Genomic DNA, 57054 nt, shown 5'->3' with positions numbered 1-57054 from the left:
GACCCCCGAGGATGCCCTCGCGACCGTCGAGGCGCTCGGTCTGGGCGAGCAGGGCCGGTACATGGCCGCGCTGACCTTCGGCAACGTCCACGGCGTGTACAAGCCGGGCAACGTCAAGCTGCGCCCCGAGATCCTCAAGCAGTGCCAGGACGCGATCGTCGCGAAGTACGGGTCCGACAAGGGCGAGCGCCCGCTCGACCTCGTCTTCCACGGCGGCTCCGGCTCGACGGCCCAGGAGATCTCCGACGCCGTCGACTTCGGCGTCGTGAAGATGAACGTCGACACCGACACCCAGTACGCCTTCACCCGGCCGGTCGTCGGCTACATGATGAAGAACTACGAGGGCGTGCTCAAGGTCGACGGCGAGGTCGGCAACAAGAAGCAGTACGACCCCCGCGCCTGGGGCAAGGAGGCCGAGGCCGCGATGGCCGCGCGCATCGTCACCGCGTGCGAGAACCTTCGCTCCGCCGGCACCTCCGTCAAGGCCTGACGTGGCAGGCGAGAACCTCCTGGGCATCCCGGAGACCTACCTGCCCGAGGACCCGGCCGCCGGGCTGCTCGCCGACGGCGCGCCCGCGGCCGACGTCGCCGCGGCGCACCCGACGTCCTCGCTGGCCTGGTCCGTCCTCGCCGAGGAGGCCCTCGACGACGGCCGCCGGGTCGAGGCCTACGCCTACGCCCGCACCGGGTACCACCGCGCGCTCGACTCGCTGCGCCGCAGCGGGTGGCGCGGTCAGGGCCCCGTCCCGTGGAGCCACGAGCCCAACCGCGGCTTCCTGCGCGCGCTGGCCGCGCTCACCCGGGCCGCCGACGCGATCGGCGAGGTCGACGAGGAGGAGCGCTGCCGCACCTTCCTCTCCGACAGCTCCCCCGAGGCAGCCCGCGAGCTGCTCGGCTGAGCCGACCCGAGAGCAGTGCGAAGGGGGACCCCGGTGGGGTCCCCCTTCGTCGTGCTCGGGGTGAGACGACCCCGGGCGCAGCAAGGGGCCCGGCCCGGTCGATGACGACCGGAGCCGGGCCCCGGGCCCGCGCCACCCCCTGTGGACACGGGTCCTGCTGGTACACGCCACCCCCTGTGGACATGTACCGGAGCGACACCGTCTGCAGAAGTCCCCTGATCCGCAACCGGTGATGTGCTCCCGATGAGTTGTATTGTGCACGACTTCTCGCCTGACGCACCCCGCTTTTCGGCATCGAGATGACACTGGCACTATGATGACAGACGTGCCCGGCATCGGCCCCCGTTCCCCGTTGCAGCGCCTGGAGTCCATGCTCGCCTCCGAGCTCGAGCGGCTCGGCCGACGACGTGACGAGCTGGCCGACCTCGGTGACGCGCTCCTCGCGCTGCGCAGCCAGGTCGCGACGGAGGACTCCCCGGTGCGCCTGGGCGTCGAGGTGCTCGAGCAGCCCGTCGCCGCGCCGGTCCTCGGACGGATCGCGATGTCGGTCGGACAGGTCGACAGCGTCTTCCTCGACGGCGAGGTGGGTGCGGTGACCGACGTCGAGCACGCGAGCCACGCGCTCGACCGGGCCCGGGACGGCCAGCGTCAGCGCACGATCTACACCCGGGCCGTCATCGACGTGGCCGACAGCACCCGCCGCCTCGACGCGCTGCGCAACGCCGGGCAGGAGCAGCACGTCGTCGAGACCTTCGAGCACGAGTTCGCGATCTTCGGCGACGAGGTCGTGGTAACCCCCTCGACGTGGGGCGACCCCGGCTCGGCCTACCTCGTCATCCGCAACCCCGTGCTCATCGGGGCCTTCCAGGGCTGGTTCGACCACGTGTGGAGCGCGACACCGACGCGCGACCACGGCGCACCGGTCGACCAGCGCATCGTCGAGCTGCTCGCGCTCGGCTACAAGGACGAGGCCATCGCCCGCCACCTGGGGGTCGCGCTGCGCACCGTGCGTCGGCGGGTCGCCGGCCTCATGGACGACTACCAGGTGCACACGCGCTTCCAGCTCGGGGCGGCCCTGGCGCACGACGACCGCGCCTGACGCCCGCCGCGTCGTGGGGCGGGCGCCCGGCGGTCAGCTGTCGAGCAGGGGGTGGCGCTGGATGATCTCGTCGCGGGCCGGCCCGACGCCGATCGCCGAGACGCGGGCGCCGATGAGCTCCTCGACGCGCAGCACGTAGTCCTGCGCCGCCTGGGGCAGCTCCTCGAAGGTGCGGCAGCCGCTGATGTCCTCCCACCAGCCCGGCATCGTCTCGTAGATGGGCGTCGCGTGGTGGAAGTCGCTCTGGCTCACCGGCATCTCGTCGTGACGCACGCCGTCGACGTCGTAGGCCACGCAGATCGGCACCTGCTCCAGGCCCGTGAGGACGTCGAGCTTGGTGACGACGAAGTCGGTGACGCCGTTGATCCGCGTCGCGTACCGCCCGATGACGGTGTCGACCCAGCCGCAGCGGCGCGGGCGCCCGGTCGTCGTGCCGTACTCGTGCCCGGTCTTGCGCAGGAACTCGCCGTCGTCGTCGAAGAGCTCGGTGGGGAAGGGGCCCTCGCCGACGCGGGTCGTGTACGCCTTGAGGATCGCGATGACGCGGCTGACGCGGGTCGGGGGGATGCCCGACCCGGTGCACGCGCCGCCGGCCGTCGCCGAGGAGGAGGTGACGAAGGGGTAGGTGCCGTGGTCGATGTCGAGCAGGGTCGCCTGCCCGGCCTCGAGCAAGACGTTCTGGCCGGCGTCGAGCGCCTTCTCCAGCTCGAGGGTCGTGTCGCCGACCATCGGGGCGAGGCGGTCGGCGTAGGAGCGCAGCTCCTCGACGACGCGGTCCACCTCGGCGCCACGGGTGTTGTAGACCTTGACGAGCACCTGGTTCTTCAGCGCGAGCGCGGCCTCGACCTTCTGGCGCAGGATCGACTCGTCGAAGATGTCCTGCACGCGGATGCCGGTGCGGTTCATCTTGTCGGCGTAGGTCGGGCCGATGCCGCGGCCGGTCGTGCCGATCTTGCGCGACCCGAGGAAGCGCTCGGTCACCTTGTCGAGGGTGCGGTTGTACGGCGCGATGACGTGCGCGTTGGCGCTGATCCGCAGCTTGCTCACGTCGACGCCGCGGGCGGTGAGGCCCTCGAGCTCCTCGAAGAGCACGGCGAGGTCGACGACGACGCCGTTGCCGATGACCGGCGTGCAGTTCGGCGACAGGATGCCCGAGGGCAGCAGGTGCAGGGCGTACTTCTCGCCGTCGATGACCACGGTGTGGCCGGCGTTGTTGCCGCCGTTGAACTTCACGACGTAGTCGACGTCGCGGCCCATGAGATCGGTGGCCTTGCCCTTGCCCTCGTCGCCCCACTGGGCTCCGACCAGCACGATCGCCGGCATGTGTACTCCTCGTGGCCCTGCGGCCCTCGTCGGTGGTGGGTGCCCGTCGCGGCCGTCGGCCGCGCGACCCCGTCACTGTACCGGCGGGCCCGATACTGCGTTGCGCCCGGCGGCCGTGGCTGGGAGCGTGGTCGCTCCGGGCGGCACGCGCCGTCGCGGCAACCCCGACACGAGGAGGTGGTGCGCATGAGCAAGCACGAGAGCGCCCCCGAGGACGTCAAGGAGAAGTTCCGGCAGGCGCTGGAGCGCAAGCAGGCCCATGCGGGCCGGGACGTCTCGGCAGAGGGAGGGCACGGCAAGGTCGAGTCCTCCCACGGCCCGGAGACCTCCGGCTCCCAGCAGATGTTCCGCCGCAAGTCCGGCTGAGCGCACCCGGAGGGGGCGGCCCGTGCGTCACGCACCGGGTCGCCCCCTTCGTCGTGCCCGGGCGAAGGGGGACCCGGCCCGGTCAGGCGGTCGGGCGCAGCACGCTCATCCGGTGGGCGGCGCGGGTGAGCGCCACGTAGAGCACGCGCGCGCCGCCGGGGGACTCCGCGACGATCGCGTCGGGGTCGACGACGACCGTGGCGTCCCACTCGAGGCCCTTCGTCGACATCGGGTCGAGGACGACGACCCGGCCGCTCTCGTGCGCGACGAGCGGTGCGACCCGCTCGAGGTGACGGGCGGGGGCGATGACCGCGACCGAGCCGTCGACCTCGTCGACGAGCGCGTCGACGGCGGCGCGGGCGGCCGCGTCGACCGAGGGGGCGGAGGTGTCGAGGGCGTCGCCGAAGCGGGTCTCGACCGGCTCGACCCCGGTCTCGCGGACGGCGTCGGGGATGTCCGCGTCGGGGACGACGGGCAGGATGACGTCGCGCGCGTAGTCGAAGATCTCGCGGGCGTTGCGGTAGTTCGTGCTCATGTGGAAGCGACGCCGCTCGTTGCTGCCGAAGGCGTCCTCGCGCGCCGCCTCGGCCTCGCGCGCGTCGGCCCACGAGGCCTGGGCGGCGTCGCCGACGACGGTCCACGACGCGCGTCGACCACGACGCCCGACCATGCGCCACTGCATCGGCGAGAGGTCCTGCGCCTCGTCGACGAGGACGTGGGCGTAGGAGCCGGGGCGGCCCACCCGTCCGGTGAGGAGGCGCTCGCGGGCCAACGTCGGGGTCACGTGGCTCTCGACGTCGCGGACGCGGACCGCCGAGCCCATCGTCGTCAGCTCGCGCTCGGCCGCACGGCCGTCGAGCTCGTCGATCTCGTAGAAGCCGCGCTCCTCGTCGGCGGCCTCCTCGACCTGGCCGAGGCGCACGGCGAGCTCGTCGACGACGGCGACGTCGGCCACCGACCACGTGCCGAGCTCGAGCGCCTCCCGCATCGAGTGGGCCAGCGCCGCGGCGTCGCCCTGGGAGAGCACGCCCCGGGTGATCCGGTAGGCCCGCTCCGTGTCGGCGAGCCACAGCAGGGCCTGGCGCGGGTCGACCTGGGGCCACCACGCCTCCATGAAGGAGTCGACGGCGATGGACTCGTCGAAGGCGTCGAGGAACTCGTCGCGCTCGCCCTCGCGGTGGCTGGCCCACGCGGCCTCGGCGAGCATCTCTCGGGCGGCCTTCGTGCCCTGGTTGCGGGTCCGGTCGCGCAGGACGCGACGGCGGATCGACGCGAGGGCGTCGGCGCCGATCCGGATGGCGATGCCGCCGACGAAGGTGCGCAGCTCGGTGGGGGCGTCGGGGACCGGCTCTTGGAGCAGGCGGGCGACGACGGTGCGCATCCGCAGCGAGCCCTTGATCGCGGCGACCTCGGGGGTGTCGAGGCGCTCGGTGCCGATGGCGTCGACGAGGTCGCCGAGGGCACGCAGGGCCACGGAGTCCTCGCCGAGCGAGGGCAGCACCCGCTCGATGTACGCCGTGTAGGCGGCGGACGGGCCGACGACGAGGATGCCGCCGCTCTCGTAGCGCCGACGGTCGTTGTAGAGCAGGTAGGCCGCCCGGTGCAGGGCGACGACGGTCTTGCCGGTGCCGGGACCGCCGGTGATCTCGGTGACGCCCCGGTCGCTGGCGCGGATCGCCTCGTCCTGGTGGGCCTGGATCGTCGCGACGATGTCGCGCATCCGCGTGCCGCGGGCCCGGGTCAGGGCGGCGAGCAGCGCGCCGTCGCCGACGACGACGATGTCCTCGGGAGCCTCGGGGACCATGAGGTCGTCCTCGACGCCGACGACGGTGTCGTCCTTCGAGCGCAGGACCCGGCGGCGGATGACGCCGTGGTTGGCGACCGGGGTCGCGCGGTAGAAGGGCGAGGCGGCCGGGGCGCGCCAGTCGATGACGAGCGGCTCGTACTCGTCGTCGCGCACGCCGAGGCGGCCGACGTAGCGGATCTCGCGGTCGGCCGCGGCCATGGCGTCGCCGTGGTCGATGTCGAGCCGGCCGAAGACGAGGCCCTCGTGCTGGTGCTCGAGCGTGGCCAGGCGCCGGGCCGCCTGGTAGACGAGCGCGTCGCGCTCGAAGAGGCCCGACATCTCCTCGTCGCGCACGTCGCCCGTGCGATCGGTGCGACCGCGCGACATGCCGTCGGTGGCGACGAGACCGGCGCGGGTCTCGGCCTTGACGAGCTCGTCGCGGACCCGGTCGAGGTGGGCCTGCTCGGTCGCGATCTCGGTCGCGACGTGCGGCGGGACGTCGGTGGTGGAGGGGCGAAGGGAGCCATCGGTCACGTCTGCTGCTCTACCTGTCTCACGTGTGTCGCGCGGCGGCGACCTGGGCAGCCATCGAGTCTAGACGCCAGCACCGACGTCGCTCAGACCAGGCCGCGCCGCACGGCCTCGACCCCGGCCTGGAGCCGGGACTGGGCGCCGAGCCGTTCCATGACGAGCCGGACGCGCCGCTCGACGGTGCGCACGCTCACCCCGAGCTGACGGGCGACGTTGGCGTCGGAGGCGCCGGCGGCGAGCAGGGTGAGGATCGTCTGGTCGCGCTGCGAGTACAGCTCGCCGTCGACGTCGAGGTCGACGGCGGGCAGCGGGAGGCTGCGGGCGTGCAGGCGCTCGACGAGGTTGCCGATGCCGGTGATGAGCGGGCTGTCCCACAACGAGACCGACCCGGCGCCCGAGGGCTCGATGTTCGTCAGGTCGACGACCGCCTGGAGCCCGTCGACGACGATCGCCGAGAAGGGCACGTCCTCGGCGATCCGCACGTCCTCGCCGGACGCCTGCCGACGCCGGAGGGTCTGCAGGGCGTCGTCCAGCTCGAGCAGGCGCGCGTCGTACACGGCGAGGTAGCGCAGCGGCTGGCCCGCGCTGTCGAGGGTGGCGCTGTCGTGGTCGACCAGGGGCGAGGTGAGCAGCTGGATGCTGCGCTCGCCGTACGCGCGCATCGCGAGGATCGAGCGCTCGGCGCCCGCGACGACGGCGATGCTCGCCGAGCGGATCTCGGCGAGGGAGTCCAAGGTGCTGGCGCGCAGCGGGTTCGTGCGCGCGTCCTCGAGCGCGCGGACCCTGCGGTGGATGAGCCCGAGCTGGGGTGCCGAGGCCCGCACCCGGCGCAGCTGACGCTCGACCTCGGCGGTGTAGGCCGCGAGGGCACCCTCGGGAGGGGGGATCGAGATCACCCCGTCGTCGACCTCGGCCAGGCCCCGGTGGGTGAGGATCTGCAGCCCGAGGTCGACCTGCGCGGCGCTGATCCCCGCAGCCACCAAGGACTCTCGCGTCGCGGCCGGGTCATGGATGAGCGCGAGGTAGAGCCGGGTGATCTCCTCCTCGGGCATCGCGACGTCGAGGTGGACCGGGAGGTCGGGCGCGGACATGACGAGAAGTATGGCGACTAGCCGACATCGTCGGGAGACCGACAGCGTCAGGTTGATTTCGCCCGTCGATGTGGGTCACACTCGCATCTGCTGGCCTTCGGGCCGGCTCGCTGCGCGGGACGTCCCCCCCTGGTCCCGCGCGAGCGATCGGGGCGCGAGGTCGAGCCAGCGAGACCCCCCTGCACGCTGGCTCCTTCGCGCCCCCCTCGCGCATCTCGGCGGGGGCGACCCTCGGGTCGCCCCCGCTGTTCGCGTCCTAGGCTGCGGGGCGTGAAGGTACTCGTCATCGGTTCAGGTGCCCGTGAGCACGCCCTCGTCCGCGCGCTGCTCGTCGACCCCGCCGTGGACGCCGTCGTCGCGGCGCCCGGCAACCCCGGCATCGACGTCGTCGCCCTCTGCGCGCCGGTCGACGCGCAGGACCCGCAGGCGGTGACCGACCTCGCCCGCGAGCATGGCGTCGACCTCGTCGTCGTCGGCCCGGAGGCCCCGCTCGTCGCAGGCGTCGCCGACGCGGTCCGCGCGGCCGGCATCGCGTGCTTCGGCCCCGACCGGGCCGCGGCCACCCTCGAGGGGAGCAAGGCCTTCGCGAAGGAGGTCATGGCCGCCGCCGAGGTGCCGACCGCCCTGGCCCACGTGGCACGCACGGAGGCCGAGCTCGCCGAGGCGCTCGACGCCTTCGGCGCCCCGTACGTCGTCAAGGACGACGGGCTCGCCGCCGGCAAGGGAGTCGTCGTCACCGACGACCGTGGTGCCGCGCTCGCGCACGGCCTGGCCTGCCTGGCGAAGGGGGAGGACGCCCAGGTCGTCGTCGAGGAGTTCCTCGACGGCCCGGAGGCCTCGCTCTTCTGCATCTGCGACGGGCAGCGGGTCGTGCCGCTCGACCTCGCCCAGGACTTCAAGCGCGTCTTCGACGGCGACGAGGGCCCGAACACCGGGGGAATGGGCGCGTACTCACCGCTCGACTGGGCGCCCGAGGGGCTCGTCGACGACGTCGTCGCCCGGGTCGCGCAGCCGGTCGTCGACGAGATGAGGCGGCGGGGCACCCCCTTCGTCGGGGTGCTCTACGTCGGCCTCGCGCTCACCTCGCGCGGGCCTCGGGTCATCGAGTTCAACGTGCGCTTCGGCGACCCCGAGACCCAGTCGGTGCTCGCGCGGCTCGCGACCCCGCTCGGCGGGCTCCTCCACGCGGCGGCCCAGGGCCGGCTCGGCGAGGTCGAGCCGCTGCGCTGGCGCGAGCAGGCGTCGGTGACCGTCGTCGTCGCGGCGGCGGGCTACCCGGCCTCGCCGAGCACCGGCGACCCGATCGGCGGTCTCGAGCTCGTCGGCGACACCGACACCTACGTGCTGCACGCCGGCACAGCCGCCGGCCCGGACGGCACCGTCGTCAGCGCCGGTGGCCGCGTGCTCTCCGTCGTCTCCCTCGGCGCCGACCTCGACGAGGCGCGCGAGCATGCGTACGCCGGCGTCGCGAAGGTCGAGCTCGAGGGCGGCCACCACCGCACCGACATCGCGCTGCGCGCCGCCCGCGGGGAGATCCGCACCCCCCGCTGACCTGTCGCCCCCCCCTTCGCCCCGCCCGCTCCGGCACCCCCTCACCCTCGCCGAGACCCGCTCGTCGTCCGTCACCCCCGGCCGTCGCCGGTCCGCGGCCACCGGGTCTCGCGGACGACGACCGGGGCTCGGCGTCAGGGGGAGCCGACCCGATGGGCCGCCTCCGCCCCGACGAGCCCGAGGAGGGCGCCGGCGGCGACGACGACGGCGAAGGGGGAGCCCGTGAGGTGGTCCGCGTGCGCCGCGACGAGCGCCCCGCCGCCGGCCGTCGCCAGGGCGGTGCCGATGGCGGCGGCGAGCGTCGCGGCGGCGTTGACCTCGCCCTGCCGCTGCGCCGGTGCGAGCTCGACGGTGCGCACGCTGAGCGTGTTCGTCGCGACGCCCATGCCGAGCGCGCTCACGCACCACCCGAGCATCGAGGGGGCGAGCCCGATCGCGCCGACGGCGAGCAGGAGCGGCCCGGTCGCGCCCGCGGACATGAGCAGCAGGCCCGTGCGCAACCGCTGGACCGCGCTCGTGCGCTCGCGGACGACGTCGCTGCTCGCCACGCTCGAGCCGAGGGCCCAGCACACCCCGGTCACCGCCAGGCTCGTCCCGGCCAGCCGTGGTCCGGTGCCGTGGACCTCGACGAGGAGCAGCGGGAGGTAGGTGCCCATCGCGGCGAAGGTCGCGCTGACGAGCAGGCGCAGGCCGACGGCCGCGGGGATGCCGGCCGAGAGCGTCGCCGTGCCGGCGGGGAGCAGCCGGCGCCCGGCGAGGACGAGCACGACGGCTCCGGCGGCCGCCGTCGGAGCGGCGAGGGTCGACGTAGCCCATGCAGCCGTGCCCCAGGTGAGGGCGCCGACGGCGGCGGCGACGAGCAGCGCGGCCTCGACCGTCGCACGGTCCCGAGCGCGCCACCGGCCACCGGGGCGGGGGAGGGCGTCGCGCAGCGCGGTGAGCAGAGGCGGCAGCGCGACGGCGAGGAGGACGAGCGGGGTGATGAAGACCGCCCGCCACCCCCAGTGCTCGGCGACGAGCCCCGCGGCGAAGGGGCCGAGCAGCGAGGGCAGCACCCACGCCACGGCGAACCCGGCGAAGACCCGGGCGCGCAGGTGCTCGGGCATGACGTCGGCGACGAGCACCACGAGACCGATGTCGAGCAGGCCCTCGGCGACGCCGGAGGTCGCACGGCCGAGCAGCAGCACGGGCATCGACGGGGCGAGCCCGGTGAGCACCTGCGCGACGACGAAGGTGACGACCCCGGTCAGGATGAGCGCGCGCGGGCCGCGGTGGTCACCGAGGACCCCCGCGACGGCGGTCGCGACGAGGAAGGTCAGGCTCGAGACGCCCGTCGCCAGCCCGTACCACTGCAGCCCGTCGAGCTCTCGGGCGACGACGGGCAGGACGGTCGTGACCGCCCTGTTCTCGTAGGCGCCGAGGGTGACGACGCACAGGGCGGCGAGCACCATCGGCAGGTGGGCGGGGGAGGTGAGGCGGTCGCGCGGGGGCGTGTGGACGTCGGCGGGCGCCGTCGCGGGGGGTGTGGTGGGGGACTCGGCGGTCATGCCGCTGATGCTCGATGCTCAAGCGCGCTTGAGGTCAACTGCTATCGTCGGGGCGTGGACCAGCGGCACAAGGACGACCTGCTCCCCGTCGGCGAGATCGCGCACCGCGCCGGCATCAGCGTGCCGACGGTGCGCTTCTACGAGGAGCGCGGGCTCATCGCCTCGACCCGCACGGCGGGCAACCAGCGCCGCTTCGCGCGCCACACCCTGCGCCGCATCGCCTACGTGCGCGCGGCGCAACGCTTCGGGCTGAGCCTGGCCGAGATCCGTGAGGCGCTCGACACGCTCCCCGCCGACCGGGCCCCGACGAAGGGGGACTGGGCTCGCCTCTCGCGGCGCTGGCACGACGTGCTCCAGGAGCGCATCGAGGCGCTCGAGCGGCTGCGCGACACGACGGACGGCTGCATCGGGTGCGGCTGCCTGTCGACCACCCGGTGCCCGATCTACAACACCGACGACGAGCTCGCCGCCACCGGCTCGGGTGCCCGACGCTGGCCCGACGCCCTGCGCGAGGGGTGAGCGGGTCCCCTTCGCCCCCGCCTACCCACCCGTAAGCGGGGTGATCACCCCACCTACGGGTGGGTAGCCGGGTGCCAGGATGGCGCCAGCCGACCGAAGGGGGACCCGTGACGACCACGACCGACGACGCCAGCCCGTACCGCCTCGAGGGGAGACCCCGCTCGCGCGGGCTCGCCCGCGCGCTCTCGCCGCTCGTCGCGGTCGTGCCATGGCTCCTCACCGTCGTGGGGATCGCTCTCGCCGGGGAGTGGCAGCGCGGCGTCTACGCCCGAGGCGAGCGGTCGCTCGGCCTGCTGCTCACCGCGCTCGTCGTCCTCCTGCTCGCTGCCCTGCTGTGGGCGGCGGTCACCGCGTGGTCCTCGGTCGGCACCGTCCTGGCGGGCGTGCTCACCGTCGTGCTCGCGCTGGCTCTCGGCGCACCGGGGCCGGTCTCCCGGGCGATCAGCCAGAGCGTCCTCGAGGCCGGTCTGCCCTACCGCGCCTACGCCGTGCTCGTCGCGCCCGTGCCCTTCCTCGTCCTGGGCACCACCCTCGTCGCCGCCGGCCTCGCGGCCGCCGCCGTCCGCCGCCTGCGCTGACGCCCCCGTCGCCCTCCCTCCCCCTTCGCCTCCGTCCTGATCTCCGCCTACCCCTCCGTACGTGGGGTGATCACCCCACGTACGGAGGGGTAGGCGGAGGTCGAGGCGGGTGGGGTGATCGCGGACCTGCTGCTCGGGTGAGGGCGAGTCACGGCAGGATGGGCGCATGGCTGACGGCTCGCACCCCACCCTGCCCGGCTTCGCGCATGTCTACTCGGGCAAGGTCCGTGACCTCTACGCACCGCTCGACGACGCGGGCGAGGCGCGCGCGGACCGGCTGCTCCTCGTCGCGAGCGACCGGATGAGCGCCTACGACTTCGTCCTCGACAGCCCCATCCCCGACAAGGGTGCGGTGCTCACGCAGCTCTCGCTGTGGTGGTTCGACCAGCTCGCGGACCTGCTGCCGCATCACGTCGTGAGCACGGACGTGCCCGACGAGGTCGCCGGCCGCTCGGTCCTCGTCGAGCGGCTCGACATGCTGCCCGTCGAGTGCGTCGCCCGCGCCTACCTCACCGGCGGCGGGCTCTCCGAGTACGAGGCGACGGGCTCGGTGAGCGGTGTCGCGCTGCCCGAGGGCCTCGTCGACGGCTCGCGCCTGCCCGAGCCGGTCTTCACCCCCTCGACGAAGGCGCCGATGGGCCAGCACGACGAGCCGATCCCCTTCGAGGGCGTCGTCGCCGAGATCGGCCCCGAGCTCGCCGAGCGCGTGCGCGACCTCACGATCGCGATCCTCGCGCGCGGCAACGACGTCGCCGCCGAGCGCGGGATCCTGCTCGCCGACACGAAGGTCGAGTTCGGCCTGCGCGGTCTCGACCTCGCGCCCGGCGAGGACCTCGGCGAGGCGATCCGCGCGCGCGGCGCCGCCTGCGAGATCGTCCTCGCCGACGAGGTGCTCACCCCCGACAGCTCGCGCTTCTGGCCGGCCGACGCGTGGGAGCCCGGCCACCCCCAGCCCAGCTACGACAAGCAGTACGTCCGCGACTGGCTCACCTCCGTCGCCTCCGGCTGGGACCGGCACTCGGGCGAGGCGCCGCCGGCCCTGCCGGACGAGGTCGTCGCCGCCACCCGGGACCGCTACGTCGAGGCCTACGAGCGGCTCACCGGCACCTCCTTCGTGCCCGCGGGGCGCTGACCGCACGAGCACGACGAAGGGGGCGTGGACGGCTGTCCACGCCCCCTTCGCCATGGGGCCGTCGAGACGTCAGTCCACGACGACGGGCTCGGGGAAGGTCTGCTCCCCGGCCCCCTTCGGCAGCTCGGTCATCTCCGCGATCTCCGGAGCAGTCTTGCGGGCCCGCTCCTCGCGGGTCGGGAAGGCCGGGGTCTCGGCCGCGCACGTCCGGTCGCGCGCGGGCGAGGAGCCGCTGACGAGGTAGGTGTCGACGGCCTTGGTGACGCAGCTCGAGACGCCGTAGGCGGTGTGTCCCCACGAGTCGCTGGAGAGGAGGCGGGAGCGGCCGAGGACCTTGCGGGTCTCGACGGCGCCGGTGTACGCGGTGGCGGGGTCCCAGTAGTTGCCGACGATCAGCACGCCCTTGGGCGTGTACCGGTCGTACGGGCCGACGTAGGCGTCCTCGTCCTGACCGGTGAAGGCGTCGCCGGCGCAACCGGAGGAGCTCCACAGCCAGGCCTTGCCGAAGTGCGGCGCCGTCGTCTGGGCCTGGGTGTCGTACCGCGGGTAGTCGGCCAGGCGGGTCGTCTCCTGCGAGTCCGTGCAGGTCACGGACAGGAAGGCGTCGTAGGAGTTGTCGTACATGGCGCGAGCCGGTGCACCGACCGCGTCGTCGACCGCCGCGAGGAGGACCTGCCGCGACGCGCGGGTCGGCTTCGGGGTCTTCGCCCGGCCGCCCTTCGCCTCGGTCGCGGCGTAGTCGAGCTCGGTGAGGATGGCGTCGACCTGCGTCGGGGCGTCGGACCCGTACATGACGCTGAGGAGTGCGCCGATCATCGTGGGGTAGTCGACCGTGAACTTCTGGCCGCTGTCGGGGTCTCGCAGCACGAGCGGCGTGCGCTGGACCTGGGCGACGAGGGCGTCGAAGCGCTTGCGGGTGTCGCCGACGGCGGCGAACTCGCAGCGCGGGTCACCGGCCCTCTGGCACTCGGCGAGGACCTGCTTCATCGCCGTCCACGCGCCCTTGCCCGAGCCGAGCCGGAAGTCGAGCGGACGGCTCTTGTTCCACGGCATGCCCGACCAGGAGCGCGGGTTGATCGTCCCGTCGATGACGATCGAGCGGAAGTTGGAGGGGAACATGTTCGCGTAGGTCGTGCCGAGCTGCGTGCCGTACGAGAAGCCCATGTAGCTGAGCTTGCCCTCGCCCAGCGCACGCCGGACCATCTCCATGTCGCGGGCGACCTCAGCGGTCGACATGGCCGTGGCGAGCCTGTTGGTGGAGCAGGCGCGGGCGATCTTCTTCATCGAGCCCATGTAGCGCTGCTGCTTCGTCCACCCGACGGGGAAGACGTCCTCGAGCGGCGCGAAGGTCGACTGCTGCTGCCAGGGCTGCAGGCAGCGCACGTTGTCGCTCGCGCCGATGCCGCGCGGGTCGACCCCGACGACGTCGAAGCTCTTGCGGATCGTCGGGCTGGCCCACCTGCTCGCCGCCTGGGCGAGGTCGGTCGAGGACCCGCCGGGCCCGCCGGGGTTGACGAAGAGGGTGCCCACCCGCTTGCCGGTGGCCTTCGTGCGCAGCACGGCGACCTTGGTCTTCGGGCCCTTGGGGTTGTCGTAGTCCAGCGGGAGGTCGACGGTGGCGCACTCCGAGGTCGCGTAGCACCGGAACCACGTGAGCTTCGGCGTCGGCGTCTTGTTGAGCTTGGCGTTCTCGGAGGGCTTCGTCGCGGTGCTCGCGGCGGCGGCGCTCGGTGCGCTGCTCGTCGAGGGTGCCGCGCTCGCCGTGGCGAGCGTGCCGGCGAGCATCGAAGCGGCGACCGCCCCGACGACCAGCGTGCGTGGTGCTCTCATGATCGGTGGTTCCCCTGCTTCTTCGGTGGGCGCCGACGGCGCTCAGACGCCGCCCAACGTAGTGGGGCGGCGCGCCGGCCACAGGCACATCCGCGCGATCGGGCCCGGGCGCGCAGGCGAGGGTGACCGTCCGCACACGACGAAGGGGGCGTGGACGGCTGTCCACGCCCCCTTCGCCCGGGTGGGCCGTCGCTCAGCGCACGACGGTCGGCTCCGGGAAGGACTGGCCCGCCGGGGCCTTCGGCAGCTTCTTGGTCTCGGCGACCTGGGGCGCGCTGACCCGGGCCTCCTCCTCACGGGTGGGGAAGGCCGGCGACTCCGCCGGGCAGGTGCGGTCGCGCAGCGGCGAGGCGCCGGTGACGAGGTAGGTGTCGACGGCCTTCGTCGCGCAGGCGGACACGCCGTAGGCGGTGTGTCCCCACGAGTCGCTGGAGACGAGGCGGGAGCGGCCGAGGACCTTGCGGGTCTCGACGGCGCCGGTGTACGCGGTCGCGGGGTCCCAGTAGTTGCCGACGATGAGGACACCCTTGGGCGTGTACCGGTCGTAGGGACCGACGTAGGCGTCCTCGTCCTGACCGGTGAAGGCGTCACCGGCGCAACCGGAGGAGCTCCACAGCCAGACCTTGCCGAAGTGCGGCGCCGTCGTCTCGGACTGCGTGTCGTACCGCGGGTAGTCGGCCAAGCGGGTCGTCTCCTGCGAGTCCGTGCACGTCACCGACAGGAAGGCGTCGAGCGAGCTGTCGTAGGCGAAGTCGCGGCGGGGCACCCCGGTCGCCTTCGAGACGGCGGCGAGGAGGGCCTTGCGGGAGGCCTTGGTCGGGGCCGGGGTCTTCGCCGTGCCGCCCTGCGCCTCGGTGGCGAGGTAGTCGAGCTCGGTGAGGAGCGAGTCGACGAACTGCGGGGCGTCGGACGAGTACATCGCGCTGAGCAGGGTCCCGACCATCGTCGGGTAGTCGATGGAGTACTTCTCGCCCGTGTAGGGGTCCACGACCGGCAGGGGCTTGCGCTCCAGCTGTGCCGCGAGCTCGTCGAAGCGCTTGCGCGTGTCGCCGACGGCGGCGAAGTCGCACCGGGCCTCGCCGGCCTTCTGGCACTCGGCGAGGATCTGGCGCATCGCCTTCCACGCGCCCTTGCCGGAGCCGAGGCGGAAGTCGAGCGGGCGGCTCTTGTTCCACGGCATGCCGGACCAGGAGCGCGGGTTGATCGTCCCGTCGATGACGATCGAGCGGAAGTTGGAGGGGAACATGTTCGCGTAGGTCGTGCCGAGCTGCGTGCCGTACGAGAAGCCGATGTAGCTGAGCTTGCCCTCGCCCAGCGCCCGCCGGACCATCTCCATGTCGCGGGCGACCTCGGCGGTCGACATGGCCGTGGCGAGCGTGTTGGTGGAGCAGGCGCGGGCGATCTTCTTCATCGAGCGCATGTAGCGCTGCTGCTTCGTGTAGCCGACGGGGAAGGCATCGGCGAGCGGCGCGTACGTCGTGTCCTGCTCCTCGACGGGCAGGCACTGCACGGTGTCGCTGAAGCCGATGCCGCGCGGGTCGACGCCGACGACGTCGAAGTTCTTGCGGATGGTCGGGCTGGCCCACAGGTCGGCGAAGTAGGCGAGCTCGGTGGCCGAGCCGCCGGGGCCGCCGGGGTTGACGAAGAGCGTGCCGAGTCGCTTGCCGGTCGCCTTGGTGCGCAGGACCGCGACGTCGGTCTTCGCGCCCTTGGGGTTGTCGTAGTCCAGCGGCAGCGCGACCTTCGCGCACTCGGCGCCGCCGTAGCAGCTGAACCAGCGCAGCCGTGGCGTCGCGGTCTTGTCGAGCTTGGTGTTCTCGGACGGCTTCGTCGCGGTGCTGACGGCAGCGGCGCTCGGTGCGCTGCTCGTCGTGGGCGCGGCACTCGCCGTGGCGAGCGTGCCGGCGAGCATCGAGGCGGCGACCGCCCCGACGACCAGCGTGCGTGGTGCTCTCATGATCTGTCCCCTGCTCTGCCGTGAGCGCCGGCGGCGCCCGGTGCGCGTCAACGTAGTGGTCCCGGCCCCGGTCCGCACGGCGAGAGGCGCAGCGGCCACCAGGTGGTCACCTCGAGGTCATCTCGTCGGCCGACGAGCGGTGCCCGACCGTCTCCCGCTGGCTAGCCTGCGGCCATGACGGGGGACGAAGGGGGAGCCCGCCGCGCCCCGCGGCGGCGGGTCTCGGACAGCGACGACGTCTTCCGCACGTCGGCGTCGACGGGGCGTCGGGGCGAGCCGCGCGCCGGCGCGCGGCGGCCGAGGTCGGGCCCGTCGTCGGCCTCGACACCGCGGGGGTCGTCCCCGTCGCGGTGGACCGACCCGGCGCCGACGAGCGGGGTGTGGGACCCGCGCGGTGCGACCCCCGAGCAGCGGCGTGAGGTGTACGAGGACGCGCTTCGGCGGAGCCGGGGCTTCGGGTGGTTCGGAGCGCTGCTCGCACTGGTCTTCCTCATCAAGGTCGTCGTCGAGGCGCGCGCCGGATCTGCGAACTCCAGCGTCCTGATCGCCCTGATGCTCGTCTGGACGAACGTCGCACTCTTCGGGGCGGTGCATGCGCGTCGCGCGAAGACCACCCTCGGCTCGGATCCCGAGGAGCCCGTCGAGCAGGTGATGCAGCGCTCGAAGGAGGTCACGGCGCGTGCCGTCTACCCGGCCGTCGCCGCCTTCGACGCCCTGTGCGCGGTCCTCGTCGTCGTCCTCGTGCCGCAGGCCTGGCCGGTCGCCACGGCGGCCGGGCTGGTCGCCCTCGCCCTCGCCGTCGCCTGGTGGCGGGCCCGTCGACGCGGTGACCACGACTCGGCCGTGGTCGACCCCCCTTCGGCCCGTCGATAGACTCGCTCGAAGGCCCCCCGAACCCTCTCCACAGGAGCCCCAGTGGGACGCATCGTCGTCGACGTCATGCTCAAGCCAGAGATCCTCGACCCCCAGGGCCAAGCGGTCCGCGGCGCGCTCCCGCGCCTGGGGCTCACGGACTTCACCGACGTGCGGCAGGGCAAGCGCTTCGTGCTGTCCGTCGACGGCGAGGTCACGCCCGAGCACCTCGCCCGCGCCCGTGAGGCCGCCGAGACCCTGCTCTCCAACCCCGTCATCGAGGACGTCGTCGACGTCCACGAGCTCGTCCACGACGAGCCCGAGCAGGCCCCGCTCACCGGCGAGGGCGCCCGGTGAAGATCGGCGTCGTCACCTTCCCCGGCTCGCTCGACGACCACGACGCCCGGCGCGCGGTCGACCTGTGCGGCGGCGAGGCCGTCGCCCTCTGGCACCGTGACGCCGACCTGCGCGGCGTCGACGCCGTCGTCATCCCCGGCGGCTTCTCCTACGGCGACTACCTGCGCGCCGGCGCCATCTCGCGCTTCGCGCCCGTCATGACCGAGGTCGTGCGCGGCGCCGAGGCGGGCATGCCGGTGCTCGGCATCTGCAACGGCTTCCAGATCCTGTGCGAGTCGCACCTCCTGCCCGGCGCGATGATCCAGAACGACCACCGCACCTTCGTGTGCCGCGACCAGCGTCTGCGCGTCGAGTCGACGAGCACCGCGTGGACCGGCGACTTCGAGGACGGCGAGGAGATCACCATCGTCCTGAAGAACCAGGACGGCCAGTTCGTCGCCGACGCCGAGACCCTCGACCGGCTCGAGGGCGAGGGCCGCGTCGCCTTCCGCTACCTCGGCGCCAACCCCAACGGCAGCTACCGCGACATCGCCGGCATCTCCAACGCGCGCGGCAACGTCGTCGGCCTCATGCCCCACCCCGAGCACTGCGTCGAGGAGGGCTACGGCCCGAGCCTGGACGGCCGGCGCTTCTTCACCTCCGTCCTGCAGGAGATGGTCTCCGCGTGAGCACGCTCGACACCGTCGCCCACGCCGGGCAGACCCCCGACCTCGACCAGCCCTGGGCCGACCTCGGTCTCAAGGAGGACGAGTACGCCCGGATCCGCGAGATCCTCGGCCGCCGCCCGACGATCGCCGAGCTCGCGATGTACTCGGTCATGTGGTCCGAGCACTGCTCGTACAAGTCGAGCAAGGTCCACCTGCGCCGCTTCGGCGACCTGCCGCAGACGACGCCGCTCGGCGAGACCCTCGCCGGCATCGGCGAGAACGCCGGCGTCATCGACGTCGGCCAGGGCTGGGCGGTGACCTTCAAGGTCGAGTCGCACAACCACCCGAGCTACGTCGAGCCCTACCAGGGTGCCGCGACCGGCGTCGGCGGCATCGTCCGCGACATCATGGCGATGGGCGCCCGCCCGGTCGCCGTCATGGACCCGCTGCGCTTCGGCGCCATCGACCACCCCGACACCGCCCGGGTCCTGCCCGGCGTCGTCAAGGGCATCGGCGGCTACGGCAACTCCCTCGGCCTGCCCAACGTCGGCGGCGAGATCGTCTTCGACGAGTGCTACCAGGGCAACCCCCTCGTCAACGCCCTGTGCGTCGGCACGCTGCGCCACGAGGACCTGCACCTCGCCAAGGCATCCGGCGCCGGCAACAAGGTCGTCCTCTTCGGGGCGAAGACCGGCGGCGACGGCATCGGAGGCGTCTCGGTCCTCGCGTCGGAGACCTTCGACGAAGGGGGACCGACGAAGCGCCCGGCCGTCCAGGTCGGCGACCCCTTCGCCGAGAAGGTCCTCATCGAGTGCTGCCTCGAGCTCTACCGGGCCGGTGTCGTCGAGGGCATCCAGGACCTCGGCGGCGCGGGCCTGTCCTGCGCGACCTCCGAGCTCGCCTCGGCGGGCGACGGCGGGATGAGCGTCGAGCTCGACCGGGTCCCCCTTCGCGACTCCACGCTGCGGGCCGAGGAGATCCTCATGTCCGAGAGCCAGGAGCGGATGATGGCCGTCGTCGCGCCCGACCAGGTCGACGCCTTCATGGCGATCACCGACCGGTGGGACGTCGAGGCCACGGTCCTCGGCGAGGTCACCGGCACGGGCCGGCTCGTCATCACGTGGCACGGCGAGACGATCGTCGACGTGCCGCCGCGCTCCGTCGCCCACGACGGCCCCGTCTACGACCGTCCGATGGCCCGGCCGCAGTGGCTCGACGCCGTCCAGGCCGACACGAGCGCCTCGCTGCCGCGCCCCGGCGCCGACGAGCTCGGCCAGGTCGTCCTCGACCTGCTCGCCTCGCCGAACCTGTGCGACAAGTCGTGGGTCACCGACCAGTACGACCGCTACGTCCTCGGCAACACCCACCAGGCGATGCCCGCCGACGCCGGTCTCGTGCGCATCGACGAGCGCACCGGGCTCGGGGTCGCGGTCTCGACGGACTGCAACGGCCGCTTCGGCCGGCTCGACCCGTACGCCGGCGCCCAGCTCGCGCTCTCGGAGAGCTATCGCAACGTCGCGACGACCGGCGCGCTGCCGCTGGCCGTCACCGACTGCCTCAACTTCGGCTCGCCGGAGGACCCCGCGGTCATGTGGCAGTTCGAGCGCGCGGTCGCCGGCCTCTTCGACGCCTGCCTCGAGCTCGGCATCCCCGTGACCGGCGGCAACGTCTCCTTCTACAACCAGACCGGCGACGTCGCGATCCACCCGACGCCCGTCGTCGGCGTCCTCGGCGTCATCGAGGACGTGGCGAAGGGGGTCGGCGCCGGCTTCGCGCACGACGGCCAGGTCGTCCTCGCCCTCGGTCGCACCCGCGACGAGCTCGACGGCGGCGAGTGGGCGCACGCCCTGCACGGCCACCTCGGCGGCGTGCCGCCGCAGGTCGACCTCGCCGCGGAGAAGGCGCTCGCCGACTTCTTCGTCGCCGCGGTGCGCGCCGGTGTGCTCACGAGCTCGCACGACGTCTCCGACGGCGGTCTGGCGATCACCCTGGCCGAGTCCGCGCTGCGGCACGGCGTCGGCGCGAGCCTCGACCTCACCCCCGTGTGCGAGCGCGACGGGGTCGACCTGACGACCGCCCTGCTCTCCGAGTCGGTCGCCCGCGCGGTCGTCACCGTCGCCGACGAGCAGTCGCTCGCGACCGTGGTCAACCTCGCGGCGGAGCACGGGGTGCCCGTCGCGCGGGTCGGCACGACCGGCGGGTCGACCCTCAAGGTCAAGGGAGCCCTCGAGCTCGAGGTCGACGCGATGCGCCTGGCGCACACGGCGACGATGCGCTCGTACTTCGCGTCCTGACACCCGCACGACCGGCCGTCTGACCCACGGGTCAGGCGGCCGTCGTGCGTCCCGGGGTGCGCGAAGACGCGAGCCGCTCAGCCACGACGACGACGAGCAGGGCGAGCGCGGCCATGCCCGCGCCGACCCAGATCGGCGAGGTGTAGCCCAGCCCCGCCGCGATGGTCGTGCCGCCGATCCACGCGCCGATCGCGTTGCCGACGTTGAAGGCCGCGATGTTCGCCCCGGAGGCGAGGGTGCGCGCCTGCCCGGCGTGGCTCATGACGCGCATCTGCAGCGGCGGCACGGTGGCGAAGCCGAAGCCGCCCATGAGCACGAGCGAGACGACCGTGAGCACCTGCGACGACGCGGTGAGCGCGAAGCCGGTCATGACGACGGCGAGCATCCCGAGGGTGACGACGAGGGTGCGCGGCACCGAGACCTGCGCGGCGCGCCCGCCGAGCGCGTTGCCGGCGAGCAGCCCGACGCCGAAGAGCACGAGGAGCCACGGCACGGTCGTCGCGGCGAAGCCGGTGACGCCGGTGAGCGTGTACGCGATGTAGGTGAAGGCGCCGAACATCCCGCCGAAGCCGAGCACGGTGACGAGCAGGGAGAGCCAGACCTGAGGAGACCCGAAGGCGGTGAGCTCTCGGCGAAGGGAGGTCGTCCCCTCCTCCTCGCCGGCCCCCTTCGGCACGAGGAGCGCGATCGACGCGAGGGCGACGACGCCGATGACGGTGATCGCCCAGAAGGTCGAGCGCCAGCCGAGCTGCTGGCCGAGCAGGGTGCCGAAGGGGACGCCGAGGACGTTCGCCGCGGTGAGACCGGTGAACATCACGGCGATCGCGCCGGCCTGGCGGTGCGACGGCACGAGGGATGCGGCGACGACCGAGCCGATGCCGAAGAAGGCGCCGTGGCACAGCGCCGCGAGGACGCGACCGGCGAGCATGACGGCGTACGTGTCGGCGAGCGCCGACAGGGCGTTGCCCGCGACGAAGAGGACCATGAGGGCGAGGAGCACCTGGCGGCGCGGCAGCCGGGTCACCGCGGCGGTGAGCCCCAGCGCCCCGACGGCCACGGCCAGTGCGTAGCCGGAGATGAGCCAGCCGGCGGTCGCCTCGTCGACGGCGAAGTCCGCGGCCACCTGCGGCAGCAGGCCCGCGATGACGAACTCCGTGAGGCCGATGCCGAAGCCGCCGACCGCGAGGGCGACGAGCCCCGCAGGGATGCGTCGGGCCGGCACCTCGGGCGCGGTGTCGTGAGCAGGTAGTGAGCGTGTGCAAGTAGTTTCCACGCGGACGAAGGTAGTTGCACGCGCTGACTACTGCAAGTCGCTGATAAACTCAGCGCCATGGGTATCGCTGATGACGCCGTGGAGATCCGGGCTCGGGGGTGGCGCACGCTCGCGGCGCTCCATGGGCTCGTCGAGACCGCGATGGAGCGCGAGCTGCAGCGCGAGCACGGCATCTCCGTCGTCGAGCTCACCGTCCTCGACGCGCTCGACCGCCAGGACGGGTGGCACATGAGGATGCAGCAGCTCGCCCGGGCCGCCGCCCTGTCGAGCAGCGCGACCACCCGGCTCGTGACCCGGCTCGAGGACCGCGGTCTGCTGACCCGCGTCCTGTGCGCCGACGACCGCCGCGGCATCTACACCGAGCTCACCGCGGCGGGCCGCGACGCGCTGCGCGAGGCCCTGCCCACCCACGACCGGGTCCTGTCCGAGACGCTGGCCACGGCGTCGGGGCGTCCCGAGCTCGCCCCGCTCGTCGAGGCCCTCCACGCCCTGCCGGCCGCCCCGGAGCCCGCCGATGCCTGAGTCCGCGATGCCTGAGCACCCGATGTCTGAGCCTCACGGGCCCGCCGGTCTGGTGATCTTCGACTGCGACGGGGTGCTCGTCGACTCCGAGCGCCTCAACGTGCGCACCTGGCGCCGGATGACGACCGACCTCGGTCTCGACCTCACCGACGAGGACGTCGTGCACACCTTCGTCGGCAAGGCCTACGCCGACAACCGGGTGCGCCTCACCGAGCTCGTCGGGCGTGACCTCGACCCCGCCTGGGAGCGCCGTTTCCGGGCGGAGTTCCGCGCGAGCCACGCCGAGCTCGAGATCATCCCCGGCGCCCGGCACGCGCTCGAGGCCTGCGTCGCGGGCGGTCTCGAGGTGTGCGTCGCATCGGGGTCGATGCGCCAGGCGCTCGAGTACAAGCTCGAGGCGACCGGGCTCGCCGGGCTGCTGCCGCCGTCCGCCCGCTTCAGCAGCGAGGAGGTCGAGCGCGGCAAGCCCGAGCCCGACGTCTTCCTCCTCGCCGCTCGCTCCATGGGGCACGACCCCGCCCGGTGCGTCGTCGTCGAGGACAGCCTCGCCGGCGTCGCCGCCGGCCGGGCGGCCGGGATGCGGGTGGTCGGCTACGAGTCCGACATGACCCCGCACGCGTGGTTCGGTGACGCCGACGCCGTCGTCACCGACATGGCTCAGGTCCCCGCGGTGGCTGCCGACCTGCTCGCCGGCTGACCCCCTTCGCCCCGGGTCGCGTGATGACGGCCGATGGGGATCATGAGGGGCTTGCCCGAGACGGGGTCGACGATGACCGAGCTCTCGATGCCGAGGTATGGGGATCGGCCGGCTGAGATGGCCGCGGAGGGCCGATTGCCATACCTCGGCGAAGGGGGGAGGGTGAAGGGGGGAGGGCGAAGGGGGGGAGGGGCGGGGCGGCGGTCAGCGCACGCGCCACGCGCCGGGGTCCGGCGCGGTGGGCGGCGGCACGTCCTCGCCGTCGTGGATCGGGCGGGCCCCGCCGGCGCGGGCGAGCAGCTCGCCCGGCGTCATCACCCCCGAGGGGAAGGGCCAGCGGCGCAGCTGGCGGGTGATCGCGTCGGCGTCGACCCCGTCGGGGGAGGCCACGAGCACGGCGTTGCCGTAGCGGCGGCCCTTGAGCACGTCACGCAGCGCGACGAGCGCGACCGGGCCGACCCCCTCGCGCATCCCGGCGGCGACCCGCACGAGGTAGCGCAGCCCCGGGTCGTCCGGGCAGTTCATGAGCACGACGCCGCCGGGTCGCAGCACTCGCGCGACGTCGGCGAAGAACTCCTGGGTGACGAGGTCGGCGGGCACGGCCCCGTCGGCGAAGGCGTCGACGACGACGACGTCCGCGCCCGCGTCGGCGAGGGCGGCCACCCCTTCGCGTCCTCGCTGCGGGCGCACCCGGATCCGGTGCCCGCGGGGCAGCGGCAGCTCGCGGCGGACGAGCTCGGTGAGGGCGGTGTCCGGCTCGAGGACGACCTGGGGCGAGCCCGGCCGGGTGGCGTGGACCCAGCGCGGGAGGCTCAGGCCGGCGCCGCCGACGTGGGTGATCGCGACCCGCGGGTGGGTCGACGCGGGCAGGAGAGCGTCGACGACGGCGGCGAGGTGCTGCACGTACTCGAAGACCAGGCCCTCGGGGTCGTCGAGCGAGACGTAGGACTGCGGCTGACCGCCGACGACGACGCTCACACCACCGTGCTCGTCATGGACCAGCTCGACCTCGCTCACGCCCTCACCCTAGGTGTGGGCGAGGATGTCGCCATGCCACGACGGATCAGCGACGAGGACGGCCGCGCCGCCCTGGCCCGGTGGGCCGCGACGGAGAGCCCCGACCGCGCGACGACGGGGACGGCGGTGCGCTGGACCCTCACCCTGCTCTCCGAGGCGGCCCCGGGCCGCTCCGTCGAGGTGCGGGTCCCTCCCTTCGGCGCCGTGCAGTGCGTCGAGGGCCCGGTCCACACCCGCGGCACGCCCCCGGCGGTCGTCGAGACCGACGCCGCGACCTGGTTGCGCCTGGCCACGGGGCAGACGGCCTGGGCCGACGCCCAGTCGGCCGGGGCCCTGCGCACGAGCGGCAACCGCACCGACCTCTCCGCCCACCTCCCCCTACGCGAAGGGGGAGTCAGGCCAGCTGGGAGCGGATCGAGTCCATGTGCTCCATGAGGGCGACGGACTCGTCGAGGGGCATGAGGGGTGACTCGGTCTCGCCCGCGTGGACGCGAAGGGCGACCTCGCAGGTCTCGTGGCGCAGGCCCCGGTGCATCTCGACGGGGTCGCCGATCATCTCGTCGAGCACGACGTCGTCGCTGCCGACGAGGCGCATCGTCGTCGGCCCGTAGAACTCCCCGTCGAGCTCGAGCCGGGCCCACCGGCCGGCGACCACCGCGGTCGTCGGCGTGCGGGTCGACATGTCGCACGACAGCGACCCGACCGCGCCGCTCGGGCCGCGGACCGACATCGCGACGCGGGCGTCGACCCCTTCGTCGGTGAGGGTCCCGGCGGCGGCCACCCGGTCGATCCCGCCGAGGACCATCGAGGCGAAGGACAGCGGGTAGATGCCGAGGTCGAGCAGCGAGCCGCCGGCCAGGGCCGGGTCCGCGAGACGCCGTGGCCCGTCGGGCCACAGCCGCTGGCCGTGGTCGGCGAGCACGGTGGACAGCTCGCCGAGCAGCCCGAGGTCGAGCACCTGCCGGACGACGTCGTAGTGCGGCAGGAAGCGGCTCCACATCGCCTCCATCGCGAAGACCCCGGCCTCGCGGATCGCCGCGACGAGCTCGCGGGCCTGGGCGGCGTCGGCGGTGAAAGCCTTCTCGACGAGCACGTGCTTGCCGGCGCGCACGGCGAGCAGCGCGTGCTCGAGGTGCTCGCTGTGCGGGGTCGCCACGTAGACGACGTCGACGTCGGGGTCGGTGACGAGATCGGCGTACGACCCGTGGGCGCGCACCGGGCCGTGCTCGCTCACGTGGGCGCCGCAGTGCTCGTCGACGAAGGCCTGCGCCCGCCCGAGGTCGCGCGAGCCCACGGCCACGACCTGCTGCTGGGTGCTGCCGTGCTCGCCGACCTCGATCGCGTGCACCATCTCGCTGGCGATCCAGCCCGCGCCGAGCACCCCCCACCGCAGCCCCGGCACCTCTGCCGGGTCGGGCCGGGTCGAGGTCGGCAGCTTCATCTCGGGCACGTCGGCCGTGCGTCGTCCGCTCATGGTCACTCCTGCTCAGGTGGTCGCAGGCGACGCTACTGCCCGCGGTGAGACCATGGAGGGGTGAGACCTGATGACCAGACCGGTGAGACCCCCGTCGCGACGGGGGAGGAGCAGCCCCTGCCGGCGCGCGTGCGCCGCCGTCGGCGGCGCGGGGCCCCGATGGTGTGGCGCTGGATCGGCACCGGGGCGATCATCGGCTTCGCGCTGCTCGGCGCCTACGCGATGACGAGCGACAACGTCAACGAGGCGACCCGGCAGTCGTACTCGGCGACGACGGCCGTCGGATTCATGGGCATTCTCGGCGCGTGCATCGGGGCGCTCGTCGCCGCCGTCGTGCTCGCGCTCGTCATGGGCCGCGACCGCCGGTAGAGACCTGGGCAGCACGCCCGCTGTGGGAGGATGAGGCACGTGGCTCGCGGAGACGGACAGCTGTCGCACGACCTCATGCCCGGGGAGAAGGGGCCGCAGGACGCCTGCGGCGTCTTCGGGGTGTGGGCACCCGGCGAGGAGGTCGCCAAGCTCACGTACTACGGGCTCTACGCCCTCCAGCACCGCGGCCAGGAGTCGGCGGGCATCGCGACCTCCGACGGCCGCTCGATCCTCGTCTACAAGGACATGGGCCTGGTGAGCCAGGTCTTCGACGAGCGGGCCCTCGGTGCCCTGCGGGGCCACCTCGCGGTCGGCCACTGCCGCTACTCGACGACCGGCGGCTCGACGTGGGAGAACGCCCAGCCCACCCTCGGCGGTCATGACGACGGGACCGTGGCGCTCGCCCACAACGGCAACCTCGTCAACTCCGCCGAGCTGCGCGACCTCGTCGACGCCCGCCTCTCCGAGCGTGGTCGTCCCGCCGAGGACGGCACGTGGCGCGACGCGACGCCCAGCGGCGAGCTGCGCTACGGCAACACGACCGACACCGCGCTCGTCACCGCGCTGCTCTCGGACAACCCCGACCGCACCCTCGAGGCCGCGGCGCTCGACGTGCTGCCGCGCTGCAAGGGCGCCTTCTGCTTCGTCTTCATGGACGAGCACACCCTCTACGCCGCCCGCGACCCGCAGGGCCTGCGCCCGCTCGTCATCGGCCGCCTCGAGCGGGGCTGGGTCGTCGCCTCCGAGACCGCGGCGCTGGACATCGTCGGCGCCTCGATGGTCCGCGAGGTCGAGCCCGGCGAGCTCATCGCCATCGACGAGGACGGCCTGCGCAGCCACCGCTTCGCGAAGGCCGAGCCGAAGGGCTGCGTCTTCGAGTACGTCTACCTCGCCCGCCCGGACACGACGATCAACGGTCGCGCCGTCCACGAGGCGCGGGTCGAGATGGGCCGGGCGCTCGCCCGCGAGCACGCCGTCGAGGCCGACCTCGTCATCCCCACGCCGGAGTCCGGCACCCCCGCGGCGATCGGCTACGCGCAGGAGTCGGGCATCCCCTACGGCCAAGGCCTGGTGAAGAACGCCTACGTCGGGCGGACCTTCATCCAGCCCAGCCAGACGATCCGACAGCTCGGCATCCGGCTCAAGCTCAACCCGCTCAAGGACGTCATCAAGGGCAAGCGTCTCGTCGTCGTCGACGACTCGATCGTGCGCGGCAACACCCAGCGCGCCCTCGTGCGCATGCTGCGCGAGGCCGGGGCCGCCGAGGTCCACGTGCGCATCTCGAGCCCGCCCGTGCGCTGGCCCTGCTTCTTCGGCATCGACTTCGCGACCCGGGCCGAGCTCATCGCCACCGGCCTCGGCACCGCCGAGATCTGCACCTCGCTGGGCGCCGACAGCCTGGGCTACATCAGCGAGGACGGCATGATCGCCGCGACCGAGCAGCCCCGCGAGGCGCTGTGCACCGCGTGCTTCTCCGGCGTCTACCCCATCGAGCTGCCGTCGAGCGAGCGTCTCGGCAAGGGCATCCTCGAGCTCCAGCTCGGCATCGACGAGCACGCCGGCGTCACCGAGGTCGGCACGCTCGACGTCGAGCGCGCGACCCGGGGCTGACCCCTTCGCCCCTCGGCACGGTCTCCCGCCCCGACCGCCCCACCTCCGACGCGAGCTACCACGCAGTACTGGTCGTGATGACGACCAGTACTGCGTGGTAGCTCGGTGGGGCGAAGGGCGAAGGGGGAGTCAGGTCCCCGCGGTGACCGCGGCCGCCTCGACCTCGGAGCCGACCGGCTCCGCGCCGTGGTCGGGCTGGTCGTCGATCGCCCGCACGAGGGTGCGGCCGGTGAGCAGGACCGCGACCCCGAGGAGCACGGCGACCGCGCCGACCCAGAAGGGCAGGTGCGCCGAGCGCTCGCCGAGGACGCCGGCCATCCACGGCGCGACCGCGCCGCCGGCGAAGCGCACGAAGCTGTAGGCGGCCGAGGCCACGCTGCGATCGACCGGGGCGATCTTCATGACCGTCTCGGTGATGAGCGTGTTGTTGATGCCGAGCAGGGCGCCGCTGACGATCGTGCCGACGACGAGCACCGGCTTGTGCTCGGTCCACACGCCCATGACCGCGAGCACGGCGGCGAAGGCGACGAGCGCCCCGGCCATGCCGGCGAGAGCGCCCACCCGGCGCTGGACGACGGGGGCGACGACGACGGAGAAGATCGCGAGCAGCAGCCCCCACCCGAAGAAGACGAGACCGACCTGACGCTCGGAGAGGTCGAGCGGGAAGGGGGTGAAGGCGAGCAGGGTGAAGAAGCCGACGTTGTAGAGCAGGGCGGTGAGGCCGACGGTCAGCAGGCCGCGGTGGCGCAGGGCCCGCAGCGGGGCGCCGAGCGAGGTGGGCGGGCCGGCCGGCTCGGTGTCGGGCAGGGTCACCCACGTCACGACGAGGGCGACGAGCATGAGCGCGCTCACGCCGAAGAACGGCCAGCGCCACGAGCCGGAGCCCAGGGCCCCGCCCATGAGCGGGCCGGCGGCGATGCCCAGGCCGAGGGCGGCCTCGTAGAGGACGATGGCCTGGCCGACCGACCCCTTCGCCGCCTGGACGATCGTCGCGAGCGCGGTCGCGACGAAGAGCGCGTTGCCCAGGCCCCAGACGGCGCGGAAGCCGACGATGCCCCCGATGGAGTCCTGGGCGCCGGCCAGGCCCGCGCCGACGATGATGATCGCGAGGCCGAGCATGAGCGTGCGCTTGGGCCCGATCCGGCTGGAGACCCAGCCGGTGGCGAGCATGGCCACGCCCATGACGGCCATGTAGCTCGTGAAGAGCAGCGAGACCTGCGACGGGGTCGCGCCGAGCTGGTCACCGATGGGCTTGAGGATGGGGTCGACGAGGCCGATGCCCATGAAGGCCACGACGCTCGCGAAGGCGACGGACCAGACGGTCCGGGGCTGACGCCACATGTGAGGAGTCCTCTCTACGAAGGGTCCGACGCCGGCCGGGTCGCCTCGAGGAGCTCGCCGAGGACCGCGACGGCGTCGCGCAGCCTCGTCTCGTCGACGGCGGCCCGCTCGACGACCGGGGCCAGCGCCGCGCCACGCGACCGGCGGATGCCGGCGATGCGCTCGGCGCCGGCGGCGGTCAGCGTCACGAGGGTGGCGCGCGCGTCGGCGGGGTCAGGGGTGCGTGCGACGAGACCGAGGCCCTCGAGGCGCTGGACGGCCGTCGTCATCGACGGCTGCGAGCTCTCGTCGGCGTCGGCGAGCGCGGTGACCCGCGCGGGACCGATCTCGTCGACGAGGACGAGGACGCGCGCCTGGGCCGAGGGCATGCCGAGGTCGGCCGCGCGGGTGGCCCAGCGGGACAGCCGGGCGGAGGTCCGCAGGAGCTCGTCGGGCAGGGTGTCGGAGGTCGTCACCTCTCGACTATTACATAGATAAACTATGTAAATCCACCGGGGTGGACGTCAGCCCATCGTGCGCTGGCCGTCGATGCTCTCGCGGATGATGTCGGCGTGGCCCGCGTGCTGGCTGATCTCGGCGAGGAGGTGCAGGGCGACCCGGCGCACCGACCAGCTCGCCCCGGGCTCGAACCACGGCGCCTGCGGCAGCGGGATCGAGCGGTCGAGGTCGGCCTCGCGCAGGAAGTCCTCGGTGCCGGCCGCGACCTGCTCGACCCGGCGGCGCAGGTGCGCGAGGGTGTCGTCCTCGCGCAGGACGAAGCGGGTGTCCTCCCACTCGCTGCCCGACCAGTCGCCGTCGTTGCTCGCGCCCTCCGCCGCCACCGCCTCCCAGTCGACGTCGGACTCGTACACCCCGGACCCGCCGAAGGCGTCCGCCCCTCGTCGGGCGAAGTCGACCCACTGCTCCTCGGTGTCGGCGACGTGCTTGAGCAGCGACGCGATGGTCAGCGCGCTCACCGTGCTCGCGGTGCGCGCCTGCTCCTCGCTCAGCCCCTCGGCGGTCTGGAGCAGGAAACCACGATGCCGCCCCAGGCTCTCGATGATGTCGTCCCGCTCGGCCATGCCCGTCCCCTTCGTCGACCGGCGGGCGCTCCCCGTGCCCGCTGCACATCTCTCACGGTAGGGGCGTCCACCGACGACGTCACCCCCTGCCGGCCGGACCAGCGGTGGTCCGACGCCGCCGACGCACTACCCTGGCCGCGTGAGCGAGCCCATCACCTATGCCTCCGCCGGTGTCGACGTCGAGGCGGGCGACAAGGCCGTCGAGCTGATGAAGGAGTCGGTCCGGCGAGCCCAGCGCCCCGAGGTCCTCGGCGGGCTCGGCGGCTTCGCCGGCATGTTCGACGCCTCCGCCCTCGTCGGCATGCGATCACCGGTCCTCGCGACGAGCACCGACGGCGTCGGCACGAAGGTCGCCGTCGCCCAGGCGATGGACCGGCACGACACCATCGGCCAGGACCTCGTCGCCATGGTCGTCGACGACATCGTCGTCTGCGGCGCCGAGCCCCTCTTCATGACCGACTACATCGCGACCGGCTCCGTCGTCCCCGAGCGCGTCGCGGCGATCGTCAGCGGCATCGCGAAGGGGTGCGAGCTCGCGGGGGTCGCCCTCGTCGGCGGCGAGACCGCCGAGCACCCCGGGCTGCTCGAGCCCGACGAGTACGACGTCGCGGGCGCCGCGACCGGTGTCGTCGAGCGCGACGCGATCATCGGGCCGCAGACCGTGCGTCCCGGCGACGTGGTCCTCGGTCTGGCCTCCTCGGGCCTGCACTCCAACGGCTACTCCCTCGTGCGCGCCGTCCTCGCCCAGGCGGGGTGGGCCTACGACCGTGAGGTGCCCGAGCTTGGCCGCGCCCTCGGTGAGGAGCTGCTCGAGCCGACCCGCATCTACACCCTCGACCTGCTCGACCTCATCCGCTCCGACGTCGACGTCCGCGGCCTCAGCCATGTCACCGGCGGCGGGCTGGCGGCCAACCTCGCGAGGGTGCTGCCGGCCGGCACGCTCGCGCGCGTGGACCGGGCGTCGTGGACCCCGCCGCCGATCTTCTCGCTCGTCGGGTCGTTGGGCCAGGTGCCCCGCGCCGACCTCGAACGCACGCTCAACCTCGGCGTCGGCTTCGTGGCGGTCGTGCCGCCGGAGCACGCCGACGCGGCGATCGCCCGGCTCGCCGAGCGCGACCTGCCGGCCTGGGTGCTCGGCGAGGTGCACGAGCGCGAGGGGGCACCGGTCGAGGACGGCGTCGAGGTGGTCCAGGGCGCGAAGGGCGTCGACGGGGGAGCGGTCCAGGTCGTCGGCGAGCACGGCTGATGCTGCGGGTCCTCGTCGCGGACGCCGACCCCACCTCACGATCGGGGTGGGTGGCGCTGCTCGAGGCCGAGCGCGACCTGCGGGCCCGGCCCGCCGTGAGCGCCGCGGAGCTCGTCGAGAGGTGCGAGTCGGCCGACGTCGTCCTGCTCGTCGTCGGGGATCGCACGGCACCCCGGATGCCCGAGCTGCTCGCCTCCGTCTCCGACCGCAGCGAGACCCCGGTCGTCGTCCTCGCGGCGACGGCGACGGACGAGCTCGTGCCGCAGGCCATCGAGCAGGGAGCCGCGGGAGCGCTCGTCGCCGACGCGGCGCCGACCCAGGTCGTCGCCGCGGTGCACGCCGCCGCTGGTGGCGCGAGGGTCGACACCGACACGGGCATGGTCCCCGTCACGGGGCCGCTCGTGCAGCGCGTGAGCCACGAGGCCAGCCCGCTGACCGCCAAGGAGGTGGAGATCCTCGCGCTCGCCGGTGAGGGGCTGAGCAACCAGGAGATCGCCGGTCGGCTCTACGTCAGCGTGTCGACGGTGAAGTCGCACCTCTCGCACGCCTTCGGCAGGCTCGGGGTGCGGCACCGGGCTGCGGCGATCGCCGAGGCCCGCAGGCGCCGGATGCTCCCCTAGGGGGCGCACCCGGCTGAGATCACCTGTCGCGTGGGGCCCACTCGTCGTAGCCGTCGTCGTCATCCGAGGTGCGGTCGTCGCTGACGGACCACCGCTCGTCGTGACCGGTCTGTGTGTGGAGTTCCCGCTCAAGCGCCCGGAGGTCGGTGTCAGGCGAGTAGTACTTCAGCTCGCGTGCGACCTTGGTCTGCTTGGCCTTCGCTCGGCCGCGCCCCATGGCGTGACCCCCTCATGCGTAGTGCGGGACGGCCATGACCTCTCATGAGGCGAGCTCACGAGCGGCTGGGCGGTCCCGGATCTGTGGTGTGTGTCGTGGGCCTAACGCTACATGAGACGGCGACGATTCCGCGCCTCGGCCCGGCCCGCCCCTACGCGTCGCGCACGGGCCGCGCCGCCGCCGTGACGGCCGCGACGAAGAGGGGCGCCTGGACGGCCCAGTCGTAGCGCTCACGGGCGAGCGCGTGGCCTCGTCGGCCCATCTGCGCGGCCCGCTCGGGGTCGGCGTGCAGGGCGAGGACCGCCCCCACCGCGGCGGCCGCGTCTCCGAAGGGGACGACGACACCGCCGTCGCAGGCCTCGACGAGCTCGACGGCGAGCGGCAGCGGCGTCGTCACCGCGGGCACGCCGTGCGCGAGGTACTCGACGACCTTCGTCGGGGTGCTCGGCCGGTAGTTCGGCAGGTCGTGGAGCAGCGAGAGCCCCGCGAGCGCGCCGTCGAGCATGGCGCCGGCCTCCTCGGCGGGCACGAAGCCGTGCCACACGAGGTCGCCGGCCGCCGCGGCCTCGCCCAGGGCGTGCTGCGTCGCGGTGTCACGGGCCGGGCCGATGACGTGCAGCACCGGCGCCTGCGGGCCGCTCGCGCGCAGGGCGCGCCCGACCTCGACCATCTCCGCGGCACCGCGCGCCATCGTCACGTTGCCGAGGTAGACGACCCGGTCGCGACCCGGTGCCGCGAGCCGAGGAGGGACGGTCGCGGCGTTCGGCACGACGGGATGGGTGTGCGCGAAGCGCTCCTGGTAGCCCGGCTCGGCGAGCAGCAGCTGCCACCGACGCTCGACGAGGCGCTCGAGGCAGCGCCATCCGCGCGCGACGACCGGGCGAAGGGGGTGCGGCAGCCAGTCCTTGACGACGAGGGCCGCCGCCGGGTCCTCGTGGACGTCCCACACGCGCCGGCCGCGAGCCAGGCCCGCGAGCGCCGGGACGAGCTCGGGGTCGTGGACGACGACGACGTCGTGCTCGGGGGCAAGGCGTCGCACGAGCCGGCGGGCCGCGACGGCGGCGCGCAGGCGCCGGCGCCCGGCCGCCCGGGGCAGGTCGACGACGGCGAGCCCTTCTGCAGGGTCCGGCACGACGTCGTACCCGGCGAAGGGGGCGGCGTAGGTGACCTGCCAGCCCGCGTCGAGCAGGGCGCGGACCTCGCGGTGGCGGATCCGCGAGTCCGAGGGGTGGTGGACGACGGTGACGACGAGCGCGCGTCGCGGCGCGCCGGGGAGCTGGGCCGGGCTCACTGCTCGCCGACGAGCTCGCCGAGCTCGCGGCGCACCCCGTGGCCGACCCGGTCGGGGCCGCCGACGACGACGACCGACCGCGGGCGCAGCCGGCGCACCTCGTCGAGCACGGGCGGGGGCACCTCGTCGGTGAGCAGCCACAGGACGGGGCGTCCGGTCTGCGCGGCCGCGAGGACGGTGACGAGGGCCTCGCCGGTGGCGGTGACGAGGGTCGTGAGGAGCGCGTCTGGCGCGGTCCTGCCGGTCGCGGCGGAGCGGTCGACGAGCTGCTGCATCGGCCCGCGTCGGGCGTCGTGCTCGACCGGCGCGATCGCGCCCAGCCGCTCGACGTCCGTCGCCGGCAGGACGCCCTCCTCGCCGCCGACGACGACGCGGGCCGGGGCCCACGACGCGACCGCGGCGAGCGTCTCGTCGTCGAGACCGGCGTCGTCGACGACGAGCAGCGGCTGGCCGTCGAGCGCCGCCTCGGCCGAGTACAACGTGCTCATCGAGCCCGGGTCGTCGCGCAGCACCCGCAGCGTCGCGCCCGGTTGCGGCGGGGCGATCTCGAGCACCCTGCGGCCGATCTCGGCCGAGGTGCGGCCGTCGACCCGGTCGGTCGGCCCGATCTTGCGCAGCTGGTCGACGACCTGGCTGCTCAGCTGGTCCTCGTCGCCGACGACGACGACCCGCGCGGGCTGCAGCCGCGAGAGCTCGTCACGGGTCGAGCCCGGGGCGTTGCCCTTGTGCGAGAAGAGGACGGGCCAGCCCAGCCGGGCGGCGGCCGGCACGACCTGACGCATGATCGCGGCGCCGCGGCTCGGCACGACGAAGGCGCCCTCGACGCCGCTGTCGTAGGTGCGCGCGCTGAGGCGGGCGGCCGTCTCGACGCGGTTGCGCCCGCCGACGCGCTCGACGCCCGGCACGTCCGGCTCGGAGGGGGTGGGGTCCTCCCCCTTCGCCCGACGGCGCTGCCGCTTGGGCAGGGTCTCCTCGTACGCGCCGAGGACCTCCTCGGTCGGGCCGTCCATGACGAGCCGGCCCTGGTCCATCCACAGGACGCGGTCGCAGATCTGGCGGATGCTGCCGTTGGAGTGCGAGACGAGGAAGACGGTGCCGGCGCTCTCGCGGATCGAGGCGATCCGCTCGGCGCTGCGCTCGCGGAAGTCGGCGTCGCCGGTCGCCAGCGCCTCGTCGATCATCAGCACGTCGGGGGCGGCGGAGGTCGAGATGGCGAAGCGCAGGCGTGCACCCATGCCGGAGGAGTACGTGCGCATCGGGCGGTAGACCGCGTCGCCGATGCCGGAGAAGTCGACGATCTCGTCGAAGCGCTCGCGGATCTGCGCGCGGCTCAGACCGAGCGCCTGGCCGCCGATGTAGATGTTGCGCTCGCCGCTCAGCTGGCTCATGAGGACGGCGTTGACGCCGAGCAGAGAGGGCTCGCCGGCGACCCAGATCCGCCCCTTCGTCGGGGGGATGAGGCCGGCGACGGCCCGCAGCAGGGTCGACTTGCCCGAGCCGTTGCGCCCGATGATCCCGATCGACTCGCCGTGGTGGGCCACGAAGCTCACGTCGGTGACGGCGGGCACCTCGCGGGCGACCGCGGGCTGGTCGCCGCGGCGCCGCAGCCGGGAGACGAGGCCGCCGTCCCCGCTCGTCGTCGACGCGCGCCGGCTGCCGCCGACGACGCGGTAGACGATGTCGAGCCCGTCGACGACGACGGTCGGGCGCTGCTCAGCCTCGGCCATAGCGCGCCTCGTCGATCCAGAAGACGACCATGCCGACGGCGAGCAGCCCGACCGCCCACGCGGCCAGCGCCCACCACACGGTGAGATCGAAGGGGTGGTCGGCCGGCGACATGAGGGCCTGGCGGGCGGCCTCGAGCGGCAGCGCGAAGGGCTGGTAGATCAGCACGTCGCCCCACAGCCCCGGCAGCCGGTCGGCGTACTGGGCGACGGGGAAGAAGACCCCCGAGGTGTAGCGCAGCAGGCGCACGACGACAGGGATGAGCTGGCCGATGTCCTTGCTCGCGTTGACCAGCCGTGAGCCGATGAGCGCGAAGCCCGCGAGGACACCGGTCTGCAGGAGGATCGCCGGCACGAGCAGGAGCCAGCGCACGCTGGGCGTCTCGCCCGTGAGCACCATGACGACGAGGAGCAGCGCGAAGGCCGGCAGCGCGGCGATGAGCTCGGTGAGCGCGACCGACAGCGGCAGCACCGCGCGGGGGAAGTGCAGCGCCCGCACGAGGTTGAGGTTGCTCGTGACCGACTTCGAGCCCCGGGTGATGACGCTCGAGGTGAAGGTGAAGAGCACGACGCCGATCGAGAGGAAGCCGACCTTGTTGCTCACCGAGCCGGTCGTCCCGAGCAGCACCCCGAAGATGAGGAAGTAGCTCGCGATGAGCAGCGCCGGGTTGAGCAGGTTCCACAGCTGGCCGAGCCGGTTGTCGTGGTTCTTCGCGTACGACTGCGCAGACGACAGGGTCCACAAGAAGGCCCTGCGTCGCCACAGGTCACGCAGGTAGCGCCCGAAGGGGGGCCGGGTGCCGAGCTCGGTCAGCCCGTGGCGCTGCGCGAGGGCCGTCGCCTCGGCACTGCTCAGGCTCGGCACCGGGGAGAGAGGGGCCCGGGACGGGCCCGTCGTCACAGCCGCTCGACCCGCTCGCCGTCGGTGGCGACACCGCGCGTGTCGAAGAAGCGCTTCGCCTTGGCCGCGAGGGCGTCGACGTCGTAGCCCTTGTGGTTCTGCACGAGGATCGTCAGGTCGGCGTCGCCGACGGCCGCGTCGAGGTCGGTGACCCGCTCGGCGTCCGGCACCGCGCGCCACTGCTCGACCTTGTCGTCGTGGTAGCGCACGGTGGCGCCCTTCGCGACGAGCTGCTGGGCCAGGGGCACGGCGGGGGACTCGCGCTGGTCGGCGATGTCGGGCTTGTAGGTCACGCCGAGGAGCAGGACCGAGGAGCCGCGCAGCGACTTGCTGTCCTCGTTGAGGATGTTCTGCGCACGCTGCACGACGTAGGCCGGCATCGTCGAGTTGATCTCCTGGGCCAGCTCGACGAAGCGGAAGGGGTAGCCCAGCTTCGCGCGGACGTTGTAGGAGAGGTAGTTGGGGTCGATCGGGATGCAGTGACCGCCGACGCCCGGGCCGGGGTAGAAGGCCTGGAAGCCGAAGGGCTTGGTCTTCGCCGCGTCGATGACGTCCCACAGGTCGATGCCGAGGTCGTGGCAGAAGCGCGCCATCTCGTTGACCAGGGCGATGTTGATGTGGCGGTAGGTGTTCTCGAGCAGCTTGGCCGTCTCGGCCTCGCGGGTGCCCTTCGCGCGCACGACGGTGTCGACGAACTGGCCGTAGAAGGCCTCGGCGGCGTCGCCGCAGGCAGGGGTGTGGCCGCCGACGACCTTCGGGGTGTTCTTCGCGCCGAAGGTCTCGTTGCCCGGGTCGATGCGCTCGGGCGAGAAGGCGAGGTGGAAGTCGGTGCCGGCGGTCAGGCCCTTGGCCTCGAGGACGGGGCGGACGACCTCGTCGGTCGTGCCCGGGTAGGTCGTCGACTCGAGGATGACCGTCTGGCCCGTGGTGAGGTGCTCGGCGATCGTCGCGACGGCGGCGTTGACGGGGCCGAGGTCGGGGCCGCCGTCCTCGGAGAGGGGGGTGGGCACGCAGATGACGAGGGTCTTGACCTCGCTGAGCTTGCTCGCGTCGGTCGTGGCCTCGAAGCCCGCGCCGATCATCTCGGAGATGTGGTCGTCGGTGAGGTCGTCGACGTGGGACGTCCCGGCGTTCAGGGCGTCGACCACGCCCTGGTTGACGTCGAAGCCGAGGACCTTGAGGCCGACACGCGAGGCCTCCTGCGCCAGGGGCAGGCCGACATAGCCCAGCCCGATGATCGCGACGTCGAATGCCACAGTCGTTTCCTTCGTCAGTGCGGACCCGACCGGTGCCGGGACGTGCAGGTGCGCCCCCGGCGGCGCCAGGGGCGCGTCGAGCATACCCGCCAGCCCGCTCCCGCCCCGCACGCCGCGTCTAGCATGACCGCCATGCCGCACCCCCTGCCCGTCCTGCTCGTCACGAGCAACGGCGTGGGCATGGGGCACCTCACCCGGCAGCTGGCCGTCGCGGCCAGCGCGCCCGCCGAGCTCGACCCGGTCCTCATGTCCCTGTCCGGCGCCCTGCCGACGGTCGCGTCGGCCGTGGCCCGGGGCGCCCTGCCCGAGCTCGCCGACCTGCGCACGGAGTACTGCCCGAGCCGGCGCAGCGGGTGGTTGCCCCGCCGGGGCCCGGCCGCCGCGCTGCGGCGGCGCTACCCGCCCTACCAGTGGGAGCCGTACTTCCGCGACCGGCTGCGGGCGCTCGTCGCCGAGACCGGTGCGCGCCTCGTCCTCTTCGACGGGGTCGTGCCGTACCGCGGGCTGCGCGAGGCGCGGGAGGCCCTGCCGGGGACCCCCTTCGTGTGGATGCGGCGCGGGATGTGGCGCGCCGGGGTCGGCGCCGACTGGCTGACGCACGCCACGGTCTTCGACCACGTCCTCGAGCCCGGTGACGTCGCGGCCGCCCGCGACCGAGGGCTCACCCGTGAGCGCGACGACGCCCAGCGGATCGCCTCCATCTCGATCGCGTCGGCGCTGCGCCTGCACGACCGCGCGCAGGCGCGCGAGGCCCTCGGGCTCGACCCGGACCGCCCCGCGCTGCTCCTCACCCCCGGCACCGGGGCGCTCGAGGACGTCGCGTCGCCGGTCCGGGCGGCCCTGGCGACCGTGCGGCGCGAGCAGCCGGACTGGCAGGTCGCCGTGACGAGCCCGGCGCTGGCCCGCCACGGCCTGGGCGACGAGGCCGACGTCGTGCTCCTGCGCGACACCTACCCGCTGGCTCGCTCGCTCGCGGCCTTCGACGCCGCGGTGAGCGCGGCCGGCTACAACTCCGTCCACGAGCTGCTCGGCGCCCGGGTGCCGACCCTCCTCGTGCCGGGTCTGGCGCTCGGTGCCGACGACCAGCTCGGTCGCGCCGCGGGGGCCGCGGACCTCGGTGCGGCCCTCGTCGCCCGTCCGGACGACCCGACCGCGCTCGAAGGGGGAGTGACCCGCCTCCTGCGGGCGGCCACTCGTGAGGACCTCGCCGCGGCGTGCGCCGCCCTGCCGGCCCCGACCGGCGCGGCCGAGGCCGCGCAGGCGCTCGGCGCGCTGACGGCCGGCGCTCCCGCCCCGGCCGGGCTCGGCGACGGCGAGGGCCTCGGCCCGCCGCGCTGGCGCTCGGCGCTGCCGGACCTGCGCACCCCGGTGAGCGTCGACGGGGCGCGTCAGCGCCGCGACGCGCCGACGCTCCACCTCACCCAGGACCTGCCCGACCGGCTCGGCGACGAGCCCGTCGAGCACCTCGTCGCGGGGTCCTCGCCCCAGTACCGGCGGGCGCGCGCCCGGGTCGCCCGCTGGGTCTACCGCTCCTGAGAGCGCCGGTCCCGGCGCCGGGAGAGACCTCGGCGCACGCCGCCGAGCACCTGCCGGGCGCGGGTCCTCGCCCGGCGCGCGGGGGAGTGCGCCCGGCGCACCGCCGCCTGCCACTGCGGCGTCGCCGCCCCATGGGCCCGCACGCCGACCGCCTCTCCGTCGACCCAGTGCCGCCAGGCGCCGGTCGTGAGGTCGGCGACGTCGGTGACCGGGGCGTCGGGGTCGAGGCCCAGCACCTGCGCGAGACGGGCGTCGAGGTCGTCGTCGGCCGCGAGGAGCTGCTCGACGGGGACGGCGACGAGCGCGGCGGCGAGCAGCTCGCGGTCGAGGGCGACGCAGCGCGCCGGTGCGCACGCGACCCGCACGACGCGGCGGCCCGGTCGGGAGAGCTCGGCGAGCAGGCGCTGCGCCGCACCGTCGGCGAGGTCGACGCCGTCGTGCACGAGCACCGCGGCGACGTCCGGGTCCGTGGCGGCAGCCCTCAGGGGTGCGGCGTCCTGCGGCCCGGAGACCACGCGCAGCGACGACGTGCTCGTCCGGCTCATACGGCGCAGGGTAGCGGCGGCACCGCACCGGCCGGGGGCGTGCACGGTAGCCTCGCTGCCGCCGAGCCGGGCGCGGGTCCCGGTGCGCAGGGGAGGGTGCAGCGATGAGCGACGAGCTCGCGTCGACGCAGAAGAAGGCGCAGTACCACGCGGCGCGCTCGAAGGCCCGGGCCGCGCGCATCGCCGAGCTCGAGGAGCAGCTCGAGGAGGCCCGTGCGGCGCTCCCGGTGACCGACCGGGTGCCCCCGATCTACGGTGCGACGCGCTACAGCGTCTTCGTCCCCGGGAGCCTGGAGTGGCAGCTGTCCTCGACGGGCGAGGACGAGCAGGCCTACCGGGGGCGGCTGTGGTCGGCCGAGCGGATGGGCCCGCGCCAGCAGGTCTTCCTCGAGTGGGCGACGCCGATCTACCAGGGCTTCCACGACGCGTACGGGTACCGCCATGTCGTGCAGTACAGCGCCGAGATGCCGGCGCGGTGGCGCGACGCCCTGCTCGACGCCGCGGCGACCTACCCTGTGCTGCTGCCCGTGCCCTCGCACCGCTGGCAGGACCGGGTCGGGGCGATCCGCGACGATCTGCGGGCCCGTGACGCGGGGCCGGGCCCGGTGGCCTGGCTGCGCGTCGACGACGACGACCTGCTCGCCACGACCTTCCTCGACCGGCTGGTCCCGCTGGTGACGGCCGCCCACGACGGGTGGTCGGTGTCCTTCGGCAAGGGTCTGACGGCCGAGTACGAGGACGGTCGGCTGCACCGCTTCGGGCTGACCAACCGCACGATGGCCTCGATGGGGCAGACCTTCGTCGGCACGGTCGACCGGTCCGGCAGCCCGACCTTCCCCCCGCTCGTCAGCCACGTGCGCGCGCACCGCGAGATGCCCGTGGCCGTCGACTCCCGCGAGGTCGCCTACCTGCGTCTGCTCCACGACCAGCAGGACCGCGAGCTGTCGGTCGAGGCGGTCGAGAACCCCACCGACATGTACGAGGTCGAGGACCTCGCCGGTGATCTCGCCCGTCTCTTCCCCACCGTCGTCGCGCACAGCGAGCTGCCGACGCAGTCGCTGACGGTCGAGCGCCGATGAGCGACCCGGTGCTCGAGCCCGGGGACACGCCCGTCGGGCGGGTCCCCGGGGCCGGCGTGGAGCGCCGCGCCCGCCTCGGGCTCTCGCGCGAGGGCTGGGTGCTGCGCCGCCCCCTTCGCCGCCCGCGCCGCGGACGCTGGGCCGACGGCCTCGCCGCGCTCGCGTCCCGGGTGGGTGACCTCGACGACGTCCACCATCTGGAGGTCCGGGCGTGCGACGACCCGGGGGGACGGGTGGCCGCCGCCGACGTCGAGACGGTGGTCGCTCCCTTCGCCCGGCGGGCCGTGGCCCGCGGGACCCTCGTCCTGGCCGACCTGCCCGACGCGCTCGGCGGGGCCGTGCCCGTCGCGCTGCGCGGGGTGGCCGGTGCACCCGGAGACCTCGCCCACGACCTCGCCTCCGTCGGGCAACGACGGGGCGTCCTCGCCGCCGCCCTGCCCGCGGACCTGCCGACCGTCACCGCCGTCGTGGCCACCCGGCGCCCTCAGCTGCTGGGCCGGGTGGCCGCGATGCTCGCCGCGCAGACCTACGGGCCGCTCGACGTCGTCGTCGTCGTCCACGGCGGCCACCCCGACGCCCTCCCCCCGGTCGACGTGCCCGGACGGCAGGTGCGGGTCGTCGCCGCGCCCTCCGAGGTGAGCCTCGGGCGGGCGCTGCAGGTCGGCTGCGACGCCGCCGAGGGCGAGCTCGTGACGAAGCTCGACGACGACGACCACTACGGGCCCGACCACGTCCTCGACCTCGTCCTCGCCCATCGCGTCTCCGGCGCGACGCTCGTCGGCAAGAGCACGACGATCGTCCACCTCGAGGACCTCGACGTCACCGTCCGCCGGGTCTTCGGGACGCCGGAGTCCTACGTGCACCGTGTCGCCGGGGGCACGATCCTGCTCTCCCGGGCCGACCTCGCCGAGGTGGGCGGGTGGTCCGACGTGCCGCGGGCCGTCGACAGCGCCCTCATCCGCAGCGTGCGCTCGGCGGGCGGGCGGGTCTACCGCCCCCACGACCTCGGCTACGTCTACGTGCGACACCGCCGGCCGGAGGGCTCGGCCGAGGGGCACACGTGGGCGGCCGACGCCGGGCACTTCCTCGTGAGCGCACGCGAGCAGTGGCTCGGCCTGCTGCGTCGGCCCGAGCTGGGCACGACCGCGACCTGAACGGCCCACGGTGGGCGCCGTGACAAACTGGAGCGTCATCATCACCGACGCAGAAGGGCTCTCATGGCTCCGCTTGTCGTGCACGTCACCGGCGCGCGCCCCAACTTCCCCAAGGCCGCTCCGGTCCTCAAGGCGCTCTCCGCCTACCCCGTCGAGCAGCTCCTGGTCCACACGGGTCAGCACTACGACGACAAGATGTCCGACGTCTTCTTCCGTCAGCTCGGCATCCCGAAGCCGGACGTCAACCTCGGCGTCGGCTCCGGTGCGCACGGCGCGCAGACGGCCAAGGTCATGGAGGCCCTCGAGGAGCTCTTCACGCAGCGCCGCCCCGACCTCGTCGTCGTCTACGGCGACGTCAACTCCACGGTGGCCGCCGCGCTCGTCGCCTCGAAGATGGGCATCACCTTCGCCCACGTCGAGGCCGGGCTGCGCTCCTTCGACATGACGATGCCCGAGGAGATCAACCGCCTCGTCACCGACAAGCTCTCCGACCTGCTGCTCACGACGAGCACCGACGCGATCGCGCACCTCGGCAACGAGGGCACGGCGCCGGAGAAGATCCACTTCGTCGGCAACCCGATGATCGACACGCTGCTCACGCACCGCGAGCGCTTCGACGCCGAGGCGGTGCGCGCCGATCTGGGCATCGAGGGCGACTACCTCGTCGCGACCCTCCACCGCCCGGGCAACGTCGACGACCCGGACGACGTCCGCGCGCTCGTCGCCGCGATGCACGCCGTGGCCGACCAGGCCCAGGTCGTCATCCCGCTGCACCCGCGCGGCCGCGCCCGTCTCGAGGAGGCCGGCTTCCTCGACCACCCGGGCATGCGCGTCGTCGACCCGCTCGGCTACCTCGAGTTCATGGGGCTCGTGCGCGGCTCGGTCGGCGTCGTCACCGACTCCGGCGGTGTGCAGGAGGAGACGACCATCCTCGGCGTCCCGTGCCTCACCCTTCGCCCCAACACCGAGCGCCCGGTGACGATCACCCACGGCACCAACCAGCTCGTCACCCGCGACACCCTCGCCGAGCGCGTCCGCGAGATCCTCGCGGCCGGCAAGCTGACGCAGTGGCCGACGCCGCCGCTCTGGGACGGCCACGCCGGCGAGCGCATCGCCGACGTGCTCGCCGGGTCCCTCGGAGTGACCCGGTCGTGAGCGGGGCCCCCGGCGTCGCCGCCCCCGCCGCCGCGAGCGAGGGCCCCTCGGAGGCCAAGCCGGCGAAGAAGCCGCACCTGCGCGGAGACATCGAGGGCCTGCGGGCCGTCGCGGTCGGCACGGTGCTGCTCTTCCACATGGGCGTGCCGTGGGTCGACGGCGGCTTCGCCGGGGTCGACATCTTCTTCGTCATCTCCGGCTTCCTCATCACCTCGCTGCTGCTGCGCGAGGCGGGGCGCAGCGGGAGCATCTCGATCGTCGACTTCTACGCCCGCCGGGCGCGGCGGCTGCTGCCGGCCGCGAGCGTCGTGCTCCTCTTCACCGCGGTCGCCGGGTACCTGCTCATGCCGCCGGCCGGCCGGGGCGACCTCGGCACCGACGTCATCACGGCGACCCTCTACGTCATCAACTGGGGGCTGGCCTTCCGGGCGGTCGACTACCTCAACGAGGGCGCCGACGTCTCGCCGCTGCAGCACTACTGGTCGCTGTCGGTCGAGGAGCAGTACTACGTCTTCTGGCCGGCCATCATCCTCGTCGGGCTCGTCGTGGCCCGGCGTCTCGGCGTGCGCCCGATGCGGATGCTCTTCGGCGTCCTCGCCGTGGTCGCCGCCGCGTCGCTCGCGTACTCGGTCGTGCACACCGCAGCCGACCCCGCGACGGCGTACTTCTACACGACGACGCGCGTGTGGGAGCTCGCCATCGGCGCCCTCACCGCCTTCGCCGTCGACCGCCTGCGGCGCACGCTGTCGCACACGGTCGCGACGGTCATGGCCACCGTCGGGCTGCTGATGATCGCCTACGCGGCGCTCGTCTTCTCCAAGGGCACCCCGTGGCCCGGATCGGCGGCGCTCGTGCCGACCGTGGGCACCGCCCTGGTCATCGCGGCCGGCTGCGCCAGCCAGACGACGATCCCAGCGCGGCTGCTCAGCCTCAAGCCGATGACCTGGCTCGGCGGCCTGTCGTACTCGGTGTACCTGTGGCACTGGCCGCTCATCACCATCGCGGCGGCCCGGTGGCCCGACATCCGCATCCGGCACAAGATCGCGCTCGGCCTGCTCTCCGTCGTCCTCGCCTGGGTGACCAAGAAGCTCGTCGAGGACCCGATCCGCTTCAACAAGGGCATCTCGGCCCAGCCGCGCAAGGCGCTGACCATGGGCGGCGTGCTCATGACGGTCTGCGTGCTCGCGGGCTTCGCCGTCATGCGCACCGTCCCCGACCTCGGGACGACGAAGGACGTCGAGGGCGCGACCGCGCTCGTCGCCGACACCTCGGCCTCGACGTGGGAGGTGCGCTCCGACCCCGAGTCGGTCTTCACCACCTCGGGCGAGCTCACGCCCAACCCCGCCGTCGCGACGAAGGACGTCCCGTCGTACTACGACGACGACTGCCAGGTGCTCGCGGGCGACACGGCCGTCAAGACCTCGTGCACCTACGGCGACACGGGCTCGGACAAGGTCATGGCGCTCGTCGGCGACTCGAAGATGGGCCAGTGGTTCCCGGTCTTCGACGAGATCGCCAAGCGCGAGGGCATGCGGCTGGACCTGTACCTCAAGTCCGCGTGCGCCTTCGGCGAGGGCGCGAGCATCAAGGACGAGTGCGCGGAGTTCACCGGCAACGCCGTGACGGCGATGGGCGAGGGCGACCGCACGCCGGACGTCGTCGTCAGCTCGGCCGGCACGGACGACGCGAAGGCCGCCGACCTGGCCGCCCCGCTGAAGACGCTCCAGGACGGCGGTGCGAAGGTCGTCGTCCTCTCGGACAACATCCACCCCGGCTCCGAGGTCTACAACTGCGTGGCCGAGGCCGGTGACGGCGACTACGCGTCGTGCGGCTTCCCGCGCGAGGACACCGACGCGAGCCTGGGCCAGGCCGCCGACGAGCTCGGCGCGACCTTCGTGCCCGTCGACGAGTGGATCTGCCCCGAGGGCGTCACGCAGTGCCCGCCGGCCGTCGCCGGCACGCTCGTCTACCGCCAGGGCTCGCACGTCACCGCGACCTACGCCCGGACGATGACGCCGATCATCTGGCGCCAGCTCTCCGCGGCCAAGGTCACCTCCACCCCCGTCGCCGACATCACCGTCGACGACATCCCCGCCCCCACCGGCTCCGCCAAGGGCTGAGCGGGGGTCGAGCAGGGCGAAGGGGGAGCCGAGAGGCTCCCCCTTCGTCATGTCCGAGGGGTGCCGCCCGAGACCACTACCCTCTCGCTGGTCGAGGTGCGACGGGCGCCCTGCGCCCGAGCCTCGAGACCACCGGCGCCCCCCCCGCCAATCGAAGAAGGATCGTCACCTCGAGGTGACGATCCTTCGTCGAACCAGCGGCGAGATCAGCCGAGCAGGCGGTGGTACTCGCGGTCGACGATCTGGGTGACGTCGCTCCAGTCGCGCTCGGCGAGGACCCACTCGCGGGCCTGGCGGCCCATCCGCTCGCGCAGCTCGGGGTCGTCGAGGTAGCGGCGGATCTGGGTGGCCAGCGAGCCGGCGTCGCCCTTGTCGAAGACGAGACCGCGCTCGTCGGCCTTGATGATCTCGGCGAGCGCAGCGACCGAGCTCGAGATCATCGCCTTGCCCATCGCCATCGACTCGAAGGGCTTGATCGGGCTGATGAGCTCGCAGACCGGCAGCGGCAGGCGCATGAGCGGGGTGATCTGGAAGATCGAGAGGTACCGCGCGACGTCCTCGTGGGGCACGCGCCCGGTGAAGGTCACGACGTCCATGACGTCGAGCTCGCGGGCCAGCCGGTGCAGGAAGCCCTCGTGGTGGCCGTCGCCGACGATGATGACCGCGAAGTCCGAGCGCTCGGTCTTCAGCTGGGCCGCGGCGCGCAGCAGCAGCTCGATGCCCTCGTAGTCGACGAGGCTGCCGGCGTAGCCGATGACCGTCTTGCCCTGGATCCCCAGCTCGTCGATGAGCGCCTGGTCGGGCTCGCGCGGCTCGAACTGGCTCGTGTGCACGCCGTTGGGCAGCACCTTGATGCGGTCGGCGGGGCCGCCGCGGGCGATCATCTCCTCGCGCAGCGCCTCGGTGATGACGAAGGTGAGGTCGGCGTTCTGGACGACGTGCAGCTCGAGCGTCGTCATGTACCGGTACGCGTCGGTGCGGCCGAAGGCCGGGTTGCGCGAGATCTTCATGAGGTCCTCGAGACCGCGCATCTCGTAGACGAAGGGGATGCCCAGGCGGCGGGCGGCGCGCAGACCGGCGAGCCCGTTGTTCTGGAAGCTGCTCGCGTGGATGAGCCCGGCGCGGTGCTCGCGGGCGGTCTCCTCGATGCGGCGGGCGAAGCGCTCGATGTACCCGGCCATCGGCACGGTCTCGTAGACCCGCTCGCCCGGCTCGAGCAGACGCACGTAGGGCACGCCGTCGACGACGTCGCGCTCCTCGACGACCCGCTTGTCGGTCGGCGACCAGAAGTCGTAGGGGAAGCCGAGGCGGGTCGCGGCCTGCATGTCCCAGCCGAGGGCCCGCAGACCGGTGAGGACGCCGTGGCTGCGGGTCGCGTAGCCGCCGGAGCGGTGGGGCAGCGACTGGGCGAGCACGGAGAGCACGGCGCCGGGACGCGGCTCGTAGGAGCGCTCCTGCGCCTCGTCGACCGGCCAGCCGGTGCGCCCGATGGCGATCTGGTCGCTCACGCGGGCGTGCAGGGCGCGGGCGCGCTTGTCGTTGCGCTCCTCGATGACCCGGCCGGCGATCGTCTGGGCGGTGTCGAGCCAGCCGGCGCGGGCCGCCTTCGCCGCCATGGGCAGGACGTTCTTGTGGTGGATCGCGCGCAGGTGGTCCGCGGGGGCGGCCGCGTAGAGCTCGCGCAGCTCGTCGTACCCGGCGATCTCGTTGAGCAGGGTGACGGCGGCCTTGAACTTCACCTGCCCGCCCTCCTGCCCGACGGCGAAGGCCTCCGCCGCCTGAGCCTCGCGGTCGCCGGCAGAGCGGATGCGGGTCTCGGCCTTGATCCGGTCGAGGCTGGAGCGGGTGTAGCTGACCTGCCAGCTCTCGACGTGGTCGATGAAGCGCTGCGCGACCACGGGGTCGGAGGTCGAGAACCACGAGATGATCCGCTCGGCGTCGCGCGTCGTGCTCGGCACGACGGTCATCGCGAGCTCGCGGGCCCGGTCGTGCAGCTCGTCGTCGTGACCACGGCGGGCCACGGCGAGGACGAGGCCGGCCGCCTCGGCGTCCGGGCCGAGGTCGAGCGCGCTCCGCGCGTGCGGCAGGGCGAGGTCGACCTCGCCGAGGTTGAGGTGGCTCCACGCGAGCATCGCGTGCCCGGTCGCGCCGAGCGCCGGCTCGGGCAGGCGCGACAGCAGGCGCACGCCGCGGGCGTGCTGCGAGCCGTTGACCATGAGCATCCGCGCCTGGGTGAAGACGGCGCGCTGCCCGACCGCGCCCCCGGAGGAGGGCAGGGTCGCGACGGGCCCGAGCGGGGCACGACGCACGACGGCTCGTGCGGCGCGGCGCCCTGCGCTCTTGGCGGATGCGGGGTCGATGCTGGCCATGGTGTCCTTCGAGTCGACGATCAGATGCTGACGTGCGTGGTGGGGTCGCCGTAGAAGAGCAGGCGGCCCGTGGCGGTGAAGAAGGTCGAGTCGGTGACCGTCCACGTGTGGGCGAGGCGGTCGTCGCCGCGCACCGACACGTAGTTGTACCGGTCGCCGGAGTAGATGCGCACGCCGGCCTCGGCGCTGCGGTCGAGGATGTCGGAGTCGACGGCGCGAGGGATGTCGGAGAAGCGCACGTCGCGCACGACGTCGCCGGCGAAGAGCATCGACCCGCCCTGGATGCGGCGCTCGTAGCGGTGCTCAGAGTCGGGGTAGCGCAGGACGACGGCGCCGGTGGAGCGCAGCCACACGTAGTGCGCCCACTTCCCGACGACCCCGGCGTCGGTGTACGCGAAGGTCGCGAGCAGGTCGGAGAGGTAGCCCGGGCCGTAGATGTTGTCGTCGTCCATCTTCGCGACGTACTGGCCGCTCGCGGCGTCGACGCCGAGATTCATGCACGCGCCGAGCGTGAGACCGGCGTCGGCGTGCACGAGGGTGAGGTGCTCGACCCCGGCGTGCTGCGCGCGGCGACGCAGGTCCTCGTCGTCGGTGTCGAGGCCGTGGAGCACGAGGACGAGCTCGAGCGCCTCGTGGCGCTGACGGCCCAGGTTGGCGAAGACGTTGTCGAGCTCGTGGGTGCGGTTGGTCGGCACGACGGCGGAGATCGTCGGCACCGTGAGCGGCGTCGCTCGGTCGGGCAGCACGGCCTGGGTGATCGCCCGGGCGCGGTGCGCCGCGGTGTGCCCCTGGAGCACGGCGCGCTGGAGGAGGAGGCCCTCGCGGGAGACGAGCTCCTCCTGGTGGATCCGGGCGACGACCTCGCTGCGCAGGGACTTCTCGTCCTCGACGCGGGGGACGAGCGCTGCGATCTCGGGCGGGGCGGCGCTCGTGAGGGAGGTGAGACCGACGACGGGGGTGCGGGCGGTCGCCGCGGCCACGGTGGTCCACGCCGAGCCGGGGGCGCCGTCGCCGAGGTCGACGAGCACGCGTGCGTCGGCGAGGACACCGGCCTCCGCGGCCCACGGGCCGTGGGCGACCTGGCGCTCGGCGAGGGTCGGCGGGAGGGTGACCGAGGCGGACTTGCCGGACAGCCGCACCAGGGCGGCCTGGCTCGGGGGGAGCGGGGCGATGCCGCGAGCGACCTCGCGCAGCGCGGTGTCGTCACCGAGGCGGCCGAAGCCGTCGACGACGAGCAGGGCCCCACCGCGACGGGTCGTCGTCTCGTCGTCGCGGGCGAGCCCGGACTGGCGCGGCTGACCGGCGGCGGGCCACAGCTGGGCGGCGGTCCCGGCGCCCTCGAGGGCGGAGACGGTGGCCTCGTCGACCCCGCCGACGACGTCGGCCGCGACGAGCAGCTCGGTCGGGGGGACGGCCCGGTCGGTGACCCACAGGGCGATCCGCGCGCCTGCGTCACGGGCGGCCGACAGGGCGGTGACGAGCTCGTCGACCGCACCGGTCCACCCGGTGACGGCGCCGGCGCAGTGCTCGACGAGGACGAGGTCGGGGCCGGTGCCCTCGAGCGTCGCCCGCCAGCCGTGCCGGTCGAAGGGGTGCTGGCGCCACTCGGGCGCGAGGAGCTCGGCCAGCCGCGGGCTGACCGCTGCGGCGACGTCGAGATCGAGGGGGGCGAAGGGGGAGTGCGGCGCCTCGACGGAGGTGACCGGTCGCCCTTCGACGACCCGGTGCGGACCGCTCGGGCGGGCCGGCTTGGGCGCCGGTGCCGGGGTCGCGGGCTGCGCGGGGGCCGGCGCGGCGGCGCGGGGGTCGGCTGCGGGCGCCGCGGCCGACGCCAGCGTGGTGGCGCTGCGGGCGACGGCTCGGCGCAGCTTGGTCACGGCGGAGTCCCTGGTGCTCACGGGCACACATCCTCGCACCCCGCGTGGCGCGCGCCACTCTGGCGCACCGCGCCGGACGCAGCGCAGGTCACCAGTCGACGCCCTGGCACTGCCGAGAGCCCCGGGTCTCGACCTGCAGGGTGGCGTGCGCGATGCCGAAGCGCTCGCGCAGCACGGCGCTCGCCGCGACGAGGACGCCGTCCGCGTCGTCGTCGGCGACGAGGTGGGCCGTGGCGACGTCCATGCCCGAGGTGAGGGTCCACACGTGGAGGTCGTGGACCTCGGCGACCCCGTCGACGGACTCGAGCGCGCGGGTCACGTCGTCGGGCACGACCCCTGCCGGGGCGTGCTGACCGAGGACGGCGAGCACCTCTCGACCGAGGTGGAGCGCGCGGACGAGGACGAAGACGCCGATCGCGAGGGCGACGACGGTGTCCCAGACCGCCGAGCCCGTCGTCATGACGAGCAGCGCTGCGGCGACGACACCGACCGAGCCGACGGTGTCGGCGACGACCTCGAGGTAGGCGCCCTTGACGTTGAGGCTCTCCCCGGCCCCGCCGCGCAGGAGGAGCAGGGCGACGACGTTGACGGCGAGGCCGAGCCCGCCGACGACGAGCATCGCCGTCGAGCCCACCTCGGGGGCCGAGCCGATCCGGCTCAGCGCCTCGACGACGACGTAGACCGAGACCCCGATCATCATGAGGACAGCGAAGCCGGAGGCGAAGATCTCGGCGCGGTAGGAGCCGAAGGTACGCCGCCCGGTCGTGTCAGGACGCGTCGCGACCCGCGTGGCGACGAGCGCCGCCCCGAGCGTCACGACGTCGGCGGCCATGTGGCCGGCGTCGGAGAGCAGTGCGAGCGAGCCCGAGACCAGGCCCGCGGCCAGCTCGACGCCGAAGAAGGAGCCGACGAGCACGAAGGCGACGAGCAGGCGCCACCGGTGCCGTCCGCCGGCGTGCCCCGCCGCGCCGTGCGAGTGCCCGCCGCTCATCGGCGCGGCTGGGTCGGGGCGTCGTCGGGCGCGGCCGTGTGGACGACGTGCTGGCGGGTGACGTCGAGGAGCATCCGCACGTGCCCGTCGGAGAGCCGGTAGTAGACGTTGCGACCCTCGCGCCGTCCGGTGACGACCCCGGAGGCCCGCAGCATCCGCAGCGACTGGCTCACCGTCGACTCGGCGGTGCTCGTCGACGCGGCGAGGTCGCAGACGCAGAGCTCGCCGGCCTCGAGGAGGGCGTAGAGCAGCCGGGCTCGCGTCGGGTCGCCGAGCAGCCGGAAGACGCCGGTGACGGTCGCGAGCTCGTCGGGGTCGGGCGCCGCGGCGAGCACGAGCGCGACCTTGTCGGGGTGGACGCTCTCGACCGCGCACCCGTCGAGCGAGGAGACCGGGCGCATGAGCCCTCCATGTATGAGCGGATGATCAGATGTCATCGTCGGCGAGGGGCGTCCGGGAGTCAAGCCGCCCTGGTGCGGTCGGTGCCGGGAGAGCGGCGGGTCGGTGCCCGGTCAGCGGCGCCTGGTGAGGGCGTCCAGCACCGCGTCGAGATCGGTCGCGCTCGCGGCCTCCTCGGGGGTCGCGGCGCCCGCCGCGCTCGCGTCCGCTCGTTCGAAGACCTCCGCGACGGCCTCGTACAGCTCTGAGCCGGCACCGGCCGCCGCCTGGGTGCTCGCGATCTCGCGCATCTCGGCCGGGAAGCGGTCGGACTTCGAGGCGGCGACGGCCAGGTCGCGGGCGAGGTGCGCGGTGAGCTCGGGGGTGCCCGTCGAGAGGTCCGCGACGACCGCGTCGAGCACCCCGTGGTGCCGCGCGGTGAGCAGGGACTGCAGGAGCAGGGCCTTGGTGCCCTTGTAGATCGCCGCGGTGCTCATCTTCGTCGCCGAGGCGGCACCGACCTCGCTGCCGACGACCACCGCGCGCAGGCCGGGTGCGGCGAGATCGGCGAAGGGGGAGCAGCTCGCCCCGGAGAGGAAGAGCGCGGTGTCGCCGTCCGGCCGCGGCGGCGGGCCGCTGATCGCGCCGTCGACGACGACGCACCCCACGCCGTCCAGGACGGACGCGACCTGCGCCATGGTCACCGGGGAGATCGCGTTGAGGTCGGCGATGACGGGGGTGCTCCCGGTGCGACGGACCGCGGCCGCGATCTGCTCGGCCTGGGTCACCGCGTGCGCCGGGGGCACGACGCTGACGACCGCGTCGCTTGCCATGACGACCTCCTCCAGCGAGCCGAGGGCGGTGAGGTCGCCGGCAAGGTCACGCGTGCGTGCGCTGCGTCCGTCGAGGCTCGTCACGACCTCGACCCCCGCCGAGCGCCAGGCGCGTCCGAGCGCACTGCCCATCGCGCCGGGCCAGAGGATGCCGATGGTCGTCATGGCCTGATCCTGCCAGCGCCCGTGGCTGGCGGGCCGTCACCGCGGTCTCTGCCCACGCCGGCGCGGGGTCGTCCTCAGCCAGCTCGGGGGAGGATCGTCAGGGCGTGGTCGTAGGAGCCGGGGGTGAGGTCCCAGACGACGTGTGGTGGCCCGTTGTCGGGTGGCTGGGTGTCGAGGTGTCCGTGGAGGCGGCGGGTGTGGACGATGGTGTGGTGGCGGGCGCACAGCAGGGCGGAGTTGGTGGTGTCGGTGGGTCCGCCGTCGGCCCAGTGGATGAGGTGGTGGGCGTCGGTCCATCGGGCGGGGGTGGTGCATCCGGGGTAGGTGCAGCCGCCGTCGCGCAGCCACAGCTGGCGGGTCATGGCGGGGGTGACAAGCCGGACCGCGGTGCCTTGGTCGAGGACCTGGCTGCGGCTGCCCAGGACGACGGGGATGACCTCGGCGTCACAGGCCAGGCGGCGGATGGTGTCGGGCGCGAGGAGGGTGCCGGTGTCGAGGCCGCCGAGGGTGCGCGCCGCACCGGTGCGTGCACGGAGGTCGTCGTAGGTCATGGTGAGCAGCAGGGTGGCCTTGGCGCCGCGTCCGGCCCTGGTGTCCATGCCTGCCACCGCGGTGCGGACGAGGTCGAGGAGAGCGTCGGCGCGGCGCTGGTCGCTGGTGCGCAGGTCGGGCTCGCGGGTGCCGGTGTCCTCGTCCTGGGTCGGGGCTGGTGCGGACAGGGCCTCGATGGCGGCCTCGAGGGCGGCGGCGCCCTCGGGGTCGAGGACGAGCCGGTACTCGTGCAGCCCGTCGTCGACGACGGGTCGGGAGAGGCTGCGCCCGCGGCGCAGGCGGTCCTGCTCGGTCTGCAGCTCGCCGGGGGCGCCGTGGCTCGCGAGCAGCTCGGGGCGCACCGACCGCACACCTGCCGATCCGTGCAGGCGGCCCATCTCGATCATCGCGGTCAGGACGGTGTCGCGGGCGCCGTCGACCAGGCGCGACTCGATCCGGGAGATCTCGGTGATGACGGTGCGCGCCACCGGCAGGGTCAAAATGCCGGACTCGACGGCGTCGCGCAGCAGGGTGTTGACGGGTCGGGACAGGTCGAGCACGGCCTGGGCGATGGTGCCGCACCCTCCTTGGCGGGTGCTCACGGCGTGCTCCCTGACCCAGGCCGCTAGGGACGGCGCGTCGGACTGGGCGACCTCACCGCGCATGTGCGCTTCCGCGGTGACGACGTAGCGCCCAGCAGCGGCGAGGGTGGTCAGCTCGTCCAGGACGCCCATGACCTCGACGAGCTCGGACCCGCACGCCTGGTGGATCGCGTTGCTCAAGCCGCGCAAGGCCCGCACCGCCGCGTCGAGCGCGTCACGGCGCTCGGCCCAGGTGATCGGGTCGTCGGGCGCGGTGCCGGCGGTAGTGGCGGTCGCCTGTCGGATCGGGACGCCTGGAGCGGGACCAGCACAGACCAGGCCACCTGCAGCGCTGCCCGCGGGCACGGACCACACACCCCTGACGGGGGTGGTCGGAGCGGGCGCCGGTGCCATGGACCAACGCTAGGGGCGACCACCGACAACGCATCGAGCCCTGATGACGCACCCGAGCCCTGACGACGCACCCGAGCCCGACGACATCCCGGGAGCGGACCCTCCCCGGCGAACGGGCATCCCCCGAGGTGGCTCAGCTCTCGTCGAAGGCGGGGTGGTTGCTCGCGACGTCGCGAGCCGACGCGAGGTGGCCGCCGAGGTACGCGCCGACCCCGGAGACGGTCGCGCCGACGAGGGCGAGCCGGGCCCCGGTGCTGTGCCGGCCGCTGCGCCGGGCCAGCCACGACCCGGTGTACGCGCCGATCGCCACGGCGTTGGTCGCGGCGTGGACGAGGCCGACCCGCTTGTCGCGCCGCCCGGTCTGCGACCACTCCGCCCAGCCGGTCCAGGCCGTCGGGCCGACGGCGAGCAGCCCGACGCCCACGAGCGTCTTCGCCGCGGTCGAGGACTCGCGCCCGCCCACGAGGTCGAGGACGCTCGCCGAGACCCACGGGCCGACGACGAGGTCGGTGAGGATGGGGTGCAGCGCGTGCCCGAGCCACTCGCCCCGCAGCAGCTCGCCCCGTGCCCCGTTGCCGAAGGCGGCCTGGATGCTCGGCTCGATCGCGTCGACGACCCCGTCGAGACCGGTCGTCTCCTCGAGCCGGCGGGTCCACCGCACGATCGCGGGGGTGTGCTCCGTGAGGCTCATCGCTGCTCCTTCGCCCGGGGTGCGGCGCGGATGCGCCGCCCTCACCGTGCCCCGGCCGAAGGGGGTGGCTGCACACCCGTACGGGTGGCCCCCTTCGCCCCGCTCGACCCGGTCGCCCTTCGCATGGCTCGACCCAGTCCCCTTCGCCTCGGAGGTCCCCACCGTCCCGGAGCACGCGAAAGGCGCCACGCGATGTGCGTGGCGCCTTCGTGAGGTGCGATGTGTGGCCAGGGGCGGGGTCGAACCGCCGACCTTCCGATTTTCAGTCGGACGCTCGTACCAACTGAGCTACCTGGCCGAGTCACGTCCGACGACGTGACGAGCGACCCCGACGGGACTCGAACCCGCGACCTCCGCCGTGACAGGGCGGCGCGCTAACCAACTGCGCTACGGGGCCTTGATGGTGCAAGGCCGATGTGCTGCGATCAAACCAGTACTGCGTATCCCCAACGGGATTCGAACCCGTGCTACCGCCGTGAAAGGGCGGGGTCCTAGGCCGCTAGACGATGGGGACCAATCTCTTGGACCCCTCGCCACGCAGCAGGCAGCGCCCGGATCCGTCGAGGACGTTCAGGAGCATACGTGCCGATCGGCGCGGATGCCAAAACGGCCCCGCTCACCCCCGTCGGCGGGCCGACCACTCGAGCAGCCGCTCGACCTCCCACGTCGTGATGATGCGGTCGGCCTCGATGCCCAGGGCCGCCGCCCGCGCGCACCCGTAGGCCTTCATCTCCAGCTGGCCGGGGGCGTGCGCGTCGGAGTCGATCGCGAAGGTGCAGCCCATCTCGGAGGCGAGCATCAGCAGCTCGTCGGGCGGGTCGCAGCGCTCGGGGCGGCTGTTGATCTCGACGGCGACGTCGTGCTCGAGGCACGCGCGGAAGACGGCCTCGGCGTCGAAGTCGCTCTGCGGCCGCGTGCCTCGGCCGCCGGTGACGAGACGCCCGGTGCAGTGGCCGAGGACGTCGACCCGGGGGTTGGTCACCGCGCCGAGCATCCGCGTGGTCATCGCGCCGCCGGGCATGCGCAGCTTGCTGTGGACGCTCGCGGTGACGACGTCGAGCCGGCCGAGCATCTCCTCGCTCTGGTCGAGAGCGCCGTCGTCGAGGATGTCGACCTCGATGCCCTTGAGCAGACGGAAGCGGTCGCCGAGCGCGTCGTTGATCCCGTCGACGAGGGTGAGCTGCTTGGCGAGGCGCTCGGCGCTCAGCCCGTTGGCGATGCGCAACCGGGGGGAGTGGTCGGTGAGCACCTGCCACTCCTGGCCGAGCTCGACGGCGGCGAGGACCATCTCCTGGATCGGCGAGCCGCCGTCGGACCAGTCGGAGTGGGTGTGGCAGTCGCCGACGACGGCCTCGAAGAGCGCAGCGCCGTCGTCGTCGAGCTCGACGAGCGGACCGCCGTGCTCGTCCTGCTGGCGCTCGAGGTAGGCGGGCAGCTCACCGGCGACGGCCTGCTCGATGACGCCGGCCGTCGAGGAGCCGATGCCCGGGAGGTCCGTGAGGGTGCCCTGGCGGGCCCGCTCGGCGATCTCGTCCTCCCCGACCTCGGCGACGACCTTCGCCGCCCCGCGGAAGGCCTCGACCCGGCGGCTGTGCTGCCGGCTGCGCTCGAGGACGAAGGCGGTGCGCCGCAGCGCCTCGTGGGGGCCGACCCCGGCCTCGAGGGGGCTCAGCGAGTGCACGTCGACCCCCCTTCGCCGCCGGCTACCACGCAGTACTGGTCGTGATCGCGACCAGTACTGCGCCGTAGCGCGCGGGGGAGCCGGGTGGTCACCACGACGTGTGGAGCGGGCGGCCCTCGGCGTAGCCCGCGGTCGACTGGACGCCCACGAGGGCGCGGGAGCGGAACTCCTCGAGGGAGGCGGCGCCCGCGTAGGTGCACGAGCTGCGCACGCCGGCGACGATCTGGTCGATGACGTCCTCGACGCTCGGCCGGGCCGGGTCGACGTACATCCGGGCCGTCGAGATGCCCTCCTCGAAGAGGCCCTTGCGGGCCCGCTCGAAGGGGGAGTCCTCGGCCGTGCGGTTGCGCACGGCCCGGGCGGAGGCCATGCCGAAGGACTCCTTGTAGCGCCGTCCGTCGGCGTCGGTGAAGAGGTCGCCGGGCGACTCGAGCGTCCCGGCGAACCACGAGCCGATCATGACGTTGCTCGCGCCGGCAGCCAGCGCGAGGGCGACGTCACGGGGGTGCCGCACGCCGCCGTCGGCCCACACGTGGGCGCCGAGCTCGCGCGCCGCGGCGGAGCACTCGAGGACGGCGGAGAGCTGGGGGCGGCCGACCGCCGTCATCATCCGCGTCGTGCACATCGCGCCCGGCCCGACGCCGACCTTGACGATGTCGGCGCCCGCCTCGACGAGCTCGCGGGTGCCCTCCGCGGAGACGACGTTGCCGGCGACGACCGGCACCTGCGGGTCGAGCGCGCGGACCGCCGCGAGCGCGTCGAACATCTTCGTCTGGTGGCCGTGCGCCGTGTCGACGACGAGCACGTCGACGCCCGCGTCGAGCAGGGCCTGTGCCTTGCCGGCGACGTCGCCGTTGATGCCGACGGCGGCACCGACGCGCAGCCTGCCCTGCGCGTCGAGGGCCGGGCGGTAGAGCGAGGAGCGCACGGCGCCCATGCGGGTCTGGATGCCGACGAGCCGACCGTCGGCCCCGACGACGGGGGCGACGCGGCGGCGGGCGTGGTGCAGCTCGTCGTACGCGGCAGCCGGGTCGTGGTCCTCGGCGAGCGTGACGACCTCGGTCTGCATGACGTCGCGCACCTGGGTGAAGCGGTCCACCCCGTCGAGGTCGCTGTCGGTGACGATGCCGACCGGGCGGCCGTCGACGGTGACGACGCCGGCGCCGTGGGCGCGCTTGTGGATGAGGACGAGCGCCTCGCCGGCCGTGACGGTCGGGTCGAGCTCGATCGCGGTGTCGTGCACGAGGTGGCGCGACTTCACCCACGCGACGACCTCGGCGACGACATCGGTCGGGATGTCCTGCGGGATGATCGTCAGCCCGCCGCGGCGGGCGGTCGTCTCGGCCATCCGCCGCCCGGCGATGGCCGTCATGTTCGCGACGACGAGCGGGATCGTCGTCCCCGTGCCGTCGACGCTCGCGAGGTCGACGCCGTGCCGCGAGGTGATCTCGCTGCGGCGCGGCACCATGAAGACGTCGTCGTAGGTGAGGTCATGGGGCGGCTGATGTCCGGGCAGGAAGTCCACCCGGCGAGTCTAGGGAGCCGGGCTGGGGTTGAATCGCCCCGTGAGCTTCCTCGTCGAGACCCCCGCGGACCAGGCCCGACGGGCCGGTCTCCGCCGCATGCGCGTGGTCGCCACCTCCCTGCTCGTCCTCGCCGCGGTCGTCTACCTGCTCACCGTGCGGATGGACCACGACGGCGTGTGGGGCTACGTCAACACCGCTGCCGAGGCGGCGATGGTCGGCGCGATGGCCGACTGGTTCGCCGTCACCGCGCTCTTCAAGCACCCGCTCGGCCTGCCGATCCCGCACACCGCGCTCATCAAGCGGCGCAAGGACGAGCTCGGTCGCAGCCTCGAGGAGTTCGTCGCGCAGAACTTCCTCACGGAGGAGATCGCCCGCGAGCGTCTCGCGAGCGCAGAGGTCGGGCTGCGGCTGGGACGCTGGCTCGCCCGCCCGGCGAGCCGCGAGCGCGT

The 57054-nt window shown here is 73.7% G+C and carries 52 protein-coding genes and 3 tRNA genes (2 of these 55 cut by a window edge); 25 read left to right on the top strand and 30 right to left on the bottom strand.

Annotation, left to right across the window (positions count from 1 at the left end; genetic code table 11):
* The 3 genes from fbaA to L6241_RS05720 form a co-directional block, all read left to right on the top strand.
* A protein-coding gene (gene fbaA, locus L6241_RS05730) for a class II fructose-bisphosphate aldolase (protein ID WP_123093105.1) crosses the window boundary here: on the top strand, nt 1-490 show its final stretch. The gene continues 545 nt to the left of window position 1, outside the view; 490 of the gene's 1035 nt are visible here — the last part of the coding sequence; its start codon lies beyond the left edge, outside the window; its stop codon occupies nt 488-490.
* A gap of 1 nt (nt 491) precedes the next feature.
* A complete protein-coding gene (locus tag L6241_RS05725; protein WP_368245329.1) occupies nt 492-899 on the top strand; it encodes a DUF3151 domain-containing protein in 408 nt (135 codons plus the stop codon).
* A gap of 313 nt (nt 900-1212) precedes the next feature.
* A complete protein-coding gene (locus L6241_RS05720) occupies nt 1213-1998 on the top strand; it encodes a hypothetical protein (protein WP_163562428.1) in 786 nt (261 codons plus the stop codon).
* A gap of 33 nt (nt 1999-2031) precedes the next feature.
* Here the strand turns inward: L6241_RS05720 and L6241_RS05715 are convergent, their stop codons facing one another.
* Nucleotides 2032-3321, bottom strand: a complete 1290-nt coding sequence (locus tag L6241_RS05715; RefSeq protein WP_123093111.1) for an adenylosuccinate synthase — start codon at nt 3319-3321, stop codon at nt 2032-2034.
* A gap of 186 nt (nt 3322-3507) precedes the next feature.
* Here L6241_RS05715 and L6241_RS05710 point away from each other — a divergent pair, with 186 nt between their 5' ends.
* Nucleotides 3508-3687, top strand: coding sequence for a DUF5302 domain-containing protein (locus tag L6241_RS05710; protein ID WP_068272198.1), 180 nt, complete (start codon nt 3508-3510; stop codon nt 3685-3687).
* An 82-nt stretch (nt 3688-3769) separates the two neighbouring features.
* On the opposite strand, the gene L6241_RS05705 is transcribed toward L6241_RS05710, so the two are convergent.
* Together L6241_RS05705 and L6241_RS05700 are read right to left on the bottom strand one after the other, a co-directional pair.
* Nucleotides 3770-6007, bottom strand: coding sequence for an ATP-binding domain-containing protein (locus L6241_RS05705; protein ID WP_368245328.1), 2238 nt, complete (start codon nt 6005-6007; stop codon nt 3770-3772).
* 83 nt (nt 6008-6090) lie between these two features.
* Nucleotides 6091-7095 carry a LuxR C-terminal-related transcriptional regulator gene (locus tag L6241_RS05700; RefSeq protein WP_368245327.1) on the bottom strand — a complete coding sequence of 335 codons (1005 nt, stop codon included), beginning with the start codon at nt 7093-7095 and terminating at the stop codon, nt 6091-6093.
* Nucleotides 7096-7365: 270 nt separating this feature from the next.
* Between L6241_RS05700 and purD the strand changes: the two genes are divergently transcribed.
* A complete protein-coding gene (gene purD, locus L6241_RS05695) occupies nt 7366-8646 on the top strand; it encodes a phosphoribosylamine--glycine ligase (RefSeq protein WP_368245326.1) in 1281 nt (426 codons plus the stop codon).
* Between the two features lie 134 nt (nt 8647-8780).
* Here purD and L6241_RS05690 read toward each other — a convergent pair whose 3' ends face one another.
* A complete protein-coding gene (locus tag L6241_RS05690) occupies nt 8781-10193 on the bottom strand; it encodes an MFS transporter (protein ID WP_368245325.1) in 1413 nt (470 codons plus the stop codon).
* A gap of 54 nt (nt 10194-10247) precedes the next feature.
* On the opposite strand from L6241_RS05690, the gene soxR reads away from it, so the two are divergent.
* The 3 genes from soxR (at nt 10248) to L6241_RS05675 (ending at nt 12422) form a co-directional block, all read left to right on the top strand.
* Nucleotides 10248-10712 carry a redox-sensitive transcriptional activator SoxR gene (gene soxR, locus L6241_RS05685; RefSeq protein ID WP_229299866.1) on the top strand — a complete coding sequence of 155 codons (465 nt, stop codon included), beginning with the start codon at nt 10248-10250 and terminating at the stop codon, nt 10710-10712.
* Nucleotides 10713-10819: 107 nt separating this feature from the next.
* Nucleotides 10820-11290, top strand: a complete 471-nt coding sequence (locus L6241_RS05680; protein WP_368245324.1) for a hypothetical protein — start codon at nt 10820-10822, stop codon at nt 11288-11290.
* 166 nt (nt 11291-11456) lie between these two features.
* Nucleotides 11457-12422 (top strand): phosphoribosylaminoimidazolesuccinocarboxamide synthase, encoded by a 966-nt coding sequence (locus L6241_RS05675; RefSeq protein WP_368245323.1) that lies wholly within the window; start codon nt 11457-11459, stop codon nt 12420-12422.
* A 69-nt stretch (nt 12423-12491) separates the two neighbouring features.
* Here L6241_RS05675 and L6241_RS05670 read toward each other — a convergent pair whose 3' ends face one another.
* Together L6241_RS05670 and L6241_RS05665 are read right to left on the bottom strand one after the other, a co-directional pair.
* Nucleotides 12492-14252 carry an alpha/beta hydrolase gene (locus L6241_RS05670; protein WP_368245322.1) on the bottom strand — a complete coding sequence of 587 codons (1761 nt, stop codon included), beginning with the start codon at nt 14250-14252 and terminating at the stop codon, nt 12492-12494.
* 193 nt (nt 14253-14445) lie between these two features.
* On the bottom strand, nt 14446-16209 hold the full coding sequence (locus L6241_RS05665; RefSeq protein WP_368245321.1) for an alpha/beta hydrolase: 1764 nt from the start codon (nt 16207-16209) through the stop codon (nt 14446-14448).
* 174 nt (nt 16210-16383) lie between these two features.
* Between L6241_RS05665 and L6241_RS05660 the strand changes: the two genes are divergently transcribed.
* From L6241_RS05660 to purL, 4 genes are read left to right on the top strand one after another with little or no spacing between them, the layout of a single operon-like run.
* Nucleotides 16384-17082: a hypothetical protein gene (locus tag L6241_RS05660; RefSeq protein WP_368245320.1), complete on the top strand. Its 699-nt coding sequence runs from the start codon at nt 16384-16386 to the stop codon at nt 17080-17082.
* 42 nt (nt 17083-17124) lie between these two features.
* Complete coding sequence (gene purS / locus L6241_RS05655; RefSeq protein WP_123093754.1) at nt 17125-17418, top strand: phosphoribosylformylglycinamidine synthase subunit PurS; 294 nt, start codon at nt 17125-17127, stop codon at nt 17416-17418.
* The gene (purQ, locus tag L6241_RS05650) at nt 17415-18086 is read left to right on the top strand and encodes a phosphoribosylformylglycinamidine synthase subunit PurQ (RefSeq protein ID WP_068270117.1); all 672 of its coding nucleotides are present in this window, start codon (nt 17415-17417) and stop codon (nt 18084-18086) included. Before purS ends, purQ begins: the two co-directional genes overlap by 4 nt.
* Nucleotides 18083-20359, top strand: coding sequence for a phosphoribosylformylglycinamidine synthase subunit PurL (gene purL, locus L6241_RS05645; RefSeq protein ID WP_368245319.1), 2277 nt, complete (start codon nt 18083-18085; stop codon nt 20357-20359). Before purQ ends, purL begins: the two co-directional genes overlap by 4 nt.
* Nucleotides 20360-20390: 31 nt before the next feature.
* On the opposite strand, the gene L6241_RS05640 is transcribed toward purL, so the two are convergent.
* Nucleotides 20391-21566, bottom strand: a complete 1176-nt coding sequence (locus L6241_RS05640; protein WP_368245602.1) for an MFS transporter — start codon at nt 21564-21566, stop codon at nt 20391-20393.
* Between the two features lie 123 nt (nt 21567-21689).
* Here L6241_RS05640 and L6241_RS05635 point away from each other — a divergent pair, with 123 nt between their 5' ends.
* On the top strand, nt 21690-22154 hold the full coding sequence (locus L6241_RS05635; RefSeq protein WP_123093751.1) for a MarR family winged helix-turn-helix transcriptional regulator: 465 nt from the start codon (nt 21690-21692) through the stop codon (nt 22152-22154).
* 22 nt (nt 22155-22176) lie between these two features.
* Nucleotides 22177-22851, top strand: a complete 675-nt coding sequence (locus tag L6241_RS05630; RefSeq protein WP_368245318.1) for an HAD family hydrolase — start codon at nt 22177-22179, stop codon at nt 22849-22851.
* A 204-nt stretch (nt 22852-23055) separates the two neighbouring features.
* Here the strand turns inward: L6241_RS05630 and L6241_RS05625 are convergent, their stop codons facing one another.
* A complete protein-coding gene (locus L6241_RS05625) occupies nt 23056-23868 on the bottom strand; it encodes a spermidine synthase (RefSeq protein ID WP_368245317.1) in 813 nt (270 codons plus the stop codon).
* 33 nt (nt 23869-23901) lie between these two features.
* Between L6241_RS05625 and L6241_RS05620 the strand changes: the two genes are divergently transcribed.
* The gene (locus L6241_RS05620) at nt 23902-24303 is read left to right on the top strand and encodes a sterol carrier family protein (RefSeq protein ID WP_368245316.1); all 402 of its coding nucleotides are present in this window, start codon (nt 23902-23904) and stop codon (nt 24301-24303) included.
* Here the strand turns inward: L6241_RS05620 and L6241_RS05615 are convergent.
* Nucleotides 24263-25342 carry a Gfo/Idh/MocA family protein gene (locus L6241_RS05615; RefSeq protein WP_368245315.1) on the bottom strand — a complete coding sequence of 360 codons (1080 nt, stop codon included), beginning with the start codon at nt 25340-25342 and terminating at the stop codon, nt 24263-24265. The genes L6241_RS05620 and L6241_RS05615 overlap by 41 nt on opposite strands.
* A gap of 60 nt (nt 25343-25402) precedes the next feature.
* Here L6241_RS05615 and L6241_RS05610 point away from each other — a divergent pair, with 60 nt between their 5' ends.
* A complete protein-coding gene (locus L6241_RS05610; protein WP_368245314.1) occupies nt 25403-25711 on the top strand; it encodes a hypothetical protein in 309 nt (102 codons plus the stop codon).
* A gap of 39 nt (nt 25712-25750) precedes the next feature.
* Nucleotides 25751-27322: an amidophosphoribosyltransferase gene (purF, locus tag L6241_RS05605; RefSeq protein ID WP_368245313.1), complete on the top strand. Its 1572-nt coding sequence runs from the start codon at nt 25751-25753 to the stop codon at nt 27320-27322.
* A gap of 129 nt (nt 27323-27451) precedes the next feature.
* Here purF and L6241_RS05600 read toward each other — a convergent pair whose 3' ends face one another.
* Genes L6241_RS05600 through L6241_RS05590 form a run of 3 tightly spaced genes read right to left on the bottom strand, consistent with a single transcriptional unit; the run spans nt 27452 to nt 29724 of the window.
* Nucleotides 27452-28663, bottom strand: a complete 1212-nt coding sequence (locus tag L6241_RS05600; RefSeq protein WP_368245312.1) for an MFS transporter — start codon at nt 28661-28663, stop codon at nt 27452-27454.
* A gap of 14 nt (nt 28664-28677) precedes the next feature.
* Complete coding sequence (locus tag L6241_RS05595) at nt 28678-29118, bottom strand: MarR family transcriptional regulator (protein ID WP_229299876.1); 441 nt, start codon at nt 29116-29118, stop codon at nt 28678-28680.
* Between the two features lie 48 nt (nt 29119-29166).
* Nucleotides 29167-29724, bottom strand: coding sequence for a DinB family protein (locus L6241_RS05590; RefSeq protein ID WP_368245311.1), 558 nt, complete (start codon nt 29722-29724; stop codon nt 29167-29169).
* 139 nt (nt 29725-29863) lie between these two features.
* Between L6241_RS05590 and purM the strand changes: the two genes are divergently transcribed.
* Together purM and L6241_RS05580 are read left to right on the top strand one after the other, a co-directional pair.
* Nucleotides 29864-30970 (top strand): phosphoribosylformylglycinamidine cyclo-ligase, encoded by a 1107-nt coding sequence (purM, locus tag L6241_RS05585; protein WP_368245310.1) that lies wholly within the window; start codon nt 29864-29866, stop codon nt 30968-30970.
* On the top strand, nt 30970-31590 hold the full coding sequence (locus tag L6241_RS05580) for a LuxR C-terminal-related transcriptional regulator (protein WP_368245309.1): 621 nt from the start codon (nt 30970-30972) through the stop codon (nt 31588-31590). Before purM ends, L6241_RS05580 begins: the two co-directional genes overlap by 1 nt.
* A gap of 19 nt (nt 31591-31609) precedes the next feature.
* On the opposite strand, the gene L6241_RS05575 is transcribed toward L6241_RS05580, so the two are convergent.
* From L6241_RS05575 to L6241_RS05555, 5 genes are all read right to left on the bottom strand, one after another.
* Entirely contained in the window at nt 31610-31807 is a 198-nt protein-coding gene (locus L6241_RS05575) for a DUF3073 domain-containing protein (protein WP_368245308.1), read from the bottom strand.
* Nucleotides 31808-31958: 151 nt separating this feature from the next.
* Nucleotides 31959-33098 carry a glycosyltransferase gene (locus tag L6241_RS05570; protein WP_368245307.1) on the bottom strand — a complete coding sequence of 380 codons (1140 nt, stop codon included), beginning with the start codon at nt 33096-33098 and terminating at the stop codon, nt 31959-31961.
* Complete coding sequence (locus L6241_RS05565) at nt 33095-34825, bottom strand: ATP-binding cassette domain-containing protein (protein ID WP_123093737.1); 1731 nt, start codon at nt 34823-34825, stop codon at nt 33095-33097. Before L6241_RS05565 ends, L6241_RS05570 begins: the two co-directional genes overlap by 4 nt.
* The gene (locus L6241_RS05560; RefSeq protein WP_368245306.1) at nt 34812-35687 is read right to left on the bottom strand and encodes an ABC transporter permease; all 876 of its coding nucleotides are present in this window, start codon (nt 35685-35687) and stop codon (nt 34812-34814) included. The genes L6241_RS05565 and L6241_RS05560 overlap by 14 nt, the downstream gene beginning before the upstream one ends.
* Before the next feature lie 32 nt (nt 35688-35719).
* On the bottom strand, nt 35720-36979 hold the full coding sequence (locus L6241_RS05555; protein ID WP_368245305.1) for a nucleotide sugar dehydrogenase: 1260 nt from the start codon (nt 36977-36979) through the stop codon (nt 35720-35722).
* A gap of 132 nt (nt 36980-37111) precedes the next feature.
* On the opposite strand from L6241_RS05555, the gene L6241_RS05550 reads away from it, so the two are divergent.
* Nucleotides 37112-38515 carry a hypothetical protein gene (locus L6241_RS05550; protein ID WP_368245304.1) on the top strand — a complete coding sequence of 468 codons (1404 nt, stop codon included), beginning with the start codon at nt 37112-37114 and terminating at the stop codon, nt 38513-38515.
* Here the strand turns inward: L6241_RS05550 and L6241_RS05545 are convergent.
* Nucleotides 38503-39060 (bottom strand): hypothetical protein, encoded by a 558-nt coding sequence (locus L6241_RS05545; protein WP_354588392.1) that lies wholly within the window; start codon nt 39058-39060, stop codon nt 38503-38505. The genes L6241_RS05550 and L6241_RS05545 overlap by 13 nt on opposite strands.
* Before the next feature lie 104 nt (nt 39061-39164).
* Here L6241_RS05545 and L6241_RS05540 point away from each other — a divergent pair, with 104 nt between their 5' ends.
* From L6241_RS05540 to L6241_RS05525, 4 genes are all read left to right on the top strand, one after another.
* Complete coding sequence (locus L6241_RS05540; protein WP_368245303.1) at nt 39165-40139, top strand: glycosyltransferase; 975 nt, start codon at nt 39165-39167, stop codon at nt 40137-40139.
* On the top strand, nt 40136-41293 hold the full coding sequence (locus tag L6241_RS05535) for a glycosyltransferase family 2 protein (protein ID WP_368245302.1): 1158 nt from the start codon (nt 40136-40138) through the stop codon (nt 41291-41293). The genes L6241_RS05540 and L6241_RS05535 overlap by 4 nt, the downstream gene beginning before the upstream one ends.
* A gap of 63 nt (nt 41294-41356) precedes the next feature.
* Complete coding sequence (wecB, locus tag L6241_RS05530; RefSeq protein ID WP_123093730.1) at nt 41357-42448, top strand: non-hydrolyzing UDP-N-acetylglucosamine 2-epimerase; 1092 nt, start codon at nt 41357-41359, stop codon at nt 42446-42448.
* Nucleotides 42445-44568: an acyltransferase family protein gene (locus L6241_RS05525; RefSeq protein ID WP_368245301.1), complete on the top strand. Its 2124-nt coding sequence runs from the start codon at nt 42445-42447 to the stop codon at nt 44566-44568. The genes wecB and L6241_RS05525 overlap by 4 nt, the downstream gene beginning before the upstream one ends.
* A gap of 206 nt (nt 44569-44774) precedes the next feature.
* Here the strand turns inward: L6241_RS05525 and L6241_RS05520 are convergent, their stop codons facing one another.
* The 12 genes from L6241_RS05520 to L6241_RS05465 form a co-directional block, all read right to left on the bottom strand.
* Nucleotides 44775-46937, bottom strand: coding sequence for a glycosyltransferase family 4 protein (locus L6241_RS05520; RefSeq protein WP_368245300.1), 2163 nt, complete (start codon nt 46935-46937; stop codon nt 44775-44777).
* A gap of 20 nt (nt 46938-46957) precedes the next feature.
* Nucleotides 46958-48835: a glycosyltransferase family 2 protein gene (locus tag L6241_RS05515; protein ID WP_368245299.1), complete on the bottom strand. Its 1878-nt coding sequence runs from the start codon at nt 48833-48835 to the stop codon at nt 46958-46960.
* A 67-nt stretch (nt 48836-48902) separates the two neighbouring features.
* A complete protein-coding gene (locus tag L6241_RS05510) occupies nt 48903-49805 on the bottom strand; it encodes a cation diffusion facilitator family transporter (protein WP_368245298.1) in 903 nt (300 codons plus the stop codon).
* On the bottom strand, nt 49802-50206 hold the full coding sequence (locus L6241_RS05505; RefSeq protein WP_368245296.1) for an ArsR/SmtB family transcription factor: 405 nt from the start codon (nt 50204-50206) through the stop codon (nt 49802-49804). Before L6241_RS05505 ends, L6241_RS05510 begins: the two co-directional genes overlap by 4 nt.
* A gap of 111 nt (nt 50207-50317) precedes the next feature.
* The gene (locus tag L6241_RS05500) at nt 50318-51181 is read right to left on the bottom strand and encodes a DUF1932 domain-containing protein (protein WP_368245294.1); all 864 of its coding nucleotides are present in this window, start codon (nt 51179-51181) and stop codon (nt 50318-50320) included.
* 74 nt (nt 51182-51255) lie between these two features.
* Nucleotides 51256-52659: a DUF222 domain-containing protein gene (locus L6241_RS05495; RefSeq protein ID WP_368245292.1), complete on the bottom strand. Its 1404-nt coding sequence runs from the start codon at nt 52657-52659 to the stop codon at nt 51256-51258.
* A gap of 181 nt (nt 52660-52840) precedes the next feature.
* Nucleotides 52841-53398: a DUF2231 domain-containing protein gene (locus tag L6241_RS05490; RefSeq protein WP_251718129.1), complete on the bottom strand. Its 558-nt coding sequence runs from the start codon at nt 53396-53398 to the stop codon at nt 52841-52843.
* Nucleotides 53399-53622: 224 nt separating this feature from the next.
* Nucleotides 53623-53696, bottom strand: a tRNA-Phe gene (locus tag L6241_RS05485).
* A gap of 25 nt (nt 53697-53721) precedes the next feature.
* Nucleotides 53722-53795, bottom strand: a tRNA-Asp gene (locus L6241_RS05480).
* A 44-nt stretch (nt 53796-53839) separates the two neighbouring features.
* Nucleotides 53840-53912, bottom strand: a tRNA-Glu gene (locus L6241_RS05475).
* A 102-nt stretch (nt 53913-54014) separates the two neighbouring features.
* Entirely contained in the window at nt 54015-55079 is a 1065-nt protein-coding gene (locus tag L6241_RS05470) for a PHP domain-containing protein (RefSeq protein WP_368245290.1), read from the bottom strand.
* An 88-nt stretch (nt 55080-55167) separates the two neighbouring features.
* Complete coding sequence (locus L6241_RS05465; RefSeq protein ID WP_368245288.1) at nt 55168-56604, bottom strand: GuaB1 family IMP dehydrogenase-related protein; 1437 nt, start codon at nt 56602-56604, stop codon at nt 55168-55170.
* 40 nt (nt 56605-56644) lie between these two features.
* Between L6241_RS05465 and L6241_RS05460 the strand changes: the two genes are divergently transcribed.
* On the top strand, nt 56645-57054 hold the 5' end (the start) of the coding sequence (locus L6241_RS05460; protein WP_368245287.1) for a DUF445 domain-containing protein. The gene runs 847 nt beyond the window's last position; 410 of the gene's 1257 nt are visible here — the first part of the coding sequence; it begins with the start codon at nt 56645-56647; the stop codon falls past the right edge of the window.

Origin of the sequence: Janibacter sp. Y6 (genome assembly GCF_040900765.1) — a bacterium.
Taxonomy (GTDB): Bacteria; Actinomycetota; Actinomycetes; order Actinomycetales; family Dermatophilaceae; genus Marihabitans; species Marihabitans melonis.
This window is presented reverse-complemented; position numbering and strand designations above follow the sequence as displayed.

Coding starts and splice junctions, on each gene's coding strand:
- L6241_RS05720 (WP_163562428.1), top strand. CDS start 1,213: ATGATGACAGACGTGCCCGGCATCGGCCCCCGTTCCCCGTTGCAGCGC.
- L6241_RS05715 (WP_123093111.1), bottom strand. CDS start 3,321: ATGCCGGCGATCGTGCTGGTCGGAGCCCAGTGGGGCGACGAGGGCAAG.
- L6241_RS05710 (WP_068272198.1), top strand. CDS start 3,508: ATGAGCAAGCACGAGAGCGCCCCCGAGGACGTCAAGGAGAAGTTCCGG.
- L6241_RS05700 (WP_368245327.1), bottom strand. CDS start 7,095: ATGTCCGCGCCCGACCTCCCGGTCCACCTCGACGTCGCGATGCCCGAG.
- L6241_RS05690 (WP_368245325.1), bottom strand. CDS start 10,193: ATGACCGCCGAGTCCCCCACCACACCCCCCGCGACGGCGCCCGCCGAC.
- L6241_RS05675 (WP_368245323.1), top strand. CDS start 11,457: ATGGCTGACGGCTCGCACCCCACCCTGCCCGGCTTCGCGCATGTCTAC.
- L6241_RS05670 (WP_368245322.1), bottom strand. CDS start 14,252: ATGAGAGCACCACGCACGCTGGTCGTCGGGGCGGTCGCCGCTTCGATG.
- L6241_RS05665 (WP_368245321.1), bottom strand. CDS start 16,209: ATGAGAGCACCACGCACGCTGGTCGTCGGGGCGGTCGCCGCCTCGATG.
- L6241_RS05660 (WP_368245320.1), top strand. CDS start 16,384: ATGACGGGGGACGAAGGGGGAGCCCGCCGCGCCCCGCGGCGGCGGGTC.
- L6241_RS05635 (WP_123093751.1), top strand. CDS start 21,690: ATGGGTATCGCTGATGACGCCGTGGAGATCCGGGCTCGGGGGTGGCGC.
- L6241_RS05630 (WP_368245318.1), top strand. CDS start 22,177: ATGTCTGAGCCTCACGGGCCCGCCGGTCTGGTGATCTTCGACTGCGAC.
- L6241_RS05620 (WP_368245316.1), top strand. CDS start 23,902: ATGCCACGACGGATCAGCGACGAGGACGGCCGCGCCGCCCTGGCCCGG.
- L6241_RS05615 (WP_368245315.1), bottom strand. CDS start 25,342: ATGAGCGGACGACGCACGGCCGACGTGCCCGAGATGAAGCTGCCGACC.
- L6241_RS05600 (WP_368245312.1), bottom strand. CDS start 28,663: ATGTGGCGTCAGCCCCGGACCGTCTGGTCCGTCGCCTTCGCGAGCGTC.
- L6241_RS05590 (WP_368245311.1), bottom strand. CDS start 29,724: ATGGCCGAGCGGGACGACATCATCGAGAGCCTGGGGCGGCATCGTGGT.
- L6241_RS05580 (WP_368245309.1), top strand. CDS start 30,970: ATGCTGCGGGTCCTCGTCGCGGACGCCGACCCCACCTCACGATCGGGG.
- L6241_RS05575 (WP_368245308.1), bottom strand. CDS start 31,807: ATGGGGCGCGGCCGAGCGAAGGCCAAGCAGACCAAGGTCGCACGCGAG.
- L6241_RS05565 (WP_123093737.1), bottom strand. CDS start 34,825: ATGGCCGAGGCTGAGCAGCGCCCGACCGTCGTCGTCGACGGGCTCGAC.
- L6241_RS05550 (WP_368245304.1), top strand. CDS start 37,112: ATGCCGCACCCCCTGCCCGTCCTGCTCGTCACGAGCAACGGCGTGGGC.
- L6241_RS05545 (WP_354588392.1), bottom strand. CDS start 39,060: ATGAGCCGGACGAGCACGTCGTCGCTGCGCGTGGTCTCCGGGCCGCAG.
- L6241_RS05540 (WP_368245303.1), top strand. CDS start 39,165: ATGAGCGACGAGCTCGCGTCGACGCAGAAGAAGGCGCAGTACCACGCG.
- L6241_RS05535 (WP_368245302.1), top strand. CDS start 40,136: ATGAGCGACCCGGTGCTCGAGCCCGGGGACACGCCCGTCGGGCGGGTC.
- wecB (WP_123093730.1), top strand. CDS start 41,357: ATGGCTCCGCTTGTCGTGCACGTCACCGGCGCGCGCCCCAACTTCCCC.
- L6241_RS05520 (WP_368245300.1), bottom strand. CDS start 46,937: ATGGCCAGCATCGACCCCGCATCCGCCAAGAGCGCAGGGCGCCGCGCC.
- L6241_RS05510 (WP_368245298.1), bottom strand. CDS start 49,805: ATGAGCGGCGGGCACTCGCACGGCGCGGCGGGGCACGCCGGCGGACGG.
- L6241_RS05505 (WP_368245296.1), bottom strand. CDS start 50,206: ATGCGCCCGGTCTCCTCGCTCGACGGGTGCGCGGTCGAGAGCGTCCAC.
- L6241_RS05500 (WP_368245294.1), bottom strand. CDS start 51,181: ATGACGACCATCGGCATCCTCTGGCCCGGCGCGATGGGCAGTGCGCTC.
- L6241_RS05490 (WP_251718129.1), bottom strand. CDS start 53,398: ATGAGCCTCACGGAGCACACCCCCGCGATCGTGCGGTGGACCCGCCGG.